General features: G+C 45.2%; 56 protein-coding genes and 4 pseudogenes (1 of these 60 running past the window's edge). 40 read left to right on the top strand and 20 right to left on the bottom strand.

The features are described from left to right. Both ASG81_RS07295 and ASG81_RS07290 read left to right on the top strand, forming a co-directional pair. Window positions 1-1,761, top strand: the 3' portion of a protein-coding gene (locus tag ASG81_RS07295) for a hypothetical protein (RefSeq protein ID WP_056631210.1). It extends 240 nt beyond the left edge of the window; 1,761 of the gene's 2,001 nt are visible here — the last part of the coding sequence; the start codon falls outside the window, past its left edge; the stop codon is at window positions 1,759-1,761. A 231-nt stretch (window positions 1,762-1,992) separates the two neighbouring features. Then, window positions 1,993-3,156 (top strand): UDP-N-acetylmuramoyl-tripeptide--D-alanyl-D-alanine ligase, encoded by a 1,164-nt coding sequence (locus ASG81_RS07290; protein WP_235548772.1) that lies wholly within the window; start codon window positions 1,993-1,995, stop codon window positions 3,154-3,156. A gap of 82 nt (window positions 3,157-3,238) precedes the next feature. Here ASG81_RS07290 and ASG81_RS07285 read toward each other — a convergent pair whose 3' ends face one another. Next, window positions 3,239-4,099: a DNA-primase RepB domain-containing protein gene (locus ASG81_RS07285; RefSeq protein ID WP_056631207.1), complete on the bottom strand. Its 861-nt coding sequence runs from the start codon at window positions 4,097-4,099 to the stop codon at window positions 3,239-3,241. A 169-nt stretch (window positions 4,100-4,268) separates the two neighbouring features. Then, the gene (locus tag ASG81_RS07280) at window positions 4,269-5,438 is read right to left on the bottom strand and encodes a Gfo/Idh/MocA family protein (RefSeq protein WP_056631204.1); all 1,170 of its coding nucleotides are present in this window, start codon (window positions 5,436-5,438) and stop codon (window positions 4,269-4,271) included. A 428-nt stretch (window positions 5,439-5,866) separates the two neighbouring features. Between ASG81_RS07280 and nikA the strand changes: the two genes are divergently transcribed. The 8 genes from nikA to ASG81_RS07240 all read left to right on the top strand — a co-directional run bounded on the left by nikA (window position 5,867) and on the right by ASG81_RS07240 (window position 11,902). Continuing rightward, entirely contained in the window at window positions 5,867-7,483 is a 1,617-nt protein-coding gene (nikA, locus tag ASG81_RS07275) for a nickel ABC transporter substrate-binding protein (protein WP_056631201.1), read from the top strand. Between the two features lie 18 nt (window positions 7,484-7,501). Further along, the gene (gene nikB, locus ASG81_RS07270) at window positions 7,502-8,446 is read left to right on the top strand and encodes a nickel ABC transporter permease subunit NikB (RefSeq protein WP_056631198.1); all 945 of its coding nucleotides are present in this window, start codon (window positions 7,502-7,504) and stop codon (window positions 8,444-8,446) included. Further along, window positions 8,443-9,276 carry a nickel ABC transporter permease subunit NikC gene (gene nikC / locus ASG81_RS07265; RefSeq protein WP_056631195.1) on the top strand — a complete coding sequence of 278 codons (834 nt, stop codon included), beginning with the start codon at window positions 8,443-8,445 and terminating at the stop codon, window positions 9,274-9,276. The genes nikB and nikC overlap by 4 nt, the downstream gene beginning before the upstream one ends. Before the next feature lie 15 nt (window positions 9,277-9,291). Continuing rightward, the gene (gene nikD, locus ASG81_RS07260) at window positions 9,292-10,125 is read left to right on the top strand and encodes a nickel import ATP-binding protein NikD (protein WP_235548771.1); all 834 of its coding nucleotides are present in this window, start codon (window positions 9,292-9,294) and stop codon (window positions 10,123-10,125) included. After that, window positions 10,122-10,352, top strand: a complete 231-nt coding sequence (locus ASG81_RS07255) for a hypothetical protein (protein ID WP_056631190.1) — start codon at window positions 10,122-10,124, stop codon at window positions 10,350-10,352. The genes nikD and ASG81_RS07255 overlap by 4 nt, the downstream gene beginning before the upstream one ends. Then, window positions 10,349-11,146, top strand: a complete 798-nt coding sequence (gene nikE, locus ASG81_RS07250; RefSeq protein ID WP_056631187.1) for a nickel import ATP-binding protein NikE — start codon at window positions 10,349-10,351, stop codon at window positions 11,144-11,146. Before ASG81_RS07255 ends, nikE begins: the two co-directional genes overlap by 4 nt. Window positions 11,147-11,260: 114 nt before the next feature. After that, the gene (locus ASG81_RS07245) at window positions 11,261-11,440 is read left to right on the top strand and encodes an H-type small acid-soluble spore protein (protein WP_056631184.1); all 180 of its coding nucleotides are present in this window, start codon (window positions 11,261-11,263) and stop codon (window positions 11,438-11,440) included. A 9-nt stretch (window positions 11,441-11,449) separates the two neighbouring features. Further along, entirely contained in the window at window positions 11,450-11,902 is a 453-nt protein-coding gene (locus ASG81_RS07240; RefSeq protein WP_081417186.1) for a DUF421 domain-containing protein, read from the top strand. Window positions 11,903-11,978: 76 nt separating this feature from the next. On the opposite strand, the gene ASG81_RS07235 is transcribed toward ASG81_RS07240, so the two are convergent. The 4 genes from ASG81_RS07235 to ASG81_RS33850 all read right to left on the bottom strand — a co-directional run bounded on the left by ASG81_RS07235 (window position 11,979) and on the right by ASG81_RS33850 (window position 13,569). Next, window positions 11,979-12,290, bottom strand: coding sequence for an MmcQ/YjbR family DNA-binding protein (locus ASG81_RS07235; protein WP_056631178.1), 312 nt, complete (start codon window positions 12,288-12,290; stop codon window positions 11,979-11,981). 97 nt (window positions 12,291-12,387) lie between these two features. Further along, window positions 12,388-12,777: an SRPBCC family protein gene (locus ASG81_RS07230; RefSeq protein ID WP_056631175.1), complete on the bottom strand. Its 390-nt coding sequence runs from the start codon at window positions 12,775-12,777 to the stop codon at window positions 12,388-12,390. A 26-nt stretch (window positions 12,778-12,803) separates the two neighbouring features. Then, window positions 12,804-13,262 (bottom strand): SRPBCC family protein, encoded by a 459-nt coding sequence (locus ASG81_RS07225; protein WP_056631172.1) that lies wholly within the window; start codon window positions 13,260-13,262, stop codon window positions 12,804-12,806. Further along, window positions 13,249-13,569: an ArsR/SmtB family transcription factor gene (locus ASG81_RS33850; RefSeq protein WP_056631163.1), complete on the bottom strand. Its 321-nt coding sequence runs from the start codon at window positions 13,567-13,569 to the stop codon at window positions 13,249-13,251. Before ASG81_RS33850 ends, ASG81_RS07225 begins: the two co-directional genes overlap by 14 nt. Before the next feature lie 209 nt (window positions 13,570-13,778). Here ASG81_RS33850 and msrA point away from each other — a divergent pair, with 209 nt between their 5' ends. Both msrA and ASG81_RS07210 read left to right on the top strand, forming a co-directional pair. After that, window positions 13,779-14,456, top strand: coding sequence for a peptide-methionine (S)-S-oxide reductase MsrA (msrA, locus tag ASG81_RS07215; RefSeq protein WP_235548770.1), 678 nt, complete (start codon window positions 13,779-13,781; stop codon window positions 14,454-14,456). 107 nt (window positions 14,457-14,563) lie between these two features. After that, entirely contained in the window at window positions 14,564-15,484 is a 921-nt protein-coding gene (locus ASG81_RS07210; RefSeq protein WP_056631160.1) for an aldo/keto reductase, read from the top strand. Window positions 15,485-15,584: 100 nt separating this feature from the next. On the opposite strand, the gene hflX is transcribed toward ASG81_RS07210, so the two are convergent. From hflX to ASG81_RS07190, 4 genes and pseudogenes are all read right to left on the bottom strand, one after another. Beyond that, window positions 15,585-16,850, bottom strand: a complete 1,266-nt coding sequence (gene hflX / locus ASG81_RS07205) for a GTPase HflX (RefSeq protein ID WP_056631157.1) — start codon at window positions 16,848-16,850, stop codon at window positions 15,585-15,587. Between the two features lie 431 nt (window positions 16,851-17,281). Continuing rightward, window positions 17,282-17,625, bottom strand: a pseudogene (locus tag ASG81_RS07200) (type II toxin-antitoxin system death-on-curing family toxin). Between the two features lie 27 nt (window positions 17,626-17,652). After that, window positions 17,653-20,583, bottom strand: coding sequence for a DEAD/DEAH box helicase (locus ASG81_RS07195; RefSeq protein WP_056631151.1), 2,931 nt, complete (start codon window positions 20,581-20,583; stop codon window positions 17,653-17,655). Continuing rightward, window positions 20,580-21,794 (bottom strand): hypothetical protein, encoded by a 1,215-nt coding sequence (locus ASG81_RS07190; protein WP_056631148.1) that lies wholly within the window; start codon window positions 21,792-21,794, stop codon window positions 20,580-20,582. The genes ASG81_RS07195 and ASG81_RS07190 overlap by 4 nt, the downstream gene beginning before the upstream one ends. A gap of 174 nt (window positions 21,795-21,968) precedes the next feature. Between ASG81_RS07190 and ASG81_RS07185 the strand changes: the two genes are divergently transcribed. The 13 genes and pseudogenes from ASG81_RS07185 to ASG81_RS33645 all read left to right on the top strand — a co-directional run. Continuing rightward, window positions 21,969-22,286: a thioredoxin family protein gene (locus ASG81_RS07185; RefSeq protein ID WP_056631146.1), complete on the top strand. Its 318-nt coding sequence runs from the start codon at window positions 21,969-21,971 to the stop codon at window positions 22,284-22,286. A 173-nt stretch (window positions 22,287-22,459) separates the two neighbouring features. Then, window positions 22,460-23,725, top strand: coding sequence for an ATP-binding protein (locus ASG81_RS07180; RefSeq protein WP_056631143.1), 1,266 nt, complete (start codon window positions 22,460-22,462; stop codon window positions 23,723-23,725). 301 nt (window positions 23,726-24,026) lie between these two features. Beyond that, complete coding sequence (locus tag ASG81_RS07175; protein ID WP_056631140.1) at window positions 24,027-24,662, top strand: FMN-dependent NADH-azoreductase; 636 nt, start codon at window positions 24,027-24,029, stop codon at window positions 24,660-24,662. A gap of 283 nt (window positions 24,663-24,945) precedes the next feature. Next, window positions 24,946-25,731, top strand: a complete 786-nt coding sequence (locus ASG81_RS07170) for a DeoR/GlpR family DNA-binding transcription regulator (RefSeq protein ID WP_056631138.1) — start codon at window positions 24,946-24,948, stop codon at window positions 25,729-25,731. Further along, on the top strand, window positions 25,731-26,675 hold the full coding sequence (gene pfkB, locus ASG81_RS07165; protein ID WP_056631136.1) for a 1-phosphofructokinase: 945 nt from the start codon (window positions 25,731-25,733) through the stop codon (window positions 26,673-26,675). The genes ASG81_RS07170 and pfkB overlap by 1 nt, the downstream gene beginning before the upstream one ends. Before the next feature lie 37 nt (window positions 26,676-26,712). Continuing rightward, window positions 26,713-28,098: a fructose-specific PTS transporter subunit EIIC gene (locus ASG81_RS07160; protein WP_056631133.1), complete on the top strand. Its 1,386-nt coding sequence runs from the start codon at window positions 26,713-26,715 to the stop codon at window positions 28,096-28,098. Window positions 28,099-28,178: 80 nt separating this feature from the next. After that, a complete protein-coding gene (locus tag ASG81_RS07155) occupies window positions 28,179-28,634 on the top strand; it encodes a PTS sugar transporter subunit IIA (protein ID WP_056631130.1) in 456 nt (151 codons plus the stop codon). A gap of 19 nt (window positions 28,635-28,653) precedes the next feature. Next, entirely contained in the window at window positions 28,654-28,926 is a 273-nt protein-coding gene (locus ASG81_RS07150; RefSeq protein WP_056631127.1) for an HPr family phosphocarrier protein, read from the top strand. Between the two features lie 35 nt (window positions 28,927-28,961). Then, window positions 28,962-30,707 (top strand): phosphoenolpyruvate--protein phosphotransferase, encoded by a 1,746-nt coding sequence (ptsP, locus tag ASG81_RS07145; protein WP_327205150.1) that lies wholly within the window; start codon window positions 28,962-28,964, stop codon window positions 30,705-30,707. A gap of 196 nt (window positions 30,708-30,903) precedes the next feature. Then, window positions 30,904-31,134 (top strand): hypothetical protein, encoded by a 231-nt coding sequence (locus ASG81_RS07140; RefSeq protein WP_056631120.1) that lies wholly within the window; start codon window positions 30,904-30,906, stop codon window positions 31,132-31,134. A gap of 141 nt (window positions 31,135-31,275) precedes the next feature. Further along, window positions 31,276-31,959: a polysaccharide deacetylase family protein gene (locus ASG81_RS07135; RefSeq protein WP_056631118.1), complete on the top strand. Its 684-nt coding sequence runs from the start codon at window positions 31,276-31,278 to the stop codon at window positions 31,957-31,959. A 619-nt stretch (window positions 31,960-32,578) separates the two neighbouring features. Next, window positions 32,579-33,688, top strand: a complete 1,110-nt coding sequence (locus ASG81_RS07130; RefSeq protein ID WP_056631114.1) for an N-acetylmuramoyl-L-alanine amidase — start codon at window positions 32,579-32,581, stop codon at window positions 33,686-33,688. A gap of 319 nt (window positions 33,689-34,007) precedes the next feature. Continuing rightward, window positions 34,008-34,255 (top strand): annotated as a pseudogene (locus tag ASG81_RS33645) (acyltransferase family protein); the annotation flags it as partial. Between the two features lie 1,127 nt (window positions 34,256-35,382). Here the strand turns inward: ASG81_RS33645 and ASG81_RS07120 are convergent. Then, window positions 35,383-37,299 carry a glycosyl hydrolase family 18 protein gene (locus ASG81_RS07120; RefSeq protein ID WP_056631334.1) on the bottom strand — a complete coding sequence of 639 codons (1,917 nt, stop codon included), beginning with the start codon at window positions 37,297-37,299 and terminating at the stop codon, window positions 35,383-35,385. A gap of 530 nt (window positions 37,300-37,829) precedes the next feature. Between ASG81_RS07120 and ASG81_RS07115 the strand changes: the two genes are divergently transcribed. Next, on the top strand, window positions 37,830-38,309 hold the full coding sequence (locus ASG81_RS07115; protein WP_056631108.1) for an IS3 family transposase: 480 nt from the start codon (window positions 37,830-37,832) through the stop codon (window positions 38,307-38,309). Window positions 38,310-38,417: 108 nt separating this feature from the next. On the opposite strand, the gene ASG81_RS31875 is transcribed toward ASG81_RS07115, so the two are convergent. Next, entirely contained in the window at window positions 38,418-38,570 is a 153-nt protein-coding gene (locus ASG81_RS31875) for a hypothetical protein (protein WP_235548769.1), read from the bottom strand. A 489-nt stretch (window positions 38,571-39,059) separates the two neighbouring features. Here ASG81_RS31875 and ASG81_RS07110 point away from each other — a divergent pair, with 489 nt between their 5' ends. Beyond that, window positions 39,060-39,272: an alpha/beta-type small acid-soluble spore protein gene (locus ASG81_RS07110; protein ID WP_056631105.1), complete on the top strand. Its 213-nt coding sequence runs from the start codon at window positions 39,060-39,062 to the stop codon at window positions 39,270-39,272. 345 nt (window positions 39,273-39,617) lie between these two features. Here the strand turns inward: ASG81_RS07110 and ASG81_RS07105 are convergent, their stop codons facing one another. Next, window positions 39,618-40,763: a GMC oxidoreductase gene (locus ASG81_RS07105; protein ID WP_235548768.1), complete on the bottom strand. Its 1,146-nt coding sequence runs from the start codon at window positions 40,761-40,763 to the stop codon at window positions 39,618-39,620. A 174-nt stretch (window positions 40,764-40,937) separates the two neighbouring features. Further along, window positions 40,938-41,258 (bottom strand): hypothetical protein, encoded by a 321-nt coding sequence (locus ASG81_RS32545; protein ID WP_235548767.1) that lies wholly within the window; start codon window positions 41,256-41,258, stop codon window positions 40,938-40,940. Between the two features lie 691 nt (window positions 41,259-41,949). On the opposite strand from ASG81_RS32545, the gene ASG81_RS07100 reads away from it, so the two are divergent. Next, entirely contained in the window at window positions 41,950-42,420 is a 471-nt protein-coding gene (locus ASG81_RS07100; RefSeq protein ID WP_056631103.1) for a hypothetical protein, read from the top strand. A 41-nt stretch (window positions 42,421-42,461) separates the two neighbouring features. Here the strand turns inward: ASG81_RS07100 and ASG81_RS29635 are convergent, their stop codons facing one another. Next, window positions 42,462-42,638 carry a stalk domain-containing protein gene (locus ASG81_RS29635; protein WP_235548766.1) on the bottom strand — a complete coding sequence of 59 codons (177 nt, stop codon included), beginning with the start codon at window positions 42,636-42,638 and terminating at the stop codon, window positions 42,462-42,464. Between the two features lie 187 nt (window positions 42,639-42,825). On the opposite strand from ASG81_RS29635, the gene ASG81_RS07095 reads away from it, so the two are divergent. After that, a complete protein-coding gene (locus tag ASG81_RS07095) occupies window positions 42,826-43,467 on the top strand; it encodes a hypothetical protein (protein WP_056631101.1) in 642 nt (213 codons plus the stop codon). 172 nt (window positions 43,468-43,639) lie between these two features. Next, a complete protein-coding gene (locus ASG81_RS07090; protein ID WP_056631098.1) occupies window positions 43,640-44,197 on the top strand; it encodes an AAA family ATPase in 558 nt (185 codons plus the stop codon). A gap of 172 nt (window positions 44,198-44,369) precedes the next feature. Here the strand turns inward: ASG81_RS07090 and ASG81_RS33845 are convergent, their stop codons facing one another. From ASG81_RS33845 to ASG81_RS33835, 3 genes are all read right to left on the bottom strand, one after another. Further along, window positions 44,370-44,729 carry a fibronectin type III domain-containing protein gene (locus tag ASG81_RS33845; RefSeq protein WP_056631094.1) on the bottom strand — a complete coding sequence of 120 codons (360 nt, stop codon included), beginning with the start codon at window positions 44,727-44,729 and terminating at the stop codon, window positions 44,370-44,372. A gap of 41 nt (window positions 44,730-44,770) precedes the next feature. After that, a partial coding sequence (locus ASG81_RS33840; protein WP_442952824.1) for a fibronectin type III domain-containing protein occupies window positions 44,771-45,114 on the bottom strand: 344 nt, incomplete at its 3' end. Window positions 45,115-45,154: 40 nt separating this feature from the next. Beyond that, window positions 45,155-45,573: fibronectin type III domain-containing protein (locus tag ASG81_RS33835; protein WP_442952823.1), on the bottom strand; the 419-nt coding region annotated here is incomplete at its 3' end. Window positions 45,574-46,056: 483 nt separating this feature from the next. Here ASG81_RS33835 and ASG81_RS33830 point away from each other — a divergent pair. Further along, window positions 46,057-46,305 (top strand): DUF5071 domain-containing protein, encoded by a 249-nt coding sequence (locus tag ASG81_RS33830; protein WP_442952822.1) that lies wholly within the window; start codon window positions 46,057-46,059, stop codon window positions 46,303-46,305. A 50-nt stretch (window positions 46,306-46,355) separates the two neighbouring features. After that, entirely contained in the window at window positions 46,356-46,802 is a 447-nt protein-coding gene (locus ASG81_RS07075; RefSeq protein WP_056631088.1) for a preprotein translocase subunit YajC, read from the top strand. Window positions 46,803-47,008: 206 nt separating this feature from the next. On the opposite strand, the gene ASG81_RS07070 is transcribed toward ASG81_RS07075, so the two are convergent. Further along, window positions 47,009-47,902 carry a copper amine oxidase N-terminal domain-containing protein gene (locus ASG81_RS07070; RefSeq protein WP_056631083.1) on the bottom strand — a complete coding sequence of 298 codons (894 nt, stop codon included), beginning with the start codon at window positions 47,900-47,902 and terminating at the stop codon, window positions 47,009-47,011. Window positions 47,903-48,759: 857 nt separating this feature from the next. Between ASG81_RS07070 and ASG81_RS07065 the strand changes: the two genes are divergently transcribed. The 8 genes and pseudogenes from ASG81_RS07065 to ASG81_RS32540 all read left to right on the top strand — a co-directional run. After that, a complete protein-coding gene (locus tag ASG81_RS07065) occupies window positions 48,760-49,071 on the top strand; it encodes a hypothetical protein (RefSeq protein ID WP_155971295.1) in 312 nt (103 codons plus the stop codon). A 146-nt stretch (window positions 49,072-49,217) separates the two neighbouring features. Continuing rightward, window positions 49,218-50,225 (top strand): annotated as a pseudogene (locus ASG81_RS07060) (phosphotransferase). A 347-nt stretch (window positions 50,226-50,572) separates the two neighbouring features. Next, window positions 50,573-50,923 (top strand): hypothetical protein, encoded by a 351-nt coding sequence (locus tag ASG81_RS07055; RefSeq protein ID WP_056631078.1) that lies wholly within the window; start codon window positions 50,573-50,575, stop codon window positions 50,921-50,923. 174 nt (window positions 50,924-51,097) lie between these two features. Further along, entirely contained in the window at window positions 51,098-51,574 is a 477-nt protein-coding gene (locus ASG81_RS07050; RefSeq protein ID WP_056631075.1) for a hypothetical protein, read from the top strand. Window positions 51,575-53,094: 1,520 nt separating this feature from the next. Continuing rightward, a complete protein-coding gene (locus ASG81_RS07040; protein WP_235548765.1) occupies window positions 53,095-53,607 on the top strand; it encodes a recombinase family protein in 513 nt (170 codons plus the stop codon). 128 nt (window positions 53,608-53,735) lie between these two features. Beyond that, the gene (locus ASG81_RS07035; RefSeq protein WP_056631068.1) at window positions 53,736-54,080 is read left to right on the top strand and encodes a DUF805 domain-containing protein; all 345 of its coding nucleotides are present in this window, start codon (window positions 53,736-53,738) and stop codon (window positions 54,078-54,080) included. A gap of 215 nt (window positions 54,081-54,295) precedes the next feature. Then, window positions 54,296-55,561, top strand: a complete 1,266-nt coding sequence (locus ASG81_RS07030) for an ATP-binding protein (protein WP_056631065.1) — start codon at window positions 54,296-54,298, stop codon at window positions 55,559-55,561. 202 nt (window positions 55,562-55,763) lie between these two features. After that, a pseudogene (locus tag ASG81_RS32540) lies at window positions 55,764-55,880 on the top strand (excalibur calcium-binding domain-containing protein); the annotation flags it as partial. A gap of 332 nt (window positions 55,881-56,212) precedes the next feature. Here the strand turns inward: ASG81_RS32540 and ASG81_RS07025 are convergent. Then, complete coding sequence (locus tag ASG81_RS07025) at window positions 56,213-57,415, bottom strand: IS110 family transposase (RefSeq protein WP_056631062.1); 1,203 nt, start codon at window positions 57,413-57,415, stop codon at window positions 56,213-56,215. Window positions 57,416-57,671: the final 256 nt, after the last annotated feature.

The following is a 57,671-nucleotide window of genomic DNA, read 5'->3' as shown; positions in this document are numbered from 1 at the left end:
CCGGAAGGTGAAAGCGATTATCATATAGCCACATTAGAAGGAAACTCCTCTTTTGAAAGCAAAGAAGGGGAAAGTGAGTTTACGGTTTCATGGAATAAGGAAAAAGATGCGATAAAGGCAGACCGTTCTGTGGAGCTCCGATTAACAACCACCGATAAAGACGGGCATACAACCAGTTTTGATCTTAATCGATTACACTTTGAACCGCGCGAAGCCATTCGTAACCACATTCAAAATTATTTAATTTACTATGGTACATGGACAGATTCATTAATCGATCAAGCAAGACAGAAGTATCAATTGGTCATTTTAGACACACGTAGCGGCATTTTACCTAAGCAAATAGCCGAGATTCGTGCAGGAAAGGATCCACATGATGCTTCTGATGATGTTCTCGTCTTAGGTTATGTTTCGATAGGAGAAGATCTTCGGACAGCGGGTATGAGCGTAGAAGACATGAAAAAGGATCCGAGATTTGTGCTTGACGGATCCGGCCCATCCACTGATCCTCGAGTAGGGGCCCCATTCCCCAAAGGTAGCGACATTCCAAAAAATCTCGATCTGAAAGGTAAGCCGACAAATGGAGGATTTGCTCCATTTTATCTGAACGATAATTTCGTGACTTTCGGTACGATCGGGAAAGCAGGAACCCCTGATTTTAATACAAATTTCAAGGCTGCTTTTGTAAATCCGGGTCATCCTGAATGGTTTAAAGCGTTACTTGATATGAAACTTCAAACGGATAAGGTATCGGGAATTAATGAACTTTTGTCGGGTGATTCTAGCCAAGGGTATGGCTGTGACGGGTTGTTTTTAGATACCTTGGATACTGCGGCACCAAACTCTTTTACCAATGCATCTAGTTCTAATCAAGGTCAATTTGAGTGGGTTGAGCCAGGGATGAAGCAACTAATTGAGAACATTCGACAAGCTTATCCGAATCAGTTTCTGTTGGCAAATCGTGGGCTCTTTTTCTACAATCCTGATTTGCCAGCCTATGCGTTCACATTACGGGGATTAGTTGATTTTGTTTTATTTGAAAGCTACCGGCTGGATAGCAGTTCAACTCAGTGGTTTAACGAAGCTACATTCAATGATAATAAGTATAATTATGCACAAAAGGTATTAGCCGAAGCGGATCGTGTTGATGGATTTCGCGTTCTTAGTCTGGGTTATGCGGAAGGACCAAACGGTGACTTGATGAAGAAAGCACTGGATGGGGAACAAAATGAAGCATCAAATATACTAACTACTGATGTCCAAGAAGCTAATGATTTAGGAATGGTTCATTACATATCCAATGCTCAGGTTGCTGCAATTGATACTTATGCCATTGATCATCAAGATGGTATATCAAAGCCGCCAACTTGGGGAAGTACAGAGACACCTCCGTTCGGAAAACCTTATATTAAATCGAGGGAAGGAATTCAGAATACAAATATCCGAGGAAAAAATGTCTTTGTCCAGTGGGATGTAGCGCATTCTCAGGCTCGTCCAATTTCTTACACGCTTTATATAAAAGAAGGTCAAGATTTTGATTTTAAACAAGATTTGAAAAATCAAGGGACACAGATCATTCCACTGCGTTTGGGTCTTCCCTCAAACTATGCTGGTTTAGGAGATCGAATCAAACGTTACCCTTACGAGGATCAAGTAGAAGGTTTAACATCGAGGAAAACATATTATTTACTTATTAGGGCTCAAAATGCTGCCGATCAATTTGATAACAACGAAAGATCAATAAAGATTATTGCCCCTTAATAAATGGCGCGGCGCATTGTGGATTTAACATACCACACGTCGCCTCAACCATGTAAATCCACAACCGCGTGAGGTTGTGGATTTTTTATTTCCGCTAATCTCATGGCATCTCCGGAAAGAATCGTTACGCTTTAGGCAAACATCCAAACCCTCCGATGTTCACCCAACATAAAATAAGATACGGTTATTGCCCAAAGGAAGCTCATATTTGTAATTTGAGGAGGCAGTGTTTTGACTCAAGCAACCAGACAACGCAGGGCTGTCATAGCGGTTACCGGAAGCGCTGGCAAGACGACTACCAAAGAAATGATTGCAGCAGTATTGAAAAGGCGTTGGAAAATATTCAAATCTCCTGACAATCTAAATGCTCCTAGCGTCACGAAAAGGCATGCGAGGCAGCTCCGCTCTTCCCACCTTGCTGCAGTCTTGGAGTTTGGCATGCAGTTTCATGGAAATATTAAAAAACACTGTCTATATTTACAACCGAGCATTGGGGTTATTACAAATGTAGGAAGGGCTCACGTAGGCAACTTTGGCGGCAGCATTAAAGGGGTAGCCATGGCAAAATCAGAGTTAATCCGTTACATGAAACCAACCGGCATGATCGTTCTGAACGCAGACGATGCTCATTCCGAATTACTCCAAACAAAGGGATTCAAAGGAAAAATCATTAAAGTAGGCATAAGGAAAGATGCGGATTATCGAGCATCTGATATCCGGTTTGTGAACAATGGAATGAGATTCCGGGCGAGATTGGGCGGAACTAAGCATTCTTTTTATATCCCTGCCTTCGGGGAGCATAATATTTACAACGCATTGTTTGCCATTGCAGTTTCTCATCGTTTGGGGTTTTCGCCGCAGGAAATGCAGCAAGGGCTCAAATCGTATATAAGACCAAAGAGCCGATTACATGTTCATCATTTGGGAAGCAGCATAAAGGTAATCGATGATTCTTATAATGCGAATCCAGATGCGGCTAAAGCTGCGCTTGATGTTTTATCGGTCATTGGGAAGCAAACGAACATTGCTGTACTCGGTTCTATGTTTGAGCTTGGTCAATATGCGGCTAAAGGCCATCAAGAGGTCGGAAGGTATGCTGCGGGTAGAAGAATCAGCCGAATATATACGTTGGGAGGCCTCGCTCGGCAGATTGCAATCGGCGCTAGAAAAGGCGGGTTTCCCGCCGCGAAGCTAAGGAGCTTCGAGGGCAAGCAACAGCTTCAAAGGGAGCTGGCAAAAGACATGAAACCGGGCACTACCGTTCTGCTTAAGGGAGGAAACCGTTTAAGGATGAGCACGATGGTGGCGTATTTAAAACGAAATGCCAGAATGAACAGAAACGCTAAGTTCGGGATCATCTATCACATGAAAACCGTCCGGAGATCAGACGGCTAATAGTTAGACTTTCACAATATAAAACCCGACCATGTGAGGTCGGGTTTTCGTTCACTCCTGGATGAGCCCTGCATTTTCACAGTCAGGGTCTTAATGAAAGTCCATCAACAAGCTCATCTTGCGAAAATGGCTTCTTTCTTCCCCATCGGATGACACGGACCATAAAGGGGCTATTAGGATTTTTCATATGAAAGAAACCGGGTACGCGCATTACTCTCGCTAGATTTGTAACGGCAGGGTCAGCATTAAATTTCCTAACTAATGCTTTTTGAATAGGAACGAATTTATTTATTGCTCCCCTTGTTATGATCCAATAAATGTGATATCCGTTGTTCGTTTCGACGATCATGGCATCCCTGATTTGTCTCCAATGCTTGAAGAGAAATTTTTTTTTCAATTTTTGGATTTGCCTTTTCGGTCGATGGGCTGAAAATAAGTATTCACCTCGTTTATTCTTTTTGACGGTAAGTAATTGATACTGCTCTGAGGGATTGGCTCGCAGCGCTTTAATTTTCTGCCATACTTCTTCTAATGTATTAAAACGTTCCGAAATTTTGTTAAGATCCACATCGATAAACTGCGCTCTGACTTCTTTAATATCGCTATCCTTTGTCCCGCCATAATTAATACCCATAAAAACGGCATACCCGTTCGCGTTTTGGGTGAGCAAATGGACGGATTCGGATTGGTTGTTATACGCATAAAGCTTGGATTGAGGTATCCGTTTTTCCAAACGTTTCAAAGGTTTATGCAAGAGGAACGTCTGTTTAAGGTTTAAACGATTTGAATAGGAATTATAGCTTCGTTTATTGGGGGGAGCGTCATGGACTAAAATAAAATGTACGCTTTCATTCTTTTTGTAGCGAAGTTTCTTCATGAATTTATAAGTTTGGCTCGAATTTTGCCGAACAAGTCTGGAATAAGGGGTTTGGTTAAATCTCATGAAAGTTCAGTCCTCCTATAGCTCATAACACGCGTTGATTTCTATTCTAAAAATCATATTCCTAATAAGGACAACGAGTGCAGATGACAGAACCTATTTTGAGCAGCAGAGAGCTTGCTAAACGATTCATGAGGGCAACGGATTTCTGCATAAAAGTTAAACGGTAGGATTAGGATGAGAACGCTTCTACTTTTACCCATTTGTTCGTGACGTGGCTTTCCCATATCGCATCGATGATGCGCATCGACCGGTGCCCATCTTCGAACGTAGCAAACGGTGCTTGGTCCTTGTTCGGATCCTTGCCGTCGCGTATGAATGAATAGAAGTTCAGCATCATATTTTTTAGTGCGTCCGGCCAACCTTCGTTATGACCTCCGGGATGATGAATGCATCCGCGCACTTCATCCGTGAACAAACACGGGTCCGCGAGCAAAATTTCGTTTGCTCTGTCCCGATGTCCGATCCAGAGCTTCTCCGGCTCCTCTTGATTCCAAAAGGCGGATTGCTTGCTGCCGTTCAGCTCGAAGCTGAGACGGTTTTTGCGGCCGGCGCTCACTTGGGAAACCGTAAAGACGCCTTTCGTTCCGTCATCGAACCGTATAAGCACCGTCGCAAAATCCTCGGTATCGACGGGTAGATGCTCATACGCCTGAATGCTGTTATCATCAGCTCCAAACGTGGCGGTCGTTCGGGGCGCTTTTTTTCTGACCGGGAAGGTCGTTGTCAGGTCGGCGAATACTTCGGAAATTATTTTTCCGGTTACGTATTGAACCGTATCGCACCAGTGGGACCCGATATCGGTAACCGCACGCGTCTTGCCTCCCATCTTGGAATCCAGCCGCCAGCTGTAGTCTGTATCGTACAGCAGCCAGTCCTGCAGGTAGCTTCCATGAACGAGACTTATGATACCGAATTCATCTTTCCGGATCAGGCTGGCCAGCTGCTTTACGATAGGAAATTGCCGGTAGTTAAAGTTAACCCCGTGAACGATTCCGCATTCCTTCGCAAGCTTCAACAATTCCGCCGATTCTTCGCTGTTCATGGCTAGAGGCTTCTCGGATAAGACATGCTTGCCGGCTAAGATGATATCCTTATTGATTTGAAAATGAGTATGATTAGGCGTGCAATTATGAATGGCTTGAATGGCTGGATTGTCCAGCATCTCTTTGTAATCCCCGTAAAATTTCGGTACATGCAAGGCTGAGGCTTTCTTCTCGGCACTTTCCCGGGTTCTCTCGGCTATGGCTTCGACCTCAACAAATCCGAGCCGTCGAATGGCTTCGATGTGCGTCGGGCCGATAAAACCGTTTCCAATAACACCCACTTTAATTTTATTCATCGGAATCGCTCCTTTTAAATCCATCGTCGTAAACCAGACTATTTCTGTTTATGCTGATTAATGCGGAACGGTATACTTTCTCCATTAATGCCTCCGTACATTTTTTAACCTATTGGAAGAAGAGTAGTCTGCCTACATCTTCCAATCCCAAGCTCATTTTTTCTGTAAAGGAAAGCGCTTTCTTTTTTTATAAAACATTCTCTATGTCCAATACAACCAACATATAATATATTTTGTTCGATGGTCACTTTCTCCTTCTCTTCGTTATGTACCGGAAAAAATTTTTCTTGAGCTCTTCCCGCAGAGCTCAATCAGAAAGAGCTTAAGCGGTACTTTTTTAGTTGACAGGAGGAAACTTTTTATGTATCCTTCTAAAAGATAGTGATAATCATTATCACTTTTAGGGTCGAGAGGGGAAATCTATTTAAATGTTTACATCAAGAGTTAAGACACTGCTTCTAATGCTGCTTATACTAACCACTGCAATTGTAGGTTGTTCAACAAAGAATACGGAAGAGAATTCCGGAACAGAAGCGGGTACGGCTGAGAAAACAGTCACTGTATCGTGGCCAAGAGATATCGGGACGATGAACCCGCATGTTTACAATCCTTCTCAATTGATAGCGCAATCGATGATTTACGAGCCGCTTGTCAGCTATAAAGACGGAGGCAAGCTTGAGCCTCATTTGGCCGAAGCGTGGACCATATCGGAGGACGGTAAAGAATATACCTTTAAGCTCCGCCAAAATATAAAGTTTTCGGACGGAACGTCTTTTAACGCTGAGGTTGCCAAAAAGAACTTCGATGCCGTTATGAAAAACGTCGAAAATCATAGCTGGCTTGGTTTTATCGGTGTTCTCGACAAGACCGAAGCCGTTGACGAGTTTACGTTTAAATTAACATTGAAACAGCCTTATTACCCGACCTTGCAGGAGCTGTCGGTCATTCGTCCGGTGCGATTTCTCGGCGAAGCCGGATTCCCGGATGACGGCGATACGTCCAAAGGCGTGAAGCAGCCGGTAGGGACCGGACCATGGATGCTGACGGACTACAAAACAGACGAATACGCGGAGTTTGCCCGTAATCCGAATTACTGGGGAGAACAACCGAAAGTCGATAAAATCGTGATCAAAATTATTCCGGACGGAGAGACGCGCGTGCTCGCCTTTGAGAAAGGGGAGCTGGACTTAATCTACGGAGAAGGCATCATCAGCATGGATGCATATAAGCAGCTGGAAGCATCCGGAGAATATGAAACCAGTCTTTCTGAGCCTATCGCAACTAGACAATTGGTATTGAATACGACAAACGAAGCGCTTGCGGATCTGAAGGTGCGTCAGGCTCTGCAGCATGGTTTTAACAAACAGGCGATGGTTGAAGGCGTTACCTCAGGCTTGGAAGAGATGGCAGACAGCCTTTTGTCTCAAAACTTTCCGTATGCCCAAACTAGCGTAACACCGGCCCTATACGACGTAGAAAAAGCGAAAGCTTACTTGGATGAGGCGGGCTGGAAGCTGCCGGACAGTAAGACGGTTCGTGAAAAGGACGGCAAGCAACTGGAACTGGAATTGATCTATGAAAAGGCGGAACAAATTCAAAAACCGATGGCGGAAACGCTGCAAGCCGAATGGGCAGCGATCGGCGTTAAGTTGAATATTACCGGTCTTGAGCTCACTGAACAAGTGAAACGGTTCCGTGCAAACGACTTTGATTTGTACTTCTTTAGCAACTACGGCGCGCCGTATGATCCGCACTCGTTCATTCACATCGTTGCCGAGAAAGGCTTTGGTATTTCGGATGCGCTGTCGAAGCTGCCGATGAAGCAAGAGCTGGATCAGCAGGTGCAGGAAGCTCTTCTCTCTACGGACGAGAAAAAGCGCGAGGAGCTGTACGGTGCCATCCAGACGACATTACACGAGCAGGCAGCGCTGCTGCCGATCTCTTATATTAAGAAGACGGTTGTTTATAACAAAAACATAAGCGGCTTTGAATTTCCGGCGAATCGGGACGAGAATCCATTCTCCAGTATCGACATCGCACAGTAAACCGCAGGGAGGCTTAACATGGGCAGCTATATTGGGAAACGGCTTCTCGCCATCATACCTATTTTTCTCTTTGCCACGCTTCTCACGTTTTTACTGATCCATGTCTCGCCGGTCGACCCCGCCGAAGCCTATTTGACAGCGGCGCATATCCAACCGACCGACGAACTGCTCGCTCAGAAAAGACATGAATTCGGCTTAGACCAGCCGCTGCTTGTTCAATATGCCCAAACCCTCATGAAGATGTGCCGACTTGATTTCGGCACATCTTATGTTTCTAATGAACCGGTTTGGCAGGAAGTCGTTCTCCGGATGCCGGCAACGATCCAGCTCGCCTTCAGCAGCATTTGTCTGGCCGTACTTATTAGCGTGCCGATTGGTTTTTTGGCGGCGGTATACAAAAATAGCGTGTTCGATCATCTGAGCCGGCTGATTGCTTATTTTGGCGCTTCCATCCCGCAGTTTTGGCTCGGATATTTATTGATATTTTTCTTTTCCGTTAAGCTCGATCTGTTTCCTGTGCAAGGAAGAGGCTCGTTCGCGCATCTCGTCCTTCCGTCGATTACTCTCGCTTTGGGGCTGATCGCCATTTATTCCCGGTTACTGCGCACCAGCGTTCTGGAACAATTGCAGGAGCCGTATGTGTTATACGCCAGGACGAGAGGCATTAAAGAGAAGCTGCTTATGAGCAAGCATGTGCTGAAAATCGCGATTTCACCGATGCTTACCGGTCTCGGCATGAATATGGGCAAATTGCTTGCGGGGACGATCATTGTGGAGGAAGTCTTTTCTTGGCCGGGCTTTGGACGTTACTTTATCGAAGCGATCTTTAACCGGGATATACCGGTCATCCAAAGCTATGTGTTCCTCGCCGCTTGTCTGTTTATCGTATGCAACCTGATCGTGGATCTCTTGCAAATGTATTTGGATCCCCGAATTTCCTGGAAAGGAAGAACCGACCATTGATCGCGAGTATACGGACCGGCCTTAAAAGTCAGAAGACCGCAGCGGTATGCTCGGTCATTTTATTCGTTCTTTTTTCACTTACCATTTTGGCTCCGTGGATTTCTCCGCACGATCCGGTTGAAGTGAATTTGGCGCTCAAGCTGCAGTCTCCAACGTGGGAATATCCGCTCGGAACCGACCATTTGGGACGGTGCAATCTGTCTCGCCTTTTACACGGTGCCCAAGTTTCTTTAGGCTTTGCGTCATTGATATTCATATCCTCATTATTGATCGGCTTACTGATCGGTACTTTTTCCGGATACAAAGGCGGTATAATTGACCTTGTGCTGATGCGTTTCTGCGAAGGGGTGATGGCATTTCCGTCTCTTGTGCTTATTCTAGGGCTTGTCGGCATATTCGGACCCGGACTCCCACAGGTCGTTTTGGCCATGGTGCTGGTGCAGTGGGTGTATTATGCTCGTATGTTCCGCGGCATGGTTCTCAGCTTGAAGGAACGGAATTTTATTATCGCCGCCAGAATAAGCGGATCATCGCAATGGACGATCATCAGACGTCATTTGATCCCAAATGTGCTTCCTCCAATCATCGTGATGGGAACGCTGGAAATAGGTTGGGCGATCATGGACATCGCCGCCATGTCGTTTCTTGGACTCGGCATTCAGCCGCCATCGCCGGAGTGGGGCTCCATGATCCACGAAGGGAAATCATATATACGAAGCAATCCCGAATTAATGCTGTATCCGGGAATCATGATTCTTATCGTTGTCATTACATTTAATGTATTAGGTGAAGCTTTGTCGGACCGGTTTGGCGTAAAACGACGTTTTTGAAAAGGAATGAGGCCATTGGTTATAGATCCACGAAATGTTTTGCAGGTGAGCGGCCTGCATGTAACGGTAAATACGGCTCAGGGAACGGTTCCTCTGGTTCAAGATATCCATTTTGAGCTGAAACCCGGTCGCGTGCTCGGGCTTGTCGGAGAAAGCGGCAGCGGAAAAACGATTACCAGTCTGTCCCTGCTGCAGCTTCTGGACCGCAAAACAACCAGCGTGGAAGGCAGCATACGATTAAACGGCCGTGAGCTGAACGGGCTGAGAGCGGATACGATGCGGAGCATTCGCGGGAAAGAAATCGCCCTCATTATGCAAAACCCGATGAATGCCTTCACTCCCGTGATTAAGATCGGCGATCAATTCATCGAAACGATCCGTACGCATACCTCACTCACCAAAAAACAAGCGTTCGAGCTGGCGGTTACCTCTTTGCAAGATGTGAATTTGCCTGATCCCGCAGGGCTCATGAAGCAGTATCCGTTTCAGCTGAGCGGGGGGATGCTGCAGCGGGTTATGATAGCCATTACCATATGCCTTCGACCATCCGTCATTATTGCGGATGAGCCGACCACCGCTCTGGATGTGACCAACCAATTGCAGGTACTACGGCAGCTGAAGCGCATACGTTCGGAATACGGCACATCCATTTTATTGATTTCCCATGATTTAGGGGTAATATCTGAAATGGCTGACGAGGTCGCCGTTATGCAGCATGGCCGGATAGTCGAAAAAGCGGATGTCTACCAGCTGTTCGATCATCCTCAGCATGAGTATACGAAAAAACTGCTCAATGCCAGACCCGCGTTACAGATCAACCAGCCGACTAAGGAGTTTGTCATGTCATGAATGCCATAGAATCGCCGACGTCGGTTTTGCAGGACCGTCCCTTTTGTCCAAAAGCAATACAGATTTACCTCGTAGCGATATTATTTAATACGACCAGCCATATCCTTCTGATTCTGCTGCCGCTGAGCTCGCACGAGCTGGGAGCAAGGTTTTCCGACTGTATCGCCATTGGAGCGGCTGCCCTGCTGCTAATGCTATTTTTTAAGAAACGGGGGGTGAGCAAGTGAGTTTGCTGCAGGTGAAAAACGTTACTCATGGATACGGCTCATCCAATCTGTTCTGGCAGGCGAAGCGGGCAACGGTGCTTGACGATGTATCGCTCTCTATCGAACATGGCCAGTGCCTGGGGCTTCTCGGAACGAGCGGGGCAGGGAAGAGCACGCTTGGCAAGGTGATCCTAGGTTTGGAAAAACCGCAGAAGGGGCAGATTCTTTTCCAAGGAATCGATCTCTATGACACAAATGCGTCTACCAGGAGACGGCTTCGCCGCGATCTGCAAGTCGTGTTTCAAGATTGCTATTCTTCCGTAAATCCGCGAATGACCGCTGAGCAAATTATCGGGGAGCCGCTGCAAAACTACGAGAGCCTGTCCCCTAACGAGCAAAAGCGATCGATAGGAGAGCTGCTGGAAACAGTCGGGTTAAGCCCGGAAGATATGAGGAAGTACCCTCATCAATTTAGCGGAGGGCAGCTGCAAAGGATCAATATCGCGAGAGCGATTGCCTTAAAACCGAAGCTGCTTGTATTGGACGAGGCGGTTAGCAGTTTGGACATGGTTACTCAAGCCAATATTTTGACCTTGTTAAAAGACTTAAAGTCGACATTCGGCCTGTCTTTTCTGTTTATCACACATGATATTAAGGCTGCATACACCATTTCCGATGCTTTAGCCGTCATGGAAAAAGGGGAATTGGTTGTACATTGTGAGGATAAGGCACAGTTTTTACAGCTGCCGCATCCGAGTGTACAGAGGCTTTTACAGTTTATTCTTTCGGTGCATCCGCGGTCTCGTTCACTCTAAAGCAATCGCTGCAGGTATTATACTGTGATGATTGCTTTTTTTGTTTTTAGCCAGAGGAATATTTTCATGAAAAATGTGTAGAATACGGTTTGAATAAACAAGGGAGGATATGACATGAACAAACTAAGAGCACAAGAAATCGCAGAATCACCGGTAATGGCTCATGTAACATACGAAGGAAACGCTATCTATATTCAGCATGTCGATCATGATAAAGAAACAGCGAGAATATATCCCCTCCATGATTCGGAGCAAGAACTTGAGGTGCCCATACAGAGCTTGGTAGAACATTAGGCCAATGGTATGGATTATGTAATCCCGGTTCTTAGAGCAATTGGGTTGTTCGTGGTTGGATTAGTAGCTTTTCGGATCATGGGAAGCCAAGCGGTGGGGAGACTAACGGATTTTGATCTGGTTATCGTGATAGCGATTGGAGCGATAATTGGTGACGGATTAGCTGATCCCGAACTAAATCTTTTCATTCTAATTGCAGCCATTGCCGGACTGGTGTTGATGCAATTACTAGTCAGCGTGCTTGCCATGAAGAGCAAATTTATAGAAAAATTAGTGAGCGGCAGCCCAATCAAGCTGATCGAAAACGGAAAAATTCTGATGAACGGGCTGCGTAGAGCGAGAATTACGAAAAACAATTTAGATCAGGAATTGCGTGTTAAAGGCCTAACTGGCTTTGAACAGATTGAACAAGCTTTTATGGAACCGAACGGAAAGCTTAGTGTAATTGAAAAAAGCAACTAAGGGCAAGGACACCGGCCTCATAATTGGTGTCCTTTTTAAGTGGATCCTGTTATTTATCGTTGACTCCAGACACTGCTTAGTTTAACTGACGCACATAGTTTAAGGCTTTTACGGAAAGCTCTTCCCATTGTCCGGAATGGCGATTAGGCACTTGCACCCATCCATTCATGGGACGACCTGGCATAGGCTCGAACGTGCGGACGCCTTCCAGTGACATCAAGCTTTCTTCTGCAGGCAGCTTGAATACCATTTCCTCTTGGTAAAACATTGCGAATGCTTTCTTGTTTATTTTCAGACACTTTGCGCCGAACATATTGCCTTTGACTACATGGTCCGTGAGGTTTAAGTGGCTGGCAATTTCGTTAAATGCCATCTCGTATTGCGACAACGAAGCTTCCTCCTTTGCTTTCCCCATAAAAATGAACAAAGCGCGCCATTTCAGCGCGCCTTTGATTCTCAGCCAGCACTCGCTGGTTGAATGGAGCTTAATCCAAATATTTCTCCAGGGCAGTCCAATAGTTATCTTTCCAGCCTGGCTCCAGATGCTCGCTTTGACCTTCGGGTATACCCGTATGATCAAAGATCAATAGGGTTTCCGAGCCTTGCTCCTGGAGCTCAAACTTAACGATGGAATATACGCCATCCGGCCACCGGGCAGGACGCCAAGCTTGTACGATCCGTTGGTTTGGCAGCAGTTCCACGTTGCGGCCGACGATATGACCTCCAAAACAGGAGAATGAGCCGCCAACCTCCGGGCTGATCTCGGCAGGAGCGCCTCCGGTGGCTTCACTGAATTGCTCGGCGCTGGTAAGAATCTCATAAATGCGGCTGGGGCTCGCTTTGAAAACAATTTCTTGATGGATGGATGCAGACATTGTTCGTATTTCCCTCCTAATAAATATTAATGCATGGCCTTTATGGACCAAGGATCAATGCCAGGGTCTTGGCCTTCAGCCAAAGCCTGCAGTCGTGTCATGTAATGGTTCCAGCCCTGCTCGTGTGACAGTACTTCTTGAACAGGCAAGTCGTAATGCTTTAGTTGAAGGAGGGTTCCATTGTTCTTAGGAATCAGTCGAAACTCAAGCGTGCTCGAACCGGGCGGCACTTGCTGAGATTTTTCCCAACCCCATGTCATAACAATTTTCTCATGCGGTACAATTTCTACGTATTCGCCCATAGCAATGTCGCTTCCGTTAACATCTATACGGTATTTACCGCCGATTTTAGGCTCCAACAGGACATGGCTGCCCATCCAACGGACCAGCTTGTCCGGGTCGGTAAAGAACGAGAACAACGTTTCAGGACGGCATTCGATATACAATTCCTTGGTAATTTGTTCACTGCTGTTAAGTGGATTCATGATTTCTCCTTTCCTCGGCTTCCGCTGCTTCTTTCAAACGTAATAAGCTATCATCCCAGAAATGGTCGATATAGGCCCTCAAATCTGCGAAACCTTCCTTTCTTATCCGATAATACCGTTTGGTTCCCTCTCTCCGAACAACGACAAGTCCGGATCCTTCGAGAACCTTGAGATGCTGTGAAACTGCTGGCGCTGAAATATCAAAATGCGATGCGATGGCGCTTGAAGTAAGCTCCTTGTCACGAACGAGATATAGAATATCTCTGCGTCTAGGCTCAGCTAGAGCATGAATGGCTTTTTCGATCATGGACTTAATTTAGCATATACTTAATTAAGTGTCAACTTAATTAAGTGGATTTGAAGGGCCTTCACTCTTTGCATCTCGTTAGTACAGCATTTACAATTTTTCAGCACAGCATTACGATTAAACGATAATCGGGCAGACTTATAGGGCTGCTGGTTGCAATTATAAGGTAAAACGCAAGCTATATATCCGGGTGTTATGGAGGGAGCCATTTGAACAAACAGGTCATGCAGGCCAGCGATAGTGAACCTTTTTTCCCGATGAGCAATGTCCAGACCGTAACGCTTGGAATGGGTTGTTTTTGGAGTCCTGAATCCTTGTTTGGCCATCTGCCGGGCGTCATTAGAACGCGTACAGGCTATGCGGGGGGCACCTCTATGAATCCTGCTTACCGGCAAATGGGGAATCACACCGAGACGGTCCAATTGGATTTTAGCCCGGGCATCATTACGTTTGATGAGATCTTGGAAGTGTTTTGGAATAACCACAATCCGGTTAATATCAATAATTATAAAGGGCGTCAATATTTATCGCTGTTGTTTTATTCAGATGATAAGCAAAGAGAAACGATACAGCATGTTTTGAGGAGGCGGAAAGAGCAAGGGAGGGGCGAGCCTGAAACGGAGATTGCGCCCTATTCCGGATTCCACCTTGCCGAGGATAAGCATCAAAAATATTATTTAAAACGGTTTCCAAACGCTATTGAAAAGCTGAATGAATGGTTTCCGTCGCAGGATGATTTGAACAACTCTACCTTAGTGGCCCGTTTGAACGGCTTGGCAAAAGGGTATACAAACTTGGAGCGCATCTTGAACGAAATGGGACAATGGCCGATCCGCTCCGAGCATCAGAAGCTGATAATTGACCTAGTCAAGCAAATTCGTTGGTAGGATATGCGTTAAGCTAATAAAGAAGGCTTTTGTTCTATTTTTGTGTATGGGACACAATGGTAAAATAAAGCGGACAAGTATCTGATCATTCGGAGGGAGTGTCAATCTTGAAGTATAGGCGACTGGGAAGCACGGAGTTAAATGTATCGGTAATCGGTATCGGAACATGGCAGTTTGGAGGAGAATGGGGCCAGGAATATTCGCAGCAGGAAGTGGATATGATTCTCGACAAAGGTCATGAGCTGGGCATTAATCTGATTGATACCGCAGAATGCTATGGCGATCATCTTTCGGAGTCTCTCATTGGAGACTATATCAGCCGCCGCAAACGCGAGGATTGGATTATTGCTACGAAGTTCGGACATCAATTCCATGAGCGCTTCACGCGTACTGACGAATTTAACGCCGATGGGGTTATTACGCAGCTCGACGCATCGCTGAAAGCATTGAAGGTTGACTATATTGACCTATACCAATTCCATTCCGGGCCGGATCAAGCATTCGATAACGATGAGCTGTGGACTGTGTTGGATAAGCAAATATCGGCGGGGAAAATTCGTTTTCTTGGGACATCGATCGGCAGCAACAACAACCTTCATCAAACGGAAGCATCATCGAAAGTGAACGCACGCGCTATTCAAGTCGTTTATAACAGGCTTGATCGCACGCCTGAAGAGCGGGTGTTCCCGTCCTGCCAGCAGCAGGATTTGGGCGTGCTTGCCCGTGTTCCATTGGCGAGCGGTTACTTAAGCGGTAAATATAGGCCTGGCGCTATCTTTGGCGATACCGATGTACGGCACAGGCATGATGCAGAGAGCACGCGGCTGAAGCTGCTGGAAGTAGAGCATATCCAGCGTGAAGAAGTGCCTAGCGGCGTCTTGATGGCCAGTTGGGCGCTGGCGTGGTGCTTGAATCATCCTGCGGTTACCGCCGTCATTCCCGGCTGTAAGAACCCTGAGCAGGTTACCGCTAATGCCCAAGCCGCGCAGCTTGTCCAAGGTCCGCATCCGCAGGATGTCAGCCTCTAGCTTGGCAAAAGCATAGTGTATTGCACTTTGCCAAAAGGTATCTTCCATACGCTCTAAGCGAGAACCCCCCGACCAGTACAGGCCGGGGGGTTCTTGCTGTTTAAAGCACGATTACTTCATTTCGATACCTTTCGAAATCAGCTACGCGGCACTCCAGCTTCATTCTCGTGCCTTCCGGTTCGTAATCCGTGGATTGAACGTGAGCATGCTCATTAAAGTATGCGACCAGCCGTCCTTGGCTGAATGGAATCAGCAGCTCGCACTCCATGTAGTCATCGAAGATATGGCCGCGAATGAGCGAGATAAGCTCATCTAAACCGCTCTTTTTCTTCGCCGAGAGGTAGATCTTATCGTCTTGTACGGCCGGGTAGGCGTGCTCCGTCAAATCGCATTTATTGTAAGCGTAGATCGTCGGAATGTGATGAGCGCCCAGCTCCTTCAACGTATCATTCGTAACGGAGACCAGCTGCTCGTAGTCTTCATGGGAGTAGTCGACGACATGCACCAGCAAATCGGCCTCGGCTACTTCCTCTAACGTCGAGCGAAAAGCTTTCACAAGGTGATGGGGGAGCTGGCTGACGAAGCCGACCGTATCCGTCAGCAAAAATGATTTATTGTCCTGCAGCTCTATGCTTCTAACCGATGTCTCCAGCGTGGCGAACAGCATATCTTGAGCAAAGACCAGCTTATTGGTACCGGGATTGCATTTCTCCAGCAAAGCGTTCATCAAACTGGATTTTCCCGTATTCGTGTAGCCGACGAGACAGACGACGGGCACCTCGTTCTTTTGCCGCTGCTTCCGCTGAATTTGACGTCTGGCTACGAGCTTATCCAGCTCAGCTTGCAGGGCGGTTATTCTCTCCTCGATGCGCCTCCGGTCGAGCTCGAGCTTCGTCTCGCCAGCGCCCCTGTTTTTGAGACCGGCTCCACCGCCTTGACGGCCTAATGATGCGCGAAGACCGACCAGGCGGGGAAGCATATATTGGAGCCGGGCAACTTCCACCTGCAGCTGTGCTTCTCTGGTTTTGGCGCGCTCCGCAAAAATATCGAGGATAAGGATCGTCCGGTCGATAACCGTCCGCTCCAAAGCAGCCTCCAGATTGCGAATTTGAGAAGGAGACAGCTCATCGTTAAAAATGACGACATGCGCGTCATGTGCCTCGAGCAGCGCCAGCAGCTCCTGTATTTTACCGGTCCCGATGTAGTGGGAAGGATTTATGCGGGCTGCCTTCTGACTGAGCTCATCGACAACCTCGATATAGCAGGCGGCAGCCAGATTGCGGAGTTCCTCCATGGAGTAAGAAAAGTCTGTTTGATTTTGAAGCTGAACGCCGACGATAATCGCTTTTTGCTGCGGTTGTTCCATTATTCATCATCCTCTAAAGGTTATTTGTAAAACAAAAAAACACAGGCTGCTCTGCCTGTGTTCACAGTTAGGGGGAAGAGGATATCAGAAAAAAATGGTCTTCCATAGGCAATGAACAGCGGAGCCGTCCAGAAAAGACGGGAAAAGCCCGGCTGTTGTAAGAGCTGAGATGCTTCGCTCCACGTATGCATATGGAATTTCCGTTCCAAAGGCGAATACGCCAAAGAGGGCTGATCCCTCAACGTTCCGACGTATTCCAAATGTGGGTTACCTTCAAAATGGCAGACCTATCCTGAGTCCTCTGCACACAGGCAGAGCTTTGGCGCTATTCAATTAGCAGCTGCGCAAAGACCTAACTCGGATAAAGTCTATCACACGTAACCCTCCGTTCCTTTAAATTAGCATCAGTGTAGCATAAAACGGCGGAGAATTCATCCATTGATTGAGTGTTGACGAATAACAGTTATCAATTCATAAAGGAGTAAATATGATTGACCATGTCTACTGTAAAATCTTCGGCTTTCTTGGCGTCCATTACAAAACGCAAACTATTATACCGTAAGAAAATCACAAGAGCAGTAAACGCAGTGCGTTTGTTTGCATTTTGAAAGGGATGGTTTTGACCGAGAGATTCAAACAAAGCCGCAGCTTTATCATAAACGGAAAGATAAGCATCCTCACCGAAAGCTGATGATTGTGAACGAAATACGGCAGACTCAAGCAGGCTTGGGTTTTTCACGCCAATCTGTTCTCCTACGCTATATTTGTGTATCATGGCGACGTTAATGGCGATAGCGGACCGTTACGATCCGTTCCAATCCTTCCGCAAAGCAAAGAGTTCCTGAATCGCTTCATTTGACAGCTCGGTTATCCAGCCTTCGGAGCTGGAGATAACATTTTCGCTAAGCTGAAACTTGTTATCCAGCATTTCATCGATACGCTCCTCCAGCGTGCCGAGCGAGATGAACTTATGCACCTGCACATCGCGGGTTTGGCCCATACGGTACGCACGGTCGGTAGCTTGGTTTTCCACAGCGGGATTCCACCAGCGGTCGAAATGGAACACATGGTTGGCCGCTGTGAGGTTAAGACCGACGCCCCCGGCTTTAATGGATAAAATAAAGACGTTTGGCTGTTCGGCAGCCGGTAAGCTGCTTGATTGAAACCTCTCAATCATCCGGTCGCGCGCTAATTTGGACGTGCTTCCATTTAAATAGAGAATGGGCTCTTGGAGCTCTTGCGCCAGCACCAGCTGCAGGAGCTGCCCCATGCCGATATACTGCGTGAAAATAAGGCAGCGTTCTCCTTCATCCCGCAGCTCCTTCACCATTGCGAGCAGACGCTCCAGCTTGGAAGAACGGTTGATGATCGATTCGGCATCGACTCCTCTGTCCGCGTCCGCAGAAATTTCAGGTATAGGCTCTTTCGTCAAAAGCATAGGGTGGTCGCAAATCTGCTTCAGCTGCATGATGGCCGACAGAATAGCGCCTTTACGCTGAATGCCTTCAAGCTTCTGCATACGCTCCATAAGCTGATTGACGGTCTGATTATATAATGCGCCCTGTTCAGCGGTAAGATGAATATAGGTTTTCATTTCGTTCTTGTCGGGCAAATCGAGCTGAATGGCCGGGTCTTTTTTCTTCCGGCGGAGCATAAACGGCTTCACCAGCTTTTGCAAATCAGCCGTGCGCTGTGCGTCATGCTCCTTTTCAATCGCATGGCTGAACCGTTTTTGAAACCCGTGGGAGCTGCCCAGAAATCCCGGATTAAGGAAGTCATAGATGGACCACAGCTCCGACAGCCGATTCTCAATAGGCGTTCCGGTTAGCGCAATGCGATGCTTGGCAGAAAAGCTGCGAACAGCGGCAGACTGCTTGGTTTGAGCATTTTTAATATTTTGTGCTTCGTCCAGGCAAATGGCAGCCCAAGTACATGCCTTAAGCAGCTCCTGATCCAGCGTTGAAGTCGCATAGGAGGTTAGAATAACATCGGCGTGTACGGCTGCCGCATGAAAGGCTTCTCCTGCCAGCCGTCCGCTTCCATAGTGGAGCATGACCTTAAGCGACGGGGCAAAACGGCTGATTTCCTTCTGCCAGTTGCCGAGAACAGAAGTTGGGCAAATGATGAGGGAGGGCAGTTTCTCTCCTTTATTCGTTTCTTTGAGATGCATTAAATAAGCAATAAGCTGCACGGTTTTACCTAACCCCATGTCATCCGCGAGACAAGCCCCGAGCCCGAACCGGCGCAAAAAGGCAAGCCATGCATATCCGTCCTGCTGATAGGTGCGCAGGTTAGCCTGCAATCCGTCAGGCACCGCAAGCGCCGGTAATTCCGCCTGCTGGCCGAGCTGGCTCATGAGTTTAAGGAGATGCTGGTTCAGCTCCACCTCAAGCTGGACGCGTGCCTCATTCTCTGGTGATTGTTCCGGCTCGCCGTTTCCGGCATCATCGCTGCTTCCCAGCAGATGCAGCTGGAGTACGTCCTGAAACGACAATCCCTGAGAGCTGTCCACGCTCGCCATGACTTTGCGTATTTGGGTTAGCAGGGCCGGATCGAGTGTGATCCACGTCCCCCGAAAGCGGACTAACCGTTCATTGCGGGAAACCAGCTCAGTAAACTCTGCCTCGGTGAGATCCGTATCTCCAATGGCAACGCGCCAATCAAAATCAATAAGCGAATCAAGCCCGAACAGCGAATCGCCTTTGCTCCCGGCCCCGGAGCTTACCTTGGCGCGCAGCCGAGGCTTCTTCCGGCTAGCCGTCTCCCACCAAGCGGGAAGAAGCACCTGCCAACCGGCTTCTAACAAACGGCGGCTATCCACGGTTAAAAATTGCCAAGCAGCATCATTTTCCAAGGGGCCGCTTAACAGATCCTCGCGTCTGCCGGACAAACGCTCCTTGGGAAGACAGGCTCGCAAGCGGTCAAGCCAACCGGCAGATCGCTCGCGCACAGCCATAGACCATGAGCCCGGCCAAGCGCCGAAAGTCTCGCCTTCCTCGGATAGATGCACCGGCACAAGCACCGCTTGATCAAGCTTGTCCTGAAGAACGAGCCTTAGCTGCCAGGAGCTCTCGGCTTCGCCGGGCTCCAGCAATTGCAGAACGGGACGGAAGGGGGCATAATCGGCTTTCCAGCCAACCGCAACAAGCCATGCCTCTGCGTTCAGACCGGATAAGGCAACATGGTCCTTGGAAAACAGCAGCGGATATTCCCGCCGTAAATCTGCGGCAGCCGTTTCTGATCCGTAATAGCGGCTAAATACAGCGGCAGAGAACGCTGCCCGTAATCCGTCTACCAACTCCATGTCCGCTTGCTTGAGACCGTTTGGTATATCTAATGCAGTCTCATCCCATGACCATTGGAGCTTGCCCGTCTGAAAGGCAGAGAAGCTCGGCACAAATTTTTTTGCCTCCATGCTTGCAGTCAGGAAGGGGGCCAGCCGGACAATTTGCGCCGCTTGTTCTCCCCATGCCCATTTAATGTGCTCGAGCAGCTGATTTTCCGCAAAGAAGGGGATGACCTGCTCGGCAGGAAGGATAATAAGCTCCGCTCCTTGAATCTGTTCCAGTTCCAACTCGGTACCGTAGAAGGAAGCAGCGTGCCAGGCGAATAAGCTTTGTTTTAAGGTAAGGCCGGATAAGTAGTCTCCCGTGTCGTTGAATCCATAGATAAGGGCATCGCCGTATGTCGTTAAATTAACATGCACCGTGAACGATTTCGTAAACTTGCTCATGATAGTAATTTACCTTTCCGCAGCTCTTCCTGCAGTGCGCGAAGCCGGCTATGCCGTGAGGAGAAAGCGGTTATGAAATGCTCCCACTGCGCGTCGTTCTTCATTTTTTTGTAGAGCTTTGCCAGCCGCTTAAGCAGCTTAACCGCTGATTTGTAGCCGGCTCTATTTTTGAGCAGCACATATCTCTCCACGGCTTGATGGTAGAAGGGAAGCAGTACCTCCGGCGCATTTTTCTCAAAAGGCGTGAAGACGCCGGCGCGGTAATCGAAAGGATCGCTTCCGGTGCTAAGCTGATAATCGACCCACTGCCTCCATTTGCCATACTTAAGCAGCTTCTCTTCATAGATAGAGCTTGTGAGAGGCAGCATATGAACGAGCAGCTCCCACATTTGCTGTTCCTCATGAGGGAAATGCTGGGCAGCCATGTCCCAATATTGGAAATAGCGTTCAAGGCTGTCCGTGCGGTGATTTTGCAGCAGGGGAGCGCTGTCGGCTAACCATTTGAGCAGCCGCTGCCATTCCGCAGTTTCCGCCATAGCGGACAACAGTTGAAACAAGCCGTATGGACGGATGTTGAAGCTTTTGTTTATTTCCATGAATAGCGACATCGCTTCTTGATCGCGGGTAAGAAAGAAGCTCATCCAGCTCTGGGCGAGCAGCCACGGATAGCGGGAAAGAGAAGTGCCGAGCTCATCGTGTGCGGCTTGCAGGTGATGCAGCTCCTCCAGGCATAGGCTCCTGCCGTTCTGATGAGGATAAATCCAGATGCTCCAGAACCAGTAATACGGATTGGAAAAATAAGACTGCACGCCGGCTTCCGTCAGCATAAGCTTTCTCAGATAGGGGATCGTTTCGGTTATGCGCTGCCAAAATTCCGGATCGTCAGCATGCAGAAGCTCCTTTGCGAAAATGTCTTCGATGCTCTTCTGCATGTCGGAAATAGCGGCTTGGGTGTTATACCCAATAAAAGTTCCGAGCCGGAGCGATTGGTTCGGCGTTCGGTTTAACAGCAGCTCCAGCACAAAGAAATGCGCATGCAGCTCGAACATGCTGTTCATTGCAGGTGTCAGCGGAGCAGGCTTTAACTCATTGATGGACGCTAACGCATTTTGCACAAACGCAAGGTTGCGGGTATGCTCAGCCAAGGAGGCCGTGCAGTGCGCAAACAGTCCGTGCCATTCCGTGCATGTCATGCTATGAATTGTTTTCATTATTGAATAGTCTCCTGAGCAAAAAGGTCTATTTTCGAATATATTGATTATAGCATTTCATGATTAAACTTCGTTGCATAAAGCCGCAGTTTGTTCGGCTATCGCTTTTCTAAATTAGAAAATCATCTTACAATATACGTATGAGGATGCACGGGAAGGAATGGGGAATGGCATATGGCGATTCAAGAAATACAAGAGGCGGATTGGCTCAAATTGAACCGGATCGGAAACGGAAACGATGCGTTGTTATTTTCATCCCCTTTTTGCGGAACCTGCAAAGTGGCCGAGCGCATGCTGGAGATTGTGGATGCCGCTCAGGTTCCTGTAACGCTGTACAAAATGAATATCAACTACTCGTCCAAGCTGCGCGAGGCATGGAAAATATCAAGCGTTCCCTGTTTGGTCTTGCTTAAAAATGGCGAGCCGTTCCGGTTCGAGTATGCGATGCGATCAGTGGATTATTTGTACAAATTGATGAAAAGTATGGAATAACAATAATTAAGTTGCTTTAAATTGTTTTTTAATTATGTAATTCCCAATTAATTCTATGAAAAAGAGCGCCGAAAGGTGCTTTTTTTTGCTGCTACAATTCACTCTTTTTATGATATATTAAGGGGGTATATGCAATAGATAGAGCGTTTTCATACAAAAACTAGGGGGATTTTATGATAGAGTATATCAAAGATTTTTTATTGAATATTTTCATTATTTTCTCCCCGCTTGCTTTTTATCCTTACATTTATAAAACAAAAAGCAGGCCGCTGCTGTACCGTTTCCTAATGTACATCTTTTTTGCGCTCGCTATTATAACAACCATGTCTTTTCCGGTAACGATTAACGGGCTGCTTTATGATTTTCGTACGATTCCTTTAGCGGTCGGCTCGCTTTATGGCGGCGTACAGGTTTCCGTCCTGCTTTATTTGACTCTCATGCTCTATCGTTATTTACTTGGAAACCCAAATGTATGGATCTATATATTGGCCTTGCTGCCTGGCTTTGTCGTTTTTCTATTTTTGTATAAAAGTTTTCAATCGTTAAAGCTGGTTCAAAAAATAGCGGTAGCGGTCATTTTATGCACCCTCATTAAGCTGCTGACATTTACCGTGTATTTATCGTTGACCGGGCAGATCGGGCTGCTATTGAATAATCCGATTTCAACCGTACAAAACCTATTTCTGCAAGGGTTAATTGTTGGGCTATGCGTATATGCCATTGAATTTTTAAATAAATATTTTATGATGCAGGAAGAGATTGTGAGAAGTGAGAAGATGAAGATCGTTGGAGACATGGCTGCTTCGGTAGCTCATGAGTTCCGGAATCCGCTTACGACGGTACGGGGATTTATTCATTTGTTCGGGACAACCACTATCGATAAAGAGAAGAAGGAATTTTACAGGAAAGTATGCATTGAGGAGCTGGACCGTGCGGAGCTTATTATTACAGACTATCTTTCGCTTGCTAAGCCCGACCCTGAACATATCGAAACGCTGGATGTAAAGGCGGAGATTCATTATTTGTCGAATGTTCTGCTGACTTATGCCAACTACAATAATATACAGGTTAATGTACAGACGGGCTCTGAGCAGCCGATCTTCATAACAGGCGACCGGTTTAAATTTCGCCAGGCTTTAATCAATATCGGCAAAAATGCGATCGAGGCGATGCAGGATGGGGGGACTTTAACGCTTAAAACCTATTATCGAAATGATCAGGTGTTAATCGTTCTGAGCGATAATGGAAATGGGATGACCCCAGAGCAAGTGAAAAGACTAGGAACGCCCTATTATTCGACCAAGGACAAGGGGACAGGCCTCGGGACGATGGTTTCATTCAGCATGATTAAAAAAATGAATGGGAAAATCGATATTAGGAGCGAAATAGGAAAAGGTACGGAATTTATGCTTGCTTTTTCAGAGGTAAAACGGCCTTAACAGCCTTAACTCTCATAAACAATGCGCCTAATTTCAGATTTGCGCAGCTGCTTCTTAGCGTTCTCTATATGTCGCGTGAAATACACCAGTTTGGTGTATTTTTTTTGCATTTTTTTAACACTTTTGATTCGAATTAAGTCATACAGGCCTGGGGCATAATGAAGCTGGCATGATGGACTGCGGAACTTGTTTTTTTACGCCTTATAAAGTATAGTAAGTAAATAATGATTTGAAATAAGCTTTAAATAAGTTATAATGAACTGGTCAATAATAGTTTAAAAAAGAAGGGAAGTTTTTCGAAATGGCAACAGTATTGTACATTACAGCTCATCCGCATGATCATCAAACTTCGTTTAGTATGGCAGTAGGTAAAGAGTTTATTGAAGCATACCGTGAAGCAAATCCATCGGACGAAGTCATTAGCGTAGATTTGTATGCATCAGATATCCCGCAAATTGATGCTGATGTATTCAGTGGTTGGGGTAAACTAAGATCAGGATCTTCTTTTGATGAGCTTTCCAATTCCGAAAGAGAGAAAGTAGCTCGTCTGAATGAGATCGTGGACCAATACGTCGCAGCTGACAAATACGTATTTGTTTCCCCAATGTGGAATTTCTCTTTCCCGCCTGTTTTGAAGGCATACATTGATGCGGTTTGTATCGCGGGCAAAACCTTCAAATATACAGAGAACGGTCCTATTGGCTTGCTGACAGACAAAAAAGCTCTTCATATCCAAGCAAGCGGCGGTGTGTACTCTGAAGGTCCTGCTGCCGGCTTTGAAAGCGGCCATAGCTATATCGGAAAAATTATGCAATTCCATGGCGTTCCGTCCTTCCAAGGAATCTTTGTTGAAGGTGTGGCTGCTGCTCCAGATAAAGCGCCGGAAATTAAAGAAAAAGCGATTGCTCAAGCTAAAGAAGCTGCAAAAACGTTCTAATAATCAGAATAAGCAAGTACAAGTAAGACCCGCGATGTGTCGCGGGTCTTTTTTTTGTATGTCTTCTGCTTATAAGGAAGGGTTGCTCGTTGCTTTGAAAGGTTATGCTCATTTGATCACAACCACTCACAAAGAAAGCGCTTTACAATTTTAAATTAGTCATATATAATCATAAACAAGACCAAATGAGCATCTTAATGTAGTTAATCTTTTAACTCATTCATAAATGAGCACACTAATAGCAAGCAAGCTGCATGAGTTTGGCTGAAGGAGGAAATGCTGTATGTTGTTTGAAGAAGAACGTAAGCGGCACATCGCGGATTACGTTCATCAGCACAGCCGAGCATCCGTCCAGGAGCTGGCGAATCATTTTCAAGTGTCGGAATCGACGGTACGACGGGATCTGAGAGATCTGGAGGAGCAGGAGCTGCTGCGGCGCACGCACGGCGGAGCGGTAGCGGTCATGCAAAATGATAATAACGAGCCATCCTTCCTGGAGAAGGAGGACCGCTTTCAGCAGCAGAAGCAGGATATTGCAAGAGCGGCACTGTCGCTTATCCGCGAAGGCGATACGATCATGCTTGACTCGGGTACCACGACTTATTATTTGGCTAAGCTGCTGAAAAACTTCCAGCGTTTGACCGTCGTAACCAACTCGGTTATGGTCGCGCAGGAGCTCGCGAACGAGAAGAGTATTGATCTTCTGCTCACGGGAGGCACGCTTCGCCCGGAGACGCAGGCAATGGTCGGACCATTTGCGGAGCGCGCCATTGCATCCGTGCATGTCGACAAGCTGTTTCTGGCTACGAACAGCTTTGATTCCGAAACTGGATTGACGACGCCGAACCTGATTGAAGCCGCAACGAAGAAACAAATGATTAAATCGGCTGAGCAGGTTATACTGCTCGCGGATCATAGCAAGTTCGGAAGAGTATCCTTTTCCCGGTTCGGAAATCCCGAGGATGTCACGACGCTGATCACTGATTCGCTCGCATCACCGGCTGTTTTACAGGCTTTCGAGGAATTCGGGATTGTGGTTGTATTAGCTGATTATGGAGGTGCTGTATAATGAAGCCGGCTTCACCGGTCATCACCGTTACTCTAAATCCGGCATTGGACAAAACCGTCACCATAGAGCAGTTTGAGTACGGGGGCTTAAACCGCATCAAGGAGATGCGGACCGATGCAGGAGGCAAGGGCATTAATGTTGCCAAAGTATTGAAGCAATTCGATGTCGCTGTTAAGGCGCTTGGTCTCACGGCGGGCTATCAGGGTCAGGTCATTCGAGACCAGCTGGAGAAGATGGGCATCAATTCGGCAATGATTGAAGCTGCGGGGGAAACTCGGGTCAATCTGAAAATGGTCGATGAATCGACGAAGCAGACGACCGAGCTCAACGAGCCGGGTTTCACGGTTGACGACGTACTGCTTGATCAGTTCCGGGGCATGTTCAAATCCAAAGCTGCCGAAGCGTCGATTATCGTTCTGGGCGGCAGTCTTCCTCCCGGTACGCCTCCCGATTATTATCGGTCGCTCATCGAAAGTGCGCGGGAGCAAGGAATAAGAACGATACTTGATGCGGACGGCGAGGCACTTGCACTTGGCATAGAAGCGGTCCCATTCGCAATCAAGCCCAATATTCATGAGCTCGAAGCGCTCCTTGGCGAGACGTTCGACAGCATGGAGCAAATAGTTGGGGCGGCAAGAACGTTAATTGACCGGGGTATTGAATACGTGCTCGTATCTATGGGCGCAGAAGGCTCGCTTCTCGTGAGCAAGTCGGAAGCGGTGAGAGCAAGCCCATTCCCGATTACGCCGGTCAGCACGGTAGGGGCAGGCGATTCGATGGTTGCGGCAATGGTGTACAGCTTCCTTGAAGGCAAATCAGTCGAAGAAACAGCCAGATGGACATCAGCTGCGGGCACCATTACGGCTTCCAAGCCGGGCACACAGGTGTGTACGATTCACGAGGTTAAGCAATCGCTCCAATTGGTTACGCTCACACATTATTAAAGGGTCATACGAACATTCTAAGGAGGGTTAATGCACCATGAAAAAAATTCTCGCTGTAACTGCATGTCCAACCGGCGTCGCTCACACGTATATGGCTGCTGAATCTTTGATTAAAGCAGCCAAGGAAAAAAATATACCGCTTAAAGTGGAAACTAGAGGCGCTGTCGGCGTCGAGAATGAATTTACTGATCAGGAAATTGCTGAAGCGCATGCTATTATCGTCGCTGCCGATACCGATGTATTAGAATCCAGATTCGCAGGCAAGCCGGTCGTGAAGGTCGCTGTTGCCCAAGCGATCAAAAATCCGGCAGGATTGCTGGAAGAAGCGTTAGCTAAACAAGCGTCCTCTCCGAACGACTTTGCGAAGCAGGTGGAGCAGTCGAAGTCCGAGCGCAGCGCAGCGCGCAGCGGCCCATATAAGCATCTCATGACCGGCGTATCGCATATGCTTCCCCTTGTTGTAGCAGGCGGTTTGCTTATCGCATTATCGTTTATTTTCGGAATCGAAGCATTCAAAGTAGAAGGTACATTCGCAGCAGCGCTGATGCAAATTGGTGGAGGCTCGGCTTTCGCCTTGATGGTTCCTGTTCTCGCCGGCTTTATCTCCTTCTCTATCGCTGAGAAGCCAGGTCTAGCACCTGGTCTCATCGGAGGTATGCTGGCATCAAGTATAGGTGCAGGCTTCCTTGGCGGTATTCTCGCAGGTTTCCTGGCGGGCTACACGGCACTCTTCTTAAAGAAAAACATTAAGCTTCCGCGTAACCTTGAAGGCTTGAAGCCTATCCTGCTCATTCCGCTTCTTGCGTCAGCGTTTACTGGCCTTATGATGATTTATGTAATTGGCGAACCGGTTAAAGCGGTTATGGATGGTCTAACAGCTTGGCTTACAGGACTAGGCACGACAAACGCTGTACTGCTTGGCTTGCTGCTCGGCGCGATGATGGCGTTCGATATGGGCGGTCCGGTGAACAAAGCCGCATATACGTTTGCGGTGGGTCTGCTTGGAAGTGAAGTATACGGTCCAATGGCAGCGGTAATGGCAGCGGGCATGACGCCTCCGCTCGGCCTGTTTCTTGCTACGCTGCTTGCAAAACATAAATTTACCAAAGAAGAGCGGGATGCAGGCAAGTCGGCCTCCATACTCGGCATCTCATTCATTACGGAAGGCGCGATTCCGTTCGCTGCCGGAGATCCGTTCCGCGTCATCCCTTCGATTATGGTAGGCTCGGCTATAACCGGCGCTTTGTCGATGGCATTCGGCGCGACGCTCCGCGCTCCGCATGGCGGCATCTTTGTCCTCCCGATTCCAAATGCGGTGAGCCATCTCGGGCTGTATGCTCTGGCGATCATAATCGGCACGGTTGTTACAGCAGTGATGCTGAGCGTACTCAAAAAACCGGTAGAGCTGCGTAATCAAGCTTAAACAGGTATAATCAAATAATTGGCAGGGGGGACTTCTCCCCCTATTGTCTATTTCACAATCATTTTCAGGAGGTATTTACAATGAACATTAACGCGCTGCTAGATGAAAAAGCCATTTTTATCCCGCTAACGTCGACTGATAAGAACAGCATTATAGCTAATATGATTGACGGGCTTGTCGCATCCGGCTCCGTATCGAATAAGGAAGCATACTTGGACGCTGTGCTCACGCGCGAGAGCACGGGTTCAACAGGCATCGGCTTCAGCGTAGCGATTCCGCACGGAAAATCAAGTGGCGTCGCCACACCGGGTCTGGCATTCGCTAAGCTGTCAACGCCTGCAGAATGGCAATCGCTCGATGGCGAGCCGGTTAAGGTTGTATTTATGATTGCCGTACCGGAAGCAGCCGAAGGCAACGAACATTTGAAAATTTTGATTGCTTTGTCCCGTAAGCTCATTGATTCCGAATTCCGTGAGAAGCTAATGGCAGTCGAGCATTCGGACCAGCTAAAAAGCTTGCTTGCAACGATCGAATAGGAAGGGAAGGCGTAACTAAATGCATTCACAAAAAGTAGTCATTCAGAACACTGCCGGCTTTCATATCCGTCCGGCGCAGCTATTTACCGAAAAGGCGGTACAATTTCAATCGACGATTCTGATTAAGCCGGAAGGCACAGCAACAGTCGCTGATGCCAAAAGCATTCTAAACCTGATGACGCTCGGTTTGGATAAAGGTTCAGTTATTACAATTGAAGCCGAAGGACCGGATGAAGCACAAGCGGTCGCGGAGTTGTCTGAGCTTGTAGAAAGCGGATTCGGCGAAGATTAATGACCGGCATGTAAAGCCGCAGCAAGGAGGAACGAATGATGATGACAGAAACAATCGAGCAGCGACTGACAGGACTGGGCGTATCCGAGGGTATTCGGATAGGCAGGGCTTTTGTCTATAAGCCGTTGAAGCTTGATGACATAAAGGAGAGCAAGACCGACCAGCCGGATCAAGAGCTGGCTCGCTTGGAGCAGGCTAAGGCGCAATGCGCTTTGGAGCTTAGCGAGCTCATTGAACGCGCCAAGCAGACGCTTGGCGAAGAGAAGGCCGCGATATTGAAAGGGCAAATTAGCTTCTTGAACGATCCGGCATTTTACCCGCCTATGCAGAAGCTCATCCAAAATGAGCAATGGTCAGCCGAAACCGCGGTGCGCCGTACGGTAAATCAGGTTGCCGGGCTATTTGAAGCTATGGCCAGCGAATACATGCGTGAGAGGGCGGCAGACATCCGGGATGTCGGAGGCAGGCTGATGACGCAGCTTGTGGGACATCAGGGCGCACGGCTGTCCGATATTGCGAGTGAAGTCATCATTGTGGCAGACGACCTGACGCCTTCCGATACGGTCCAACTGGATAAACAATTCGTGCTGGGCTTCGTAACGCGAATCGGGGGTAAGACGTCTCATACCGCGATTCTTGCAAACTCGCTTGGTATCGCAGCCGTGCTCGGACTAGGCTCAGCGATTGAGCAGATTCAGCATGGCGAGGAGCTTATCATCAATGGCTCGACCGGTGAATGCGTGCTTTATCCGAAGGAGTCCACGAAGGAAGACTTTGCGGCTGCGTTTGCTGCGGAGCAGAAGGAGCAGGAAAGCTTGAATGCTTATCGCGAGCTTGCTGCCGTAACGAAAGACGGCTTCAGCTTTGAGATGGCCGCTAATATAGGAACGCCTCAGGAAGCAGCGGGCCTGCTTGAGAAGGGCGCGGAAGCCATCGGCCTTTACCGGACGGAGTTTTTGTTCATGAGCGCCTCCCAGATGCCGTCGGAGGAGATACAGTTTGAAGCCTACCGCCAAGCAGCGGAAGCCATGCAGGGACGCCCTGTCGTTATCCGGACGCTGGATATCGGAGGCGATAAGGAGCTGCCGTATCTCCAGCTTCCAGAAGAGCTAAACCCGTTTCTCGGCTATCGCGCTATCCGGCTTTGCCTTGATCAGAAGCAGCTGTTTATTACTCAGCTGCGCGCCATTATCCGGGCTGGAGCGTATGGCAACGTAAAGATTATGTTTCCGATGATTTCGGGAATGGATGAGTGGCGTCAAGCCAAGGCTTTGTATGACGAGGCTCGCCAGCAGTTAATCTCCGAGGGAGCGAACATAGGCGAGGCCATCGAAATTGGCATTATGATCGAAATTCCTTCCGCTGCGCTCATGGCGGACCGCTTAGCCAAAGAGGTTGATTTCTTCAGTATTGGCACGAATGATTTGGTGCAGTATACGGTTGCTGTGGACCGGATGAACGAGAAAGTCTCTTATTTGTATGATTATTTTCATCCAGCGGTTCTCCAGCTTATTAAGAGCGTCATCGATGCTTCGAATAAGCATGGTAAATGGACCGGCATGTGCGGCAGCATGGCAGGCGATCCGCTCGCTGCTCCGCTGCTTGTCGGACTTGGCCTGCATGAGTGGAGCATGTCGCCTTCGGCTATTCAACGGATCAAGCAGACGGTCAGGAAGCTTGAGCGCAGCGCTTGCGAGCAGTTGACCGAACGTCTCCTGGATTTGGATACGCCGGCCGAGATCCGATCAGAGCTTGAAGCTTTTCTGAAGCTGCAGCAGTAAAGAAATATACAGGAGAAGACGCGGAAGCTCATGCCGCTCTTCTCCTGTTTTAGTGTCAGCCACACCTCAATAGGTACCCGTTATTTATTTTATTTCCTAATATATTTTTATCGAGTTAAGATTACGGGGTTGTTCGTGCTATAATTGAACAGTGCGGTCAATAAAGATCATTGACTATGATAAAGGAGTCGGAAATATGCAGGTAGTATTTGAAGACTGGGATCAAAAAATAAAGAAGACGTTTAATGCCACCAGCAAGCAGGTTGTATTAACGGTTACAGAGGCCGGAGATCTGTTAGGCCTTACAAAGGACCAGATGAAGGTTTATGTGCTTAAGCATAACCTGACGAAGGTTCCGATAAATCGCAGCGTCCACAGATATCTATTACTGAAAAGCGAAATAGATGAGATCGTAGCAAAGGCCTAACATTTGCGAAAAACCACAGCCTCCCCCGAGGTTGTGGTTTTTTGTTAGTGAGTTCCAATTCAGTCTGACCTAACGATATTTTTAAGGTATACTAAATAAATAAATAGTTTTGCATGAATAGATAAACGGAGGTTTCTGGTTATGTTAGCGGTTGAAAGAGCGGCGTATCTCATCATTGATGACGGTCCTGCCGAAGATTTTATGGAAAAAGTAAATGATTTGAACGCAAAAGGGATTCGGGCGATTTGGTTTTGTTTAGGCGAAGCGCTGGAAAGGTTTTCGGAAGAGGCTGTTCGCGCCATAAAGGACGGTCATATTATCGGCAATCGCAGCTACGATGATGCAGACCTCTCTGCACTCAGCTTGAAGGAAGTGAGAGAGCAGCTGGAGCGGACCGACCGGATCGTTGACGGGCTGTATACGAGAGCGGGCGTTTCAAGACCGTCAAAGCTGTTTCGCTTTCCGTATGTTCACCATGAGACGGACGAAGGACATTTTGCAGGTATTCAGCGCGTGTTGGAGGAGCTTGGGTATGAGCAGCCGGAGTTTGAAAATATCCGCTGCAATAAGCGAAGCCAAGCAGCCCTGAATAAGGGGCTCCATGTGGAGTGTACGCTTGATACGTTCGATCTGGGTACGGATGCAGCTTTTGGCGATGAGGGCGGCCTGCAAGCCTTTAGCGGAAACGAGATCATTATGATTCATGACTGGGTCCCTGCGGTGCCGTTTAAGGCTTTAATGGATAAGCTGCTTATGAAGGGAATGTCCTTTAAGCTGCCGAAGGAAATGAGCGGGAATATGGTACCAGTCTTAACTTCTACATAGAAACGGAGAAGCCGGGCGCAGTACGCAGCTATCGAATGATGGCTGCGTGCCGCGCCCGGCTTTTATTTTGCAAGCATGCGGCCTCATCTTAATAAACAAACCTGGCTGCGCTCAATAGCTTAACAGGAATAACGAAGCTTCTGTAAATAACTTGGCGATAAGCAAGGAGACGCCTATAACCGACTGCTGCAGGATGTCGCTCCGAAGCAGCACTTCATTTCCATTGCGGGAGGGAATCATACATTCGACGCAGTTGATTCCTATAAGGGCACTACACTTCAGCTGGATGAGGCGGTTGAAGAAACGGTTCAATTTTTGAAACAGGTGTACTAAGCCGATAAACGTGATGTCACTCGGTTTAATCTGTATAAAGCAGCATTATCCTCGCTTCATTCCTTCGCAGTACATTTAAATCGGTGCCGTTTACGTCTGTTCCGGACGTAAGCGGCGCCTTTTTTTTGCAATATTGCAACTAGCGTCAGAATCTGACGGATTACTCTAGTTTTTTGGCGGCGCATGGAGAATGCGGGCGTAATTTTGCATATAGGTCTGCACGAATCTAGTAATTGCTGGTATAATGGTAGACCTACATAGCCTAAGAATACTAAAGGAGACTTGTATGAAAAAAATTGTATACCTGATAATTTTGATCTGTGGGTTGATTAGTATTTCCGGTTATATACCAAACCGGGCGGAAGCAAGCGATAGTTATACAGCCAAGGTATACACCGACTCATTGAATGTCCGCAGCGAGCCTTCGCTTGAATCGTCGATCGTGGGAGCTTTAAAGAATCGCGAGATGGTCACCGTTTCGAATGAAGAGCACGGCTGGCTGCGCATCAAGTCGGACCGGGTCTCCGGCTGGGCGGCAGGTTATTATTTGAAGAAGGTCGATGGCAGTGTCGTTACGGCATCGGCAACAGATCAAGATGGCAATGTGCAAGAGAGTTCTGCAGCCACCCGGGCGACTGTGCTGGCGGATTCGCTGCGGATCAGGGCCGGCGCCGGATTGAACTATAAGGTTCTGGGAGGCCTAACAAAGGGTGAGGCTGTTACGATAATGGACAACCGGGAAGGATGGGTTCGGATCCAGACTCCGCATGGGCAAACCGGCTGGGTATCAGATCGTTATATCGTGAAAGGCGCAATACAAACGGCGGCGGTTTCTTCGGGAAAATCGAAGGGACTTAAAGGGAAAGTAATCGTCATTGACCCCGGTCACGGCGGAGAAGATCCCGGAATGATCGGAACGAAATATGAAACGATGGAGAAAGAGCTTAATTTGAGCACCTCCTTCTACCTCGAGGATGAGCTTCGCAGCCGTGGAGCGCGCGTCCTCATGACAAGAACGAAGGAAGAGGAGAAGCCCAAGCTTTCCGATAGGGTGAAGATAAGCGAATCCGCCGGCGCGGACGCTTACGTCAGCATCCATTATAATTCTTCAGAGAATAATACGTCCGGCATACTTACCTTCTATTATTCGGAAATGAAAGATCGGCCATTAGCCCGCGCGATAGAAAACAGACTTGCAGACGGTATCGGCTTGAAGAGCAATGGGATTTCTTTCGGCGATCTTCACGTTTTGCGGGAAAATGATACGGTATCTACACTCGTAGAGCTTGGTTTCTTGTCCAACGCAAAGGATGAATCCATCGTCCGCGGCTCCGACTACCAAAAGAAAGCAGCCAAAGCAATTGCGAAAGGGCTGGAGGATTTCTTCAGCAGGTAACTGCATACTTGATCGGACAAGAGCAGACCGTCAGCTTTGGGCGGTCTGTTTATTCTTGTAGAGACGCATTTATTTTCGTCATAAAAGGGATGGCTATGTGGCCGAACCCCTATGAGGCAATGAAGCTATCCATAATATAACATGGCAAAGGATACTGTATCATAGCGGAGAAAGACTAAAAATACGCCCGGTCAGCTTCCCTAAGACTGTGAGAGACTGGATAAGGCAGAAATTTCGCGGATTATGAAGGGTGAGGTTTCCATGTTGGTTTGTTAGTATTGGGTAAGAGTCAATAAAACCAATCGGAGGAGTTAAAAAGATGCCGGAGGTTAATCAACGCGACCATTATTTCGATAATGTGAAGTTTGTCTTGATTACGTTCGTGGTCATCGGCCATGTGCTGGAACCCCTTTATTCTACAAGCGAGTCCGCGAAGGCCTTGTACAACTTCATTTACTTTTTTCATATCCCGCTTTTTGTTTTTATTACGGGTTACTTTTCCAAGAAATCGGGAAAGCTTGGCCCCTATCTCGTTCTGTATGTCATTTTTGAAACGCTGTATACGCTNCCCGCTTTTTGTTTTTATTACGGGTTACTTTTCCAAGAAATCGGGAAAGCTTGGCCCCTATCTCGTTCTGTATGTCATTTTTGAAACGCTGTATACGCTGCTGGATTATTATCTGAACGACAGGGCAAACCTGAAATTCACCTTCTTTCTGCCCTATTGGGTAACCTGGTACCTGCTTGCGGTTATTTTATGGAAAATYGCCCTGCCGTATTTTACGAAATTAAGGTATCCGATCTTGTTTGCAAGCTGYCTTGCGGTATTGGCCGGCTACGMTTCAACGGAACTGGGGTATAAGCTGTCATCGCTCCGGGCGATCAACTTCTTTCCGTTCTTCCTGGCAGGTTACTATATGAAGAGGGAATACTTCGTATATTTAATTAAATGGCCGGTCAAAATGGCATCTGCGTTTATTATGATTCTCACACTTGGGCTTCTATTCCGCTATGGCCAGAACCTCAATTGCGAATGGCTTTGGGGCAGCTACAGTTACTCGAAACTGGGCAGCCCGGAATGGTATGCGGGGGTATACAGGTNTATTCCGCTATGGCCAGAACCTCAATTGCGAATGGCTTTGGGGCAGCTACAGTTACTCGAAACTGGGCAGCCCGGAATGGTATGCGGGGGTATACAGGTTGGCTATTGCAGCCGTATCGGTCATTTTGTCACTTTGCGTTCTCTCCTTAATCCCAACGGGGCAGACACGGATCAGCGAGCCCRGCATTCGGACGATGTATCCCTTTTTGCTGCACGGTTTCGTATTGAGAATAATGGATCATCAAGGCTTCTACCGGTATATCGACACATGGGCAGATCAAATGCTGTTGATTCTGTTTGCGAGCCCGGCATTCGGACGATGTATCCCTTTTTGCTGCACGGTTTCGTATTGAGAATAATGGATCATCAAGGCTTCTACCGGTATATCGACACATGGGCAGATCAAATGCTGTTGATTCTGTTTGCTATCGTTATAACCTTTATCTTTTCCATGAAATGGGTCGAAAAACTCTGCCGGCTACTTTTCAGCCCTAACTTATCTTTTCTGTATAAAAAGAAAAGCGCGCCATTATCGCGGGCGCAATGATTTTTTTGATAAGGAAGGGGCTGTACGAGATGCAAACCCCTTCTGTCATTTCGCACGCAACAGTTCGGTCCACAGCTCCGCCGGCTCGTAGCCGAGGCGCCATACGGCGATCCCGGCAAGGTCGTATTTCTTGGCAGTGGCGATCCGAGCCATTATCGTGTCCGGCGTCTCCGCCCAAAGCACATAAGTGAATCCGTCCTTGGCGTAGGTGTACTTGGTCTGGCGGTGATATCGATCATACTCGGCCGTTTCCTCTACGGAAGCGAGTAGCTGCGGCAGGTCTTTCATCATCAACGCGCTATTGCCGACGAGCTTGCCGTTTTCGTCGAGCTTCCACACGCGTATATAGAATGGAATGCCCAGTATGATTTTGCTCCTCGGGATGTCGTAACTGAGGTAATTGGTGATGCCTTCCTCGAACCATGGAAAGCCGGATACCGGGCCAGGCGATGTACTCCCTTTCCAGAATTGGTCGTAAGCCATAATGACGACGGTATCGACAATACCGGCGAGCTTCTCGTAATCATAACCCGATTTATCATTCCACGAGAGATGTCCGCGCGGCAGGTCGATGGAGACTGTCAAACCTTTGCGGTGCATCGCATCCGTAAATTCTATTACGAAGGCGGTGTACGCATCGCGGTCCTGTGGGGCAATCGCTTCAAAGTCAAGGTTGACACCTCTTACTCCAAGTTCTGCCAATCTGTCGGCCAGCTTGTCGATGAACATCCGCTGCCCGGCGGGGTTCTGCAGGAATGCGCTTGCCAACTCCGAATCGTGGCTGTTAATAACGACCGGCATGACCTGCTTGCCCCGGGTTTTCAATTGCTTGACAAACGCCGGATCCGACGTATCGGTCATCGTACCGTCGGGCGCGGACAGTACGAACCAGGTCGGGGAGTCGATGTCCAGACCTTGTGTATCCGCCACCTGAGCGAGCGCCGTTTCGTTGCTTGACGAACCGTTCCAACCTATGTACAAGAGCTTGCGGGTGTTGTCCCAGACCGGCCTGCCTTCCGCCGTTTTAATGCGGGAGTTTTCCAGCGTCCCGGCATAGAGCAGCGCGGCTTTAAGGTTATGGAACGATTGGACAAGTCGGTTTTTTTGATAGACTTGTAGGTAAGGAACATTCGTCCACCAAACTTCGCCACCCTTAACAACTTCCGTTCCAATGAACGCTTTGGCATACGCTGCGGCATTGTCGATGCTGAAGAAGGTGCGGATCTCTTTGCCGTTCTGCCTTACGGAATACGGAGGCAGATTGGAATAAACCACCATGCCGGTGGCCATATTAACAACCTCGCTCCGGGGAACCGATGCAGAAGCGCAGATCGCATCTTGCAAGAAAGCATACTTCGTACCCCCGGTGGAAACACCGCCCACGAACAAATCGTAGACAGCTTGTTTTTTCCGCTCGGCGCTTTTCCAATCCATCGTCATATTGTCCCAAACCCACTGATTGGTTACCAAATCCATAATGTGCGAGTTGGCCCAAAGCTTTGCCTCCTGTTTTGCTTCGGCCAGCGTAGAGAACTGCCAAGAAGGCAGTGATTTATCCCCTTGGAACACTTGAAACCTGACGTGCTGGCTGTACGCCCAGCCCGTCTGCTCCAGGTCCCAGATATGGACATCCGTCAGCGTTTTTGCCAGAGCCAACGCATCGGAATAGGATCGAAATTCCCATTCGGGCCGCGTCAGTCCGCTCTGATAAACCACGTAGCGGGGAAGATTGTCCCAAACCCATTGACGCTTGGAAATATCTTCCACATGGCTGTAACGGAAGCGCTTGGCGTAGGCGACCGACTTAGACAGGGAGGCGAATTCGTAAAGTGCCTTGTCATTCTGGTAGACGCGGAATTTGGTGATGTCGGCTTCACTGACGGCTGCGGATGCCGGAATTCCGGGCACGGCGGCCTGCACGATCAACAGCAACGCAAATAAAAGTCCCCATGTTGATTTCATGTTGCTCAAAAGTACTCTCCTCTCGCAGTCTATTAAAATAAGACGCGAAAGGACACCATAGGTTGCGTCGGAAATTATGGAAATATTTGATTATTGATTCCCATTCAACTTTTTTAAGATGCCTTAGGTTGCGATTGTGTAATTGAGAAATTTGAAAATGGATAGATGAGAAAGTATAAAAATGACGGAAAGAATAATGAAGACTGGTTACGAGTGGAACGCTGAAGTTCTTGCCCCATTTGATGGTATCGTTGAAGCCATTCATATTAACCCAAACACTAATAACCTAGGAAGCTTAATTGAGTCAATATAATGCTCCCATAGGTTGAGACACGGGAGGGAGAAAAATAAGTGGCCAACTTACGGTTGAGGTCGACTGGCTCAAAAAAAAATCTGGTCTTAAATGAACCTCTAGAAGCCCGAAAAGCCATGGTAGAACGCGATTGCGATGCNAGGCCAACTTACGGTTGAGGTCGACTGGCTCAAAAAAAAATCTGGTCTTAAATGAACCTCTAGAAGCCCGAAAAGCCATGGTAGAACGCGATTGCGATGCCATTACCATCAAGCGTCAGGCAGAGCTGTTAGGCGTGAACCGAACCAGCGTATACCGCGCTGATAAGGAACGTCATGAGAGCGAAGAAAATGTACAGATCATGCATCTGATTGATGAGATCTACACGTTGCATCCTTACTTCGGTTACCGGCGTATGACCAGATTCCTTCGAGATCAGGGCTTTGACGTCAATCGTAAGCGCGTACGGCGGCTGATGAGACTCATTGGACTCGAGGCCATCTATCCGAAGCCAAACTTAAGCAAACGCCTCCATGCCCAATACAAGCGCCCTTATCTCCTACGAGGTCTGAAAATAGATCGACCGAATTATGTCCAATTTTGCAACCAAATTCGTCCTCATCAATCTCTCAATGGAGCAAGCCAGATCAATTCTATGCTCACACGATTGACCAAATCGCATCCTAAAATGCTAAATTACACGAGAAGGAGGACATAACTTATCCCTCAAAAATTCGTGTCTTGACAATGGGGGGGCATTACAGATAATGTGTATGTCGCTATGTTAATATTATTTAGCAGTGTCCAGCGCACATAAGAAGGCGTTTTATGGCGTTTTTACGTTCTTGTTTATTTCGTCGATTACGCCACTTCCGATTAGCTCATCGTCTTGGAATACTAGAATCGGTTTACGCTCGGTTGCGGCCGTGAATAAATAGATGGGTGACGTTAAGGTACGGAACCCCTTATATCGTTTCATTGCAATCATCATCTCGTCGATATAATTCTCAAATGCACGGAATTTCCTTCGTGATCTTTCCTTTTATCAATTAGAAAATGAAAGCTGAATGCCTTATTTTTTGGCTACCTGAACACAGTCCTTTTTAAATCTGTTTTTTGGGCCAAAAAGCATGGATCATGCTTTAATAGTTAATCCCCCGGTTTACCGTCCCTCATATGTATAGCGTATGTATTGTCGCTTGGGGTTTTTTATGGACTCGCAAGGACGAAAAAGACCTCTGGGGTATTGCTTAAATATGATGGTTTTCTTCGTTCCTTTGTCTCTCCGTAACCATCATATTTTGGGGAGCAGAGGGGAACCATGATCACTCGGCTATCGCTTCATTTCATCATCGTTCCAAAAAAAGTTTAGGATAACAAAAAAGTTTAAAATTTCTCCAAAAATTGAGGTATAAAAATCAAATCAATCCACAAAATAACTTCACATCCAACTAGGGAGTGAACATACATGAGCAGAAAAAGTTTAGTCGTTCCACAGGCACAAGCAGCACTTGACCAAATGAAATATGAGGTAGCACAACAGTTTGGAATTCAATGGTCTCCAGATGGTTACAATGGGAATATGTCTACTCGTGATGCAGGTACTATTGGTGGAAACATCACAAGAGCTTTAATTCAAATTGCAGAACAATCCCTTGGCTCAGGAGCAAGAAGATTCTAAATAGGGGTCCCGCCAAACGTATCGTACGCTAAGGGATGCAATGGCAAAGCACCGATAAATAAAGGTTCCGTGGAAAAGATCCTCGGGACCTTTTTTTGTGTTCAGATTTAGTTCAGAGAGCTATCATAGATAGGAAACGCTTAAAGAATGAAATTAACAAAGTGACCAAACTGTTAAGTTGGTATAAACGCAAGTGGGTAGTTGGGATACGGCTGATCGGCTTTCCGTCCTTATTAGCTTCCTTAGAGTTGCCGAAGAGATTTTTACCGACCCGGATGAATGCTGAATCGCCGAACAACTCCAGCGTCTTCGCCGGTGGAGTTGCGTGACGTGCCACTTCGCTTTCTAATGCATCCGACTAATGTGATCCGCTGTTCGAAGGGAAAGAGCGACGGTAGTGAGTGTCGGGTTTTCGGATCCAAGGGAAGGGGAAATACTGTTGTCGGCTATATACAGTCCAGAAACGCCGTGAACTTGACCGTACCTGTTCGTGACTGAGGTAGAAGGATCGTTACCCATCCGGCACGTTCCTGAAGTATGATGCAAATCTCCGGTAGGCATAAGGCAGATTTTATCTTGCACCAACTGCACACCAATAACAGAAGCAATCTGCTTAACCGCTTCCTCCATCTGTCGAATGTTAGTTTGTTCTGTTTCCGTAAATGAAAAGAGAATTTGGATTTCCGGAACGCCGTATTCATCTTTTTTGTGCGGATTGAGGGTGATCCCGTTTTCAAACCGTGGGTTAACGTGGCCAAAACAAAGGATCGATATGTCCAAAGTCGTATCTTCCACGAGCGGTCTGATTTGGTGAGACGAGTACCAATCATAACCGGCAGGCCCGCTTAAGCGGACCTGAAATGGCCTTTCCTTCGTTGGTGGGATCAAAATGGCGAGCGTTCCCAGAACTTCCGGAAAATCTCCGCGATTTACTTTTCCGGGAGCCATCATAAACACTTGATTTGTCATATAACGACCAATCGCTTTTCCTTGGATGCCCGAATGAAGCAGCAGGCGTGGCGTTTCATACGTACTCGCCGACAAAACAACCGTTTTTGCTTTCAGCAAATAGGAGCGCTGATCCGGTGATATGACCTTAACGCCGGTGACTTTCCCCTGGTCGACCAGAACTTGAACGGCACAGGCGTTTACAGCCAAATCGAAGGGTCTGATAAATGAAGCTTTTGAAAGAAGCGAAATTGAACTGAAAAAAACATCCGCATGAACCATGCCAAAATCGGTAGGTTTCAGATCAGCGGCGAGCGGTATGTATCTGGATTCGGGAAAACCGCCTAGCTGCAAACGATTCAGCAAGATCTCCGTCAACGCAGACCCTTTGGCATATTGGGAAGTAACATTCATGATCCGCTCTGCAATGTCATAGTAGGTATCCATCTCAATGGCCGGGATCGGCCAATCCGGCATCAGTGATAAATTAAAACGAGAACTGACCAAATCCCAGAAGATCGTTCTTCCCCCGAAACCAATCACTTCTCTTGCCCCTATAAATTCTGGATAGGAGCCTGGTAAGGTTTCTGATATATAGCGGTAATACTGATCGAGACGAGAACGGTTCATCATCGGAAGGTTACGGCCATGTGTGGGTAAGACCAGATTCCCTTTTTCGATGATGCCAATCCGTTTATCACTATTCTGCCACTGTTCTCATAATCTCCAAAGCGCGGTTCCTCCCCCCGCACCTGTGCCCACAATGAGGACGTCATATTCGGTTTCGGCCATTTGTTCCAACGGCGTGAGGGGCATCCAATGTTCAATAACATCTGATGGTATGGAGCAAGTCGGGAGATCGGGAGCCCGGCTCTCGACTGATACGTTGACGGGAGGAAAATAGACCGGTTTGCCGGCTATATTCTGGTCGGGATGTCCGATGTGCAGATTGACTGATTGAAGCTCCCCGAGTGGCATGTGATGTTCATTCGCGATCGTTCGAAGCGTGTCGTTGCCGCGTGCCACCCATATTTTCAATGAATCTGCACTCCTTCGCACTGCTCATCCAGCAGTTCCCATATTACCTAGATATTATTAGTATATTTTGGGTTTCTAATGCTCATGAATAGTTTTCGAACTGTACAGGTTGAGGAATACAATTTGTAGCTACCAGAAGTCAGATTTTGGCATATGGTAAATAGTGTATTCTCTCTTCATAGTGAAAAACTATGCGGATTTAGATTCATCTTTAATAGACAAAACGGCATCTTTGACTATTTTCATATCATCATTATTGGGCTGAATTGAACGGACTAAGTATTATCCAATTCTACCTGGCCAAATACCACAAGCTTCTTATTACTGGAAGGCGCAAGGACTCTCGGCGACTTATCCTGTCACAGTGTACTTCGAGTATTACAATGTGGACAAGGTTAAGCTCTGGAGAGGCACACATCAGTTAACTACCAATCCGGCAGAATACTCACTCAGACAAGTATTCATCAGCACACCAGCACCTCCAGGATCAGCGTACTTTAGTATATATTTTAGTACTGGTACCCGTGGCACTAGTGTAAATGACGTGTTCTGTAAGAATTCACCGGCAAATTTTATTAATAAAACTCTACTGACACATATCAACAAAAACTAGTACTTGGTACATATTAACAAATTATTATCCAAGTAGGATAATAAACTCAACCTTTAGTTTGGGGAGAGTGAGTGTTGGATGAAGAGAATAAAAATGTTTATGGCCGCTGCGTTGATTGGGTTTAGTCTATTTTCGATAACCGCAGGAACGGCTTCCGCTTCTTCTGGTTTATGGCTCGACGAGAAACCGGGAGATTACAATCCGGAAGTCCGCACCTCAAAGTACCGTACCATTGGGAGAATTGGTTATTTTACGGACTATGGTCCTATAGGTGATTGGACAAACATTAGCGGCAAGCCACTTAAGGTAACAATAAGAATTTTCCCACCACCAGGAGATTTAAAAATCTGGGCCTGGGTTTATGATGCTGGAGGCTCTCTGGATCCAAATCCGAAGCCAGTTTCGGACGGCGTCGCACAAGTATATAACACCATAGTCCAGCCAAATGATAGACTTGTATATTATTTAGAGGCTTATGATTACGAGGAAATTGAGGAGCTAAGAAGAAAACCTATAATAGTGGTAATTGATGCTATACCGTTAAGCTAACACAAAAATCCCCGCCAGCCGAAGCCAGCGGGCATTTCACTTTACTCGACGGTTGTGATATTTGTCTTGACATCCCAGGTCACCGTTGCACCGAGCGCCTCACCGTAGGCCCGCGCCGCGACGTATGTAACGCCGTCGATCTGCTTGGAGTCGACCACCTTGCCGCGTACCACGACCGGATTAGACGACCAAAATTTATGTAGTATAGTGTGTGACACCAAACGAAAAATCAGTGGTAGCAAGGGTTTGAACGTATTTACAGACATATGTATAAAATAAGAAATTTTGTACATATGTACTGCTGGGCGTTAAGCTAACTAGCAGTATACTTAAAAAATTGTGTTCTAACTATGGCTTGGTTAATGGTGAAATTAGACAATGTGAAAAGAAGGAGAGTAAATTTTTTTGCAGAAGCTAAATCTCATCGGTTTGATACTTATTATTGCTGCAATGCTGTGTGCATGCTCAAAGGATGTATCCAACCAACCGGAAACAGCAATAACAAAACAAGCTGAAGGAACTGCTTTGCACGTGGAGCCAATCGATTTATTTGCCGGAGAGGCACAGAAGTTCCAACCTTTTCTTGGTACGATGTCGGGTGCAGTGAAATTGAAGTACGGCGGAAATAAAAATGTTATTACTGCTAAAATTGAACTTTGGGAAAACGGAACGAAAACGAAGACATACAGTTCCATTGGCACCTCAATGCAAGATTCACAAGATAAGACAAAGGACTATGAAGGCGAATTTATTGCATCGATTAAGACAGTTTCAATTGAAGGCAGTAAACCACTGTATGAGATCACAACAGCTTTTGCGAATAAAAACGGTACGGCATCAAGTATTACATACATCGATCGTGATAATAGAAATACAGGAAGCAATACTATCCAACTAAATAAAAGCTTGGATGTCTCAGAAAATGACGAGGTTGCCGTATGGGGGATGCAGGTCACAGATAAGAATGAGTGGGAAACCATTGATTTAACTCCGGAGCGATTGAAAAAAGCAAAATGGGCTTTGATATTTAAGTTATCTGTAAACTGACAAATCGTGGTTTATTACGCTAAACGGGACACGAGGGAGTTGAACGATCCAGGAGCAGACTGCTGCGGCAGCTGCTCCTTTTATTTCGTTGAAGTAACGGGCAGTTTAATGCAATAAAACTTGTTAAAATTGTGGTACTATTATGGGAAAATCATACCAAAGTGGTGATATCATGAAATTTGTTTTGATATTTGGTCCGCAGGCAGTAGGTAAAATGACAGTGGGGCATGAACTGGAAAAGATATCTGATTTGAAATTGTTCTACAACCATATGACGATTGAATTGCTGGCTCCCTATTTTGGCTTTAGTCGTGAAATGTGGGGATTAGCGAATAAATTCCGTCAGGACATATTTGAAGCGGCCGCTGCCAGTGGTATGTATGGAATGATATTCACCTATGTATGGGGATTCGATTTGCAGGGCGATTGGGATTACGTCAATAAAATTTGTAAGATATTTGAGGATAAAGGTGCGGAAGTCTATTTTGTTGAGCTTGAAGCCGATCTTGAGGAGAGAATAGAGCGTAACAAGACTCCCCATAGGCTTGAACATAAACCAACAAAGAGAGATATCGTGCGCTCTGAACAGGATCTGATACAGACACTGGAGCAACATCGATTGAACTCGTTAGAGGGAGAAATTAAAAAAGAAAACTATATGAGAATAAACAATACGAAAATCACTGCTCGTGAAGTTGCCGAAATCATTAAGAACAGATTCACTTTATAACGATTTTTATTGAACTAATTGGCATGTACTCTTCAGGTCTAGGTGGGTTCGGTCTGTTCTCTGCCGAAGAAAACAACCTGCTTAAAAAGCTGTCAGGCTACCAAGCACAATAAAGCACCGAACCGGGAACACTCCTCGGACTCGGTGCTTTAGCATTACAATGATCCAGTCACTATTTATTTTCGGTAAGAGTTGTGAACTTATAGACCTCGCTCTTAACGTAGTTGCCGTAATCGTCCTTTGCCACGACTTGATAATAATAGGTAGTACCCGGCGTCAGCTGATCAGCGTAGGCGAGATGCAGAGTGCCGCCGTCCTCAACCGTTATGGCCGTTTGATCCAGATTCAAGGGGTCTACACCGAAATACAAAGCCGAAGTGGCGTTATGATTGGTGCTCCACTCGAATTTCGTGAACGTGGTGCCGGTAGAATAGGCTTGGACGCCTGTGATGATCAGCGGCTCGGACAGAGACAGAGTCGTGAACTTATAGACCTCGCTCTTAACGTAGTTGCCGTAATCGTCCTTTGCCACGACTTGATAATAATAGGTGGTACCCGGCGTCAGCTGATCGNAGAGTCGTGAACTTATAGACCTCGCTCTTAACGTAGTTGCCGTAATCGTCCTTTGCCACGACTTGATAATAATAGGTGGTACCCGGCGTCAGCTGATCAGCGTAGGCGAGATGTAGAGTACCGCCGTCCTCAACCATCATGGTCGTTTGATCCAGATTTAAGGGGTCCACACCGAAATACAAAGCCGAAGTGGCGTTATGGTTGGTGCTCCACTCGAATTTCGTGAACGTGGTGCCGGTAGAATAAGCTTGGACGCCTGTGATGATCAGCGGATCGGACAGAGACAGAGTCGTGAACTTATAGACCTCGCTCTTAACGTAGTTGCCGTAATCGTCCTTTGCCACGACTTGATAATAATAGGTGGTACCCGGCGTCAGCTGATCNAGAGTCGTGAACTTATAGACCTCGCTCTTAACGTAGTTGCCGTAATCGTCCTTTGCCACGACTTGATAATAATAGGTGGTACCCGGCGTCAGCTGATCGGCGTAGGCGAGATGTAGAGTACCGCCGTCCTCAACCATCATGGTTGTTTGATCCAGATTTAAGGGGTCCACACCGAAATACAAAGCCGAAGTGGCGTTATGGTTGGTGCTCCACTCGAACTTCGTGAACGTGGTGCCGGTAGAATAAGCTTGGACGCCTGTGATGATCAGCGGCTCAGACAATGTCGTGAAGGACAGTACGCCGCTTTTTTCAATTTTTTTGCCCGAGGTGGCTTCTAGTTGGTAGTAGTAGGTGGTCCCTGGCTTTAACCCGGTAACTTTAAACCAATATTGGCTGCCGGATTGAGAGGTGTAGCCCATGCCAATGCCCAGGTTCCCGGGATCCGTTCCAAGATAAAGCTTTGGCGTATAGCCTTTGGTGACGATTGTGGAGATTTCAGCCCCCGATGCAGTAATGGAGGATGCTTGCACCTGCCCAATAACTTTGGAAACCTTGGTATCTCCGCTAGCTGCCCCTACGGCTAATGGAAATATGAACATCATAAGTAACAGAATAAATACCGCTAAACCAAACTTGCTGCGCGCGTTCATTCAACACCCCGTTAGAAATAATTTTTTTAGTAATAGTTTCTATAATATTATAGGGTATTAATAGGATAGGAGTAAACGGAAAAGTAACATAACCATTGAGCGAGAAGGGTTCCGCAGCAACACTCGGCAGGATAGTGGTATGGTTTCTTTCGTATAAAAAACCATAACTATCGTCGTTTTGTCATTTCACGACCTGTTCCTGTTATAGTCTAATCAGCGGTTGCTCTACGAGACTACAAGCGGCGTAAGCTCCTGCAGTCTTATCTAAGCATATTACTTGTCATTCCTCAATTACTTGAATGGCTACAGGACATGAACTGGCCGATAGCAAAAGATATTGAGGATGTACTTGCAGATTTTGGAGATCATTTGATACCTCATATTCGGGCTGTTTTGAATTCATATGATGGTGTATGGAAATTCTCATTGCTCTATGGATTAATAAATCGTTTGTCTGATCAGCATATTCTTCCCCTGTTATTACCTGTTTCAACAGTGTAAAATTCACGTTACAATGATTCTGTTTAGGTATAAAAAAGGGGATTAGAAGCATGAATATTATTTTATTGATAATTGCAGTCGCTTTTTTTGTTTTTTCGTTAATCAGACCTTTAAAAAAATACGAGCATTATGTTTACAGGGCATCCTTATATGAGCAGTTCTTTTTCAGGAAAAAAGCAATTGAAACAATGAAAGAAGCAATAAAACAACCTTTTTCTAAAAAAGAAAAGGCGAGTGGTTTGATTTATTTGGGGATTCTATATTCAAAAATGAAGGAGATTAAACGAGCATCAAATTGTTACCATCAATCACTGGAATTAGTATCAGATGAACAATTCAAATATCAAAGTAATTTTAAAAAAATCATTGAAACATTTCTTGAAAACGGGGAAAAACAAAGAGCATTATTTTGGTTAAATAACCTTTTGGAACGACAAAGTTACGACAAAAGGTTTGCAAAATTAGCTGATCTGAAAAATCATTTCTGCTTAAACTAACGGAAACGATAGTTCGGCAGTCTAGGACACTATTCTCGTATCCTAAACGTTTTTTTATTTTAATCAAGCTGATTTGTTACATTTTATGTATTTTGATCAGTCCGGACTTCACCCTCGATTGGTACGATAATGACATCAGTGAACTCTTCGTTCAAATGGTAGTCGTTAAAGNTTTTTTTATTTTAATCAAGCTGATTTGTTACATTTTATGTATTTTGATCAGTCCGGACTTCACCCTCGATTGGTACGATAATGACATCAGTGAACTCTTCGTTCAAATGGTAGTCGTTAAAGYCAAGCTCRGTACTTGTACCTTTACTATCGATCGTTCCGTAGAAATTTTTTTCAATCATAAAATTATGAGTGAAAAAGACGGATTCGCCAAAGGCCTCATGCCTCTTGCCCACTTCTCCATTCCTTCCCATAGAATCATTTTGCCATGTCACAACCGCAATTCCATCCTGATTAATTTCGGTATAATTAATTAATCCTTTATACTCTACTTCAAAACGCAGCGCTTCTCCCTTTGGAAAAGTATAAGAAAAAGTGAATCCTTCTCCTGATGCTTCAATTTGTTTAKCCGCATACGTTGCTGGATAATGAATTGCAATTTCACGAGCTTTTACTAAATCTCCGCTCATGAGTATTTTGAAGCGCTCATGRCCAGAAGGAGTCCGCACAATTACAGTCTTATCCGTACTGCTGTATTTCACTGTTCCCCCCAGTGTTTCTGAGAGAAAACGCAGAGGAAGATAAGTTCTACCATCTTTAATCGTTACAGGGGCATCCAGCTTAACGCTTTTACCGTTAACCAGGGCTGTTTTGGCTCCACCATTAAGGCGTACGGTCAATTTCTTTTCTTTATTAATTATTATTATCGTTTTCGTAGCCTGTTCATAGGAATACATTAGTTTTACAGGATCTTTAAAAGATTTTAGCTGTATCATTGTCCTTTCGTTTACTGTTAGCACATTCTCCTGCAGCGCGCCATCAATATAAACCAATATTGGTTTTTGCGGCGCAGCGGAGATAGCCGATCCTGATGCCAGCATTCCAACAATGGAAAGCGAAGCAACTGTTGTTTGCATCCATTTTTTCAATTGTAAGACCTCCCTATTTCGATCTTCTTCATTTCTACTTCAAATGACNATTCCAACAATGGAAAGCGAAGCAACTGTTGTTTGCATCCATTTTTTCAATTGTAAGACCTCCCTATTTCGATCTTCTTCATTTCTACTTCAAATGACGTAATTTTCCATAAAAAGTTGCATGTTTATAATATTTTCTAGAAGGCCGATCATCTTTATTTTCAGGATCACCAATGCGGTCAGTAATCAAGAATCTCGCTTTCATTTCAAAATTGGGTAGTACATTGATTGACACTATTGAGCAAATTGTATCTGAAAGAACGGAACTAATAACTTTTCAACAGGCATAGGGCGTTCAAAAGGTTAACGCCCAACAGGATTGAGTTATGAAGAGTGGAGCGATAACTGGAAAAAGAAATATGGAGACTCATTGAGCTCCTATGAAAATAAAAACCGCTCAAAACCGAAAAAAGACAATAGAAAATTAGACCCAGCAAAAATCGTTTTTAAAGAAGGCTGAGCCTTTTATAAGAAGAGGGTTATGTAGTTCCAAAACTAGATCAAGATACTGCAAAAAAAGGCGAGGCTGGTGCAACAACTAAAAAGGGATTTAATCTCCTATAAGTGCTACGGGTACGATAGTGCAATGACACCAAGCTGTTCGGGAGCCTGTTCAGCTAACTGGCAGGTTAGCGCAACAAAAATTAATCTTTTACGTTTATATTTCCGAGCGCATCAATTGTTAATAATAAATGAACTGGGTATTATCTATAGTCTAAAATGAGACAACTACCGCAGAGGAGGAGTGGCATATAAAAAGAATAATCCTATTAGTGTTAGCGATTTCAGTCATGTCAGGCTGTTCGTTTATGCGGGATAAAAAAGAAGGGTTTTCAGGGGATGATGCTATTGCGAAGGTTGTTTCTGAAAAGAGCGAATACCCTAATAAATCTGGTAAGGTCAAAGGAATAATACATGGAGGCGGAAAGGCACCTGGAATAACGGTACAAGGCGAATTTGAATCTTCAGCGGCAAAAAAAGGAGAGGATGTCTTCATAGTTACTCTGACTGAATATTGGAATAAAGGGGAATTTCGCCATTACAGGATATATGAAGTATCTCCTACTAATGTTAAATTTGTTAAAGAGGGAGGAGATGTATCTCCAGAGGCATACAACTAATTTGTATTTTACTGGTAGTCCCATTACGCTAACGGGTACGATAGTGCAATGATAACAGGCAGTTTAGTGAGTAACACCTTAGCAGAACTAGCAAGTTATGGTAATGTAAAACTAAGTTAGCAAAAGCTGAGGAAGGTGTTTCAGTTATGGATAACATTAAGTTACTTCAACTGGCAGTAAAGCAATATGGATATAATCCTGAAGATTTGGTTGTCGAAAAAGAGCTTCAATCAAATACTTGGCATGGGGATTTACATTTAAAAATTCATTTAAAAGAAAAGTCGTTCTCAGCAAGATTTATTAGCCATAAGCGATATGAAAGTAACGTATTTGTTAAATTAACGGATGAAGTTCTTACAGAACAAATTAAATATTGCAATTATCTACGTGAATCTGGAATTCCTTTTATGAAACATCGATCAACTGTTTATAATGAACCATTTACTTTGGTTAATGATGGGGAAAAGGAATGGAGATTCATATTGTTTGAGTGGATAGAAGGTGAATAAATTACTCATTGTACTGAGTCCGTATCAGAAAAATTTAGTAAACTGGCACGAAAGATCCACGACATATCAGTAAAATTTAAAAGTGAGGTCTTTACAAAAGAATCCCATGTTTATGGTTCAGAACAATTTCTTGGAATGATTCGTAGAGAATTAGACTCAATCAAGTTTACGGCAAGAACAGACGAATTGTTACAAAACTACATATATCTTGTAGAATATCATATAGAAATAGCCAAATCTGAATCATTGGAGTTCATAGTTCAAAGTGACCTAAACAATCTAAATATACTGTGGGATAGTATCGGTGAAATCATTGGAATCGTTGATTTTGAGTCAATCACTTACACGGATAGAGTAGAGGGTTTAGCATGGCTAATAAAATGGTATTCACGACCTCAAGGAATAGGCTCCCATGAAATGTCTCCTGCTCTTGGAAAGGCTGTCTTACGCGGTTATGAGGCAAAAGAAATTCTTAATCAAAGTGATTTTAGCAGACTCCCTTCATTGCTATGGTTATCAGGTTGTTTAAATTGGAATTTTACTGCTCAAACAATAAATTTAATAAAGAATAATGAAGATTTACTCCTAAAAGAACATCTAACCAAGTATTTAAAACGTGGGGAAAAACTTGTATCTCTTATTTAATGAAATATACTCACAATGCTAAACCATATATTATTGAACTAACGGGTACGATAGCACAATAAGCACGAAGAGACGGCAGCCGGTGAAGTGGCTGCCGTCTTCTCAACTCCAATGGAAGAACGTAATTACTTCCATAATCTGTGGTGTCGCGTGAGCGGCATGGATGGCTAACGGGCAGATTAACGCAACTTTGGTCCAGAGCAAGCGTCTTAAATGAAAGATTCATTTTGGGGAGGAATAANCTGTGGTGTCGCGTGAGCGGCATGGATGGCTAACGGGCAGATTAACGCAACTTTGGTCCAGAGCAAGCGTCTTAAATGAAAGATTCATTTTGGGGAGGAATAACAATGAAAGCTATCAAGAGAAGTCTAATTTTTTCAATTTTGATAGGAGTTTGCATGTACCTAATAGAAGCGTCATATCATCGCAAAGAAGTCCAAAAAACTATCAAAGAACTCGAACAAAGCGAATTCGCTCCCGTAATTCAATACTTCCCAGAAACTTTTAAATTTTACTTAATAACTGAATACCTTTGGTTGGATCTATTTATTTTTGTAGGCGTCTCATTTATTGTATTCTTATTTGCAAACCTTCTTTTTAATAAAAACAACAATTCTCAAGGCGTCTCATTTATTGTATTCTTATTTGCAAACCTTCTTTTTAATAAAAACAACAATTCTCAATCATTGTTACACTAACGAAGACGAAACTCATCAAGATCTAAAGATCAACGGCATATATATTGATTTGATTAAGGAATATGAAGATAAACGGTTACAGGATGATCAACGCTAACAAATACGTATTGGTCATTACGCTAACCGGGTACGATAGCTCAAAACCGACATTAATGGATGTATTAGGGGGTCAATTTGAGAAGAAGAATTGGTATAACTGCTATTTTAATTGTTGTCTTGATATTTAGTTTTATTTTGATCAATCAAAAATTTATTTTCAATCCCATCTTATTTGAGCAGGATAAAATAACAAGTAATGACTGGAGTATTTATAAATACCCAGCTCAGATTGAATACTTTTCATTTGAAGATAATGGGTGGACAATAACCTCGATAGTAAATGACAATAAAGAGATTCATTTTATTTTAAAGGAATTGAAAAAAAATAAAGAAACCATTCTATCTCAATCGGGCTTTTATAAGCGCAATAAGGAAATGGGTAAAGAAAAACGGGTGGTTATTAGACATTTGACTTCTGAAAAAGAAGGAGAAGGTCCAATTATATTCCAATTCAGTTATTACGAAAATGGTAATGCCGCGGATGTAGGAAATGGTGTTGATTTTGTACCGATTTCTGATGAACTGAAGGGATTGTTGGAGAAAAATAAATAAATTAATTCTATCCCAATGACCATACAGTTCTTTAGTTCTTCATTGAGCTAACGGGTACGATAGTGGAGGAGTTGCTATGCGCAGCTCCTTTTTCGTTTGTTAAAGTAACGGGCAGGGTAGTTCAATAAACTCGGATGAGGTACTACGAATATTTAGTACTATTTCCTCTTAAATCATGATGTTATACTTTTTTCATTGGGATGGAGTCCTACATATATAAACGGAGGTCTATTCAGTGAATTTATCAATAAAATCAGCTTTTGTTTGCTGATACTATCATTGATTGAGGTGTAAAAAATTGTTTAGAAAATTTAGTTTTTGGTTACCACTTATATCTCTATTAATCATTTTTTTTCATTTGACTGGGTTAGATGCAAAAACAGAATTTGATGACAAAGGCTTATTAGCTTACTATACTAGCCCCCCCTTCCTTTTAGTAGATCAACACTTTGCTTTTAATCATGCTCCTCTATTTTATATTTTAACTTTATTTTTTTGGTTTCTAATTGGTTGGATAATCGATCGATTAATTAAATATGTTAAGTCTCTCTTCAATATTTAACTCTTTTGCATTTAACGACCAGGAGTGAGCAGAGAGAAAAAACTGAATATTTTTTCATTCAGCTAAACGGGACACGAGAGCTCAATAAACATCAGGAGAAGGCTACGAACATTTTCGACGCGGTAGCCTTTACTACGCAAACGGGGTTTTCGTTAGTGGATATAAAAAGGAATTAAAGGCCTGTGACTCCAAATTAAACAAATGATGCACATTCATATCAAGAGGTGATCAACATCGATATTAACAATATTAACGATCTTATCGATTTTATTTCACTATTTTTGCCCATGATCATATCTCTAATAGCTACGATTATCTTTAGTATGAAGTTTATAAAAAACAATAACATAAAAAAGACATTATTCATTACGACAGTCATAAATTTCGCATTATTATCGCTAGGAACGCTATGGTTCTGGTTAAGTGTATCTGATGGACTTGCACAACTTGTTCAATTTATTATGTATTGCGTTTGTTTTGGGGTAATTTTTACGATTAATGTTATTATTATTATGGTAATAAATCGAAAGAAAGCCAAATAAATTGACGAATGAATGATCAAACAAAACATCTCTCTTCATTAGTTACTGAAGAGAGATGTTTTGTTGTTTAGGGGATATGCTTAGCGTATATATTTCGTCAAGATGTTGGATTTTTTAATTTTCTACTAACGGAGTATGATAGTTGAACTATAAGCTTTAAACCAGTCATATTTTTGGTTTTTTTGATATAAAAAGTTATGTATTGAATCTTGTGGTTGCCTGCTGTCTAATAAACGATCGTTTTTTAGACTTTATAAACATTAACTTAAAATGCCCTAAAATGATCATTGTTTCAGTCTATTAAATCGTCTATTATTCAAGGTGTATTAAATATACAAATCGAAGGTTTAATAGACAAAAGGGATTTTAAATTGGCTAAAATTGGGTATGCACGTGTTTCGACTGCCGATTAGTCCATGGATTTACAAATCGATTCTTTAAAGGTATCCGGATGTGAACGTATTTTCGAGGAAAAGGTCTCCGGGAAGAAAAGTGATCGACCCGAGTTAGCTCGCTGCTTAGAGTACTTGCGTTCCGGAGATACATTAGTCATCTGGAAATTGGATCGCCTTGGTCGGACGACTAAGCAGTTAATCGAACTTTCGCATGATCTTAAGGAAAGAGGAATCAGCCTGCAGATCATCACACTGGGAGTAGATACCAGCACGCCGGCAGGCAAGCTTTTTTTTGCTATTATGGCTGGCTTGGCTGAAATGGAGGCAGAGACGATTCAAGAGAGAACCCAGGCCGGCTTACAAGCCGCTCGGGCTCGAGGTAGAAAAGGAGGAAGACCGCTATTGGATAAGAGCAAAGTTGAAATGGCGTTACTTCTGTATGACAGTCGGAAATATACCATAAAAGAAATAACCGAGCAGACCGGCGTGTCTAAAGCAAAACTATATCAAGTTCTCAAGAACAAAAACGCTTGAATCGGAAATTTTAAGGCGGCGTTAAGCTAACGGGCAGGTTAGTGGAATAATTTGTTTGTATATGTCGCAGTCTCTTCATGATAAACTCAACTCAATCAAAATATATTTACGGTAGGGGAAGTATAGAAATGGTATGGTATTTGAAAGCGTTAAAGAATTATGCGGGATTTCAAGGAAGAGCTAGTCGTAAGGAATACTGGATGTTTATGCTATTCTATAGCATGATTTACATTTTAATTTTAATATTGGAGTCAATCGCCAATCTGCCTCCAGTAATATCTGGACTTTATTATTTATCCACCTTTTTACCGTCCTTAGCAGTTGCTGCTCGTCGACTACATGATACAGGAAAAAGTGGATGGTGGAACTTAATTGTACTGATTCCCTTAATTGGTGTCATTATCTTCATAGTATTTGCTTGTCAGGATAGTCAAAAAAATGCTAATCAATATGGACCAAATCCTAAAATTTAGTTGTTAAGTTAAGCTGACGGGACACTTTAGCTCAAAAATCATCAGAAGGCTGCCGATATCAAATCGGCAGCTTTCTTCGCTAAGTGGCAGTAATACGTAATAAAAGAGGAAATCACACAGCGATAAAGAATTAATAATTGGTAGTGTTGCCCATAGATAACACTTACATATTCTGATTTATAAATCATTTAATAAGGGGGGGTTCGCACAAGGTTATGTTACTAGAAAAATTATTTCTTAACGTCCTTATCGTCTTAGCTCCAGTTTTAGTCTTAACAGCTTTTGGTGACCGTTGGCGGTACTCCAAATCTCCTTATACGATAGGTCTTTTGCAAGGGATTTCATCTTCATTTTGCTTGATTTTCTCATACTACGCACTAGATTTATACTGGGATCTCCGGTATGTCCCACTTGTGATTTCTACGGTGTACGGTGGACCGATTGCCGGTTTTATTAATTACCTAATGATTTTGGCTACCCGGACTTATTTAGGCGGAAATGCGATATTGTTTGGATTTGTAAGCATTACGTTGGCGTTTTTGGGGCCTTTATTATTTGCCAAAAAAATCGCTCGATTAACCGGGCGCCGGCGAATAAGAGCAGTGGTCCTCATTTCCATAATCCCCTCTTTTGTTATGCTGCTTATTCTAATTTCATATACACTCCTCAAACAAGTTGAAAAGCCCTTGGATTTTGAGCCCATCTGGGCAGTCTTGTTTTTTGGATTAATTCAAACATTAGGGACTTGGTTATCTTGCACGCTTCAGGAATTTAACTTTGAACGAGCTATAATGAAAGAGGAAATTCAACGTGCAGAAAAGCTAAAGACATTAGGTGAAGTTGCCGCATCCATTGCACATGAGATCCGCAATCCGTTGACCGTTGTTCAAGGCTTTTTACAACTCATGAGTGCAACAATCGTCGAGGGCAAAAATCGAAATTATTTACAAATTGCATTAGATGAGCTTGCACGAGCAGAGGTAATCATTACTGATTATCTGAACTTTTCAAAACCAAAATTGACAAAATTCGAAAAGTTTTCTTTATCTGATTTAATCGAGAATATCACTATACTGTTAACGCCATTGGCAAGTTACAAAGGAATACAGTTCGATAGCCAAGTGGAACAGCAAATTTATATGCATACCGATCGCGGTCAACTGCAGCAAGCATTAGTCAACGTAATTAAAAACGCAGTAGAAGCTTCAACGGAAAAGGCAGTGGTACAAATAAAACTGGCATTAAAAGGTGATCGAGTTGAACTGAAAATAATTGACAAAGGCAAAGGGATGACCCCAGAAGAGATCCAGCGAATCGGGACACTGTTCTATACAACGAAAGAAAGTGGGACAGGGCTCGGTACCTCTGTTGCAGTACGATTCATTGAGGCGATGAAGGGAAGCATAATTTATGAAAGTGAAAAAGGCAAAGGCACGATCTGCACGATCTCTTTTCCGTTAGAATTACAAAACAGCTTTTGAGCTCAGTGGCATGATTTAGATAAGAATTTTAGTATCTCACAAGAAAGTAGCTATGAAAGGACTAAGTGTGCAGCATTTGTATTACCATTGTAGTATATTAGCTGGATTGGACTTGCCAGTAAATCAAAAGAGTCAACCAGCAACACCGACTTCTACAGCACAACCAACAGACGATCTAAAAGCAACTGTAGAACAGGATATCTATTATGCGAATTGTACAGCTGTACGCGAAGCCGATAAAGCTCCGCTCCATCGAGGTGATCCTGGTTACTCTAAAAAGTTAGATCGGGACGGCGACGGTGTAGCCTGCGAGCGATAAAGTTTTAGACTATCGATGGCATTAAGCTATTCCAGCTAATAGCTTGTCAATATTTAATTATTAATGGCCGATTCCAGGAGTGGTATACTTAAAAAAAGATATGACAAATAACCGTCCCCTTCGGNGTTAAACTAACGGGTACGATAGTTGAATATGGACACCGCGGCAGCTGGCACGATCCGGCAGCCTCGCTATGCTATTCCAGCTAATAGCTTGTCAATATTTAATTATTAATGGCCGATTCCAGGAGTGGTATACTTAAAAAAAGATATGACAAATAACCGTCCCCTTCGGCACAGGAATATATTTCATCTTTTTCTAATTCATGCTTCTCATTCTAGCCGAAATGCTTCTTTTGAAGTCAAGATGGCAAAAATCCAGTGGATGAGTTTGTTTACACAAGCAATTACCGCTACTTTGAACAGCTTTCCTTCAGCACGCTTTTTATCGTAGTAAGCTCTTAATTTCTTGTTTCTATTTCTACAAATACCACATCGCACAGCTTGATACAGGGCTGTACGAAGCCTTCTGGAGCCATGTTTCGTGATTCTATTTTGGGTTGCCACAAACCTACCTGAAGCAAATACACTGGGATCAACACCAGCAAAGGCCACCAGCTTCTTTGCGTGATCGAACCGATCGATTTCYCCAATCTCAGCCAAAATTGTTGCAGCAATTTTAGTGCCGATACCGGGTATCGATTGGATTAAATCATATTCAAGTAACTCTTCAGCCAGGGTCTCTATCGATTTATCAAGGTCTGCTAGATGGTCCTGGTATTGAAGAAGCAATTTGATGAGCAGCTGTATGGAGATCAAATGACTTGGAAAAGCCGTCTCCTTAAAGGGATTTCGCCTTGCTGCCGCTACTAAGATTTGAGCGTGCTCCGAACACCATAAAGCAGATCTACCGCGTCCTGTAAGGCGTTGGATTGTTGTTGTAATCTCTTCTACAGTCATATCCAGGACTTCTTTAGACGTCGGGTGTAAGGCTAGAAATCGAAGCGAAACTTTCGAATAGAGGTCACCGAACACGCCATGGTATTCAGGAAAAACCTGATCTAGAATAGCCTGAAACTGYAGCTTCGCTTGAACATACATACCCGTTAAAGCTTCATGCTGACGAGTGAGATAGCGTAAATTCATGAGATGCTGACCCCGTTTTTTGATGGGTTCAAACTCTTCTTTATAGAACAGCGCCCCAAGTTGATAGGCATCAGCAGCATCCGTCTTGACCCGTCTCAAATTAGTTTTTTTGGCTTCATATGAGATTAACGGATTAATGACGATGTACAGATACTGGTGTTCATCCAGAAACTGAACAACAGGGCTATGATAATGGCCTGTTGCCTCCATTACRATGCAAGGGCTCATCTCTGCAGCTGATTCCACTGCTCTAACATAATTAAGAAAAGACGATAATCCCTCTAGATCATGATTAAATCTAAAGATCTTCCCATGAGGTACTCCACGGTCTAAAAAAGCTTGTGCATGGCTCTCTCCCTTGGACACATCCAAACCAATGACTGGATTCATGACATCACTCCTGTAGTATTTTCACCGGCAACCCCTAACCTTCTTGTCTTCCACACTATCGCATGTGATACGGGATCAACGTCCCAACCAGCCTAACCATGGTTGAACAAGTAGGGGGGATGAACAGAATAGCTCTCGGGATCCAAGTCCCACGGGCAGAAACGTTCGATCCCCGGCTACCGCTATCTTACGACCACACAAAGATGAGGTCCACCAGAAAGATCTGGTGACCTCATAATACGAACGGGCAGGATAG

Source organism: Paenibacillus sp. Soil522 (assembly GCF_001428245.1).
In the GTDB taxonomy this organism is placed as follows: domain Bacteria; phylum Bacillota; class Bacilli; order Paenibacillales; family Paenibacillaceae; genus Pristimantibacillus.
Note: the sequence above shows the minus strand (reverse complement) of the source record. Positions and strands in the feature narration are given on the sequence as shown.

What these genes read in the sequence shown, in the direction of transcription:
- ASG81_RS07285 (WP_056631207.1), bottom strand. Translation starts at nt 4,099, where the DNA reads ATGAGATTTAACCAAACCCCTTATTCCAGACTTGTTCGGCAAAATTCG.
- ASG81_RS07280 (WP_056631204.1), bottom strand. Translation starts at nt 5,438, where the DNA reads ATGAATAAAATTAAAGTGGGTGTTATTGGAAACGGTTTTATCGGCCCG.
- nikA (WP_056631201.1), top strand. Translation starts at nt 5,867, where the DNA reads ATGTTTACATCAAGAGTTAAGACACTGCTTCTAATGCTGCTTATACTA.
- nikB (WP_056631198.1), top strand. Translation starts at nt 7,502, where the DNA reads ATGGGCAGCTATATTGGGAAACGGCTTCTCGCCATCATACCTATTTTT.
- ASG81_RS07255 (WP_056631190.1), top strand. Translation starts at nt 10,122, where the DNA reads ATGAATGCCATAGAATCGCCGACGTCGGTTTTGCAGGACCGTCCCTTT.
- ASG81_RS07245 (WP_056631184.1), top strand. Translation starts at nt 11,261, where the DNA reads ATGAACAAACTAAGAGCACAAGAAATCGCAGAATCACCGGTAATGGCT.
- ASG81_RS07240 (WP_081417186.1), top strand. Translation starts at nt 11,450, where the DNA reads ATGGATTATGTAATCCCGGTTCTTAGAGCAATTGGGTTGTTCGTGGTT.
- ASG81_RS07230 (WP_056631175.1), bottom strand. Translation starts at nt 12,777, where the DNA reads ATGTCTGCATCCATCCATCAAGAAATTGTTTTCAAAGCGAGCCCCAGC.
- ASG81_RS07225 (WP_056631172.1), bottom strand. Translation starts at nt 13,262, where the DNA reads ATGAATCCACTTAACAGCAGTGAACAAATTACCAAGGAATTGTATATC.
- ASG81_RS33850 (WP_056631163.1), bottom strand. Translation starts at nt 13,569, where the DNA reads ATGATCGAAAAAGCCATTCATGCTCTAGCTGAGCCTAGACGCAGAGAT.
- hflX (WP_056631157.1), bottom strand. Translation starts at nt 16,850, where the DNA reads ATGGAACAACCGCAGCAAAAAGCGATTATCGTCGGCGTTCAGCTTCAA.
- ASG81_RS07195 (WP_056631151.1), bottom strand. Translation starts at nt 20,583, where the DNA reads ATGAGCAAGTTTACGAAATCGTTCACGGTGCATGTTAATTTAACGACA.
- ASG81_RS07190 (WP_056631148.1), bottom strand. Translation starts at nt 21,794, where the DNA reads ATGAAAACAATTCATAGCATGACATGCACGGAATGGCACGGACTGTTT.
- ASG81_RS07185 (WP_056631146.1), top strand. Translation starts at nt 21,969, where the DNA reads ATGGCGATTCAAGAAATACAAGAGGCGGATTGGCTCAAATTGAACCGG.
- ASG81_RS07180 (WP_056631143.1), top strand. Translation starts at nt 22,460, where the DNA reads ATGATAGAGTATATCAAAGATTTTTTATTGAATATTTTCATTATTTTC.
- ASG81_RS07175 (WP_056631140.1), top strand. Translation starts at nt 24,027, where the DNA reads ATGGCAACAGTATTGTACATTACAGCTCATCCGCATGATCATCAAACT.
- ASG81_RS07170 (WP_056631138.1), top strand. Translation starts at nt 24,946, where the DNA reads ATGTTGTTTGAAGAAGAACGTAAGCGGCACATCGCGGATTACGTTCAT.
- pfkB (WP_056631136.1), top strand. Translation starts at nt 25,731, where the DNA reads ATGAAGCCGGCTTCACCGGTCATCACCGTTACTCTAAATCCGGCATTG.
- ASG81_RS07160 (WP_056631133.1), top strand. Translation starts at nt 26,713, where the DNA reads ATGAAAAAAATTCTCGCTGTAACTGCATGTCCAACCGGCGTCGCTCAC.
- ASG81_RS07155 (WP_056631130.1), top strand. Translation starts at nt 28,179, where the DNA reads ATGAACATTAACGCGCTGCTAGATGAAAAAGCCATTTTTATCCCGCTA.
- ASG81_RS07150 (WP_056631127.1), top strand. Translation starts at nt 28,654, where the DNA reads ATGCATTCACAAAAAGTAGTCATTCAGAACACTGCCGGCTTTCATATC.
- ptsP (WP_327205150.1), top strand. Translation starts at nt 28,962, where the DNA reads ATGATGATGACAGAAACAATCGAGCAGCGACTGACAGGACTGGGCGTA.
- ASG81_RS07140 (WP_056631120.1), top strand. Translation starts at nt 30,904, where the DNA reads ATGCAGGTAGTATTTGAAGACTGGGATCAAAAAATAAAGAAGACGTTT.
- ASG81_RS07135 (WP_056631118.1), top strand. Translation starts at nt 31,276, where the DNA reads ATGTTAGCGGTTGAAAGAGCGGCGTATCTCATCATTGATGACGGTCCT.
- ASG81_RS07130 (WP_056631114.1), top strand. Translation starts at nt 32,579, where the DNA reads ATGAAAAAAATTGTATACCTGATAATTTTGATCTGTGGGTTGATTAGT.
- ASG81_RS07120 (WP_056631334.1), bottom strand. Translation starts at nt 37,299, where the DNA reads ATGAAATCAACATGGGGACTTTTATTTGCGTTGCTGTTGATCGTGCAG.
- ASG81_RS07115 (WP_056631108.1), top strand. Translation starts at nt 37,830, where the DNA reads ATGGTAGAACGCGATTGCGATGCCATTACCATCAAGCGTCAGGCAGAG.
- ASG81_RS31875 (WP_235548769.1), bottom strand. Translation starts at nt 38,570, where the DNA reads ATGAAACGATATAAGGGGTTCCGTACCTTAACGTCACCCATCTATTTA.
- ASG81_RS07110 (WP_056631105.1), top strand. Translation starts at nt 39,060, where the DNA reads ATGAGCAGAAAAAGTTTAGTCGTTCCACAGGCACAAGCAGCACTTGAC.
- ASG81_RS07100 (WP_056631103.1), top strand. Translation starts at nt 41,950, where the DNA reads ATGAAGAGAATAAAAATGTTTATGGCCGCTGCGTTGATTGGGTTTAGT.
- ASG81_RS07090 (WP_056631098.1), top strand. Translation starts at nt 43,640, where the DNA reads ATGAAATTTGTTTTGATATTTGGTCCGCAGGCAGTAGGTAAAATGACA.
- ASG81_RS07075 (WP_056631088.1), top strand. Translation starts at nt 46,356, where the DNA reads ATGAATATTATTTTATTGATAATTGCAGTCGCTTTTTTTGTTTTTTCG.
- ASG81_RS07065 (WP_155971295.1), top strand. Translation starts at nt 48,760, where the DNA reads ATGCGGGATAAAAAAGAAGGGTTTTCAGGGGATGATGCTATTGCGAAG.
- ASG81_RS07055 (WP_056631078.1), top strand. Translation starts at nt 50,573, where the DNA reads ATGAAAGCTATCAAGAGAAGTCTAATTTTTTCAATTTTGATAGGAGTT.
- ASG81_RS07040 (WP_235548765.1), top strand. Translation starts at nt 53,095, where the DNA reads ATGGATTTACAAATCGATTCTTTAAAGGTATCCGGATGTGAACGTATT.
- ASG81_RS07035 (WP_056631068.1), top strand. Translation starts at nt 53,736, where the DNA reads ATGGTATGGTATTTGAAAGCGTTAAAGAATTATGCGGGATTTCAAGGA.
- ASG81_RS07030 (WP_056631065.1), top strand. Translation starts at nt 54,296, where the DNA reads ATGTTACTAGAAAAATTATTTCTTAACGTCCTTATCGTCTTAGCTCCA.